General features: G+C 42.7%; 45 protein-coding genes (2 of these 45 only partly in view). 25 read left to right on the top strand and 20 right to left on the bottom strand.

Annotation, left to right across the window (positions count from 1 at the left end; genetic code table 11):
- Together ABID99_RS14040 and ABID99_RS14035 are read right to left on the bottom strand one after the other, a co-directional pair.
- A protein-coding gene (locus ABID99_RS14040) for a fasciclin domain-containing protein (protein WP_373614104.1) crosses the window boundary here: on the bottom strand, positions 1-20 show its 5' portion. 562 nt of this gene lie to the left of the window's left edge; 20 of the gene's 582 nt are visible here — the first part of the coding sequence; the start codon lies at positions 18-20; its stop codon lies beyond the left edge, outside the window.
- A 325-nt stretch (positions 21-345) separates the two neighbouring features.
- The gene (locus ABID99_RS14035; RefSeq protein ID WP_373614103.1) at positions 346-999 is read right to left on the bottom strand and encodes a hypothetical protein; all 654 of its coding nucleotides are present in this window, start codon (positions 997-999) and stop codon (positions 346-348) included.
- 79 nt (positions 1,000-1,078) lie between these two features.
- On the opposite strand from ABID99_RS14035, the gene ABID99_RS14030 reads away from it, so the two are divergent.
- The 6 genes from ABID99_RS14030 (at position 1,079) to ABID99_RS14005 (ending at position 11,776) form a co-directional block, all read left to right on the top strand.
- The gene (locus tag ABID99_RS14030; protein ID WP_373614101.1) at positions 1,079-2,092 is read left to right on the top strand and encodes a low specificity L-threonine aldolase; all 1,014 of its coding nucleotides are present in this window, start codon (positions 1,079-1,081) and stop codon (positions 2,090-2,092) included.
- Between the two features lie 207 nt (positions 2,093-2,299).
- Positions 2,300-2,896, top strand: coding sequence for an RNA polymerase sigma factor (locus ABID99_RS14025; RefSeq protein ID WP_188831714.1), 597 nt, complete (start codon positions 2,300-2,302; stop codon positions 2,894-2,896).
- Between the two features lie 99 nt (positions 2,897-2,995).
- Complete coding sequence (locus ABID99_RS14020) at positions 2,996-4,189, top strand: FecR family protein (protein ID WP_373614099.1); 1,194 nt, start codon at positions 2,996-2,998, stop codon at positions 4,187-4,189.
- Between the two features lie 274 nt (positions 4,190-4,463).
- Positions 4,464-7,520 carry a TonB-dependent receptor gene (locus tag ABID99_RS14015; protein WP_373614097.1) on the top strand — a complete coding sequence of 1,019 codons (3,057 nt, stop codon included), beginning with the start codon at positions 4,464-4,466 and terminating at the stop codon, positions 7,518-7,520.
- A gap of 371 nt (positions 7,521-7,891) precedes the next feature.
- The gene (locus tag ABID99_RS14010) at positions 7,892-9,394 is read left to right on the top strand and encodes a RagB/SusD family nutrient uptake outer membrane protein (RefSeq protein WP_373614096.1); all 1,503 of its coding nucleotides are present in this window, start codon (positions 7,892-7,894) and stop codon (positions 9,392-9,394) included.
- Between the two features lie 102 nt (positions 9,395-9,496).
- Positions 9,497-11,776, top strand: a complete 2,280-nt coding sequence (locus tag ABID99_RS14005; RefSeq protein WP_373614095.1) for a GH92 family glycosyl hydrolase — start codon at positions 9,497-9,499, stop codon at positions 11,774-11,776.
- Between the two features lie 187 nt (positions 11,777-11,963).
- On the opposite strand, the gene ABID99_RS14000 is transcribed toward ABID99_RS14005, so the two are convergent.
- Together ABID99_RS14000 and ABID99_RS13995 are read right to left on the bottom strand one after the other, a co-directional pair.
- Positions 11,964-12,578, bottom strand: a complete 615-nt coding sequence (locus ABID99_RS14000) for a trimeric intracellular cation channel family protein (RefSeq protein WP_090524888.1) — start codon at positions 12,576-12,578, stop codon at positions 11,964-11,966.
- A 55-nt stretch (positions 12,579-12,633) separates the two neighbouring features.
- Complete coding sequence (locus ABID99_RS13995; protein ID WP_373614094.1) at positions 12,634-13,869, bottom strand: dicarboxylate/amino acid:cation symporter; 1,236 nt, start codon at positions 13,867-13,869, stop codon at positions 12,634-12,636.
- A 169-nt stretch (positions 13,870-14,038) separates the two neighbouring features.
- Between ABID99_RS13995 and ABID99_RS13990 the strand changes: the two genes are divergently transcribed.
- Positions 14,039-14,614, top strand: a complete 576-nt coding sequence (locus ABID99_RS13990) for an HD domain-containing protein (RefSeq protein ID WP_091167942.1) — start codon at positions 14,039-14,041, stop codon at positions 14,612-14,614.
- Positions 14,615-14,626: 12 nt separating this feature from the next.
- Positions 14,627-15,505 carry a YitT family protein gene (locus ABID99_RS13985; RefSeq protein WP_373614092.1) on the top strand — a complete coding sequence of 293 codons (879 nt, stop codon included), beginning with the start codon at positions 14,627-14,629 and terminating at the stop codon, positions 15,503-15,505.
- Positions 15,506-15,805: 300 nt separating this feature from the next.
- On the opposite strand, the gene ABID99_RS13980 is transcribed toward ABID99_RS13985, so the two are convergent.
- The 3 genes from ABID99_RS13980 to ABID99_RS13970 all read right to left on the bottom strand — a co-directional run bounded on the left by ABID99_RS13980 (position 15,806) and on the right by ABID99_RS13970 (position 18,681).
- Complete coding sequence (locus tag ABID99_RS13980; protein ID WP_175489916.1) at positions 15,806-16,849, bottom strand: adenylate/guanylate cyclase domain-containing response regulator; 1,044 nt, start codon at positions 16,847-16,849, stop codon at positions 15,806-15,808.
- The gene (locus tag ABID99_RS13975; RefSeq protein WP_090524899.1) at positions 16,849-17,226 is read right to left on the bottom strand and encodes a response regulator; all 378 of its coding nucleotides are present in this window, start codon (positions 17,224-17,226) and stop codon (positions 16,849-16,851) included. Before ABID99_RS13975 ends, ABID99_RS13980 begins: the two co-directional genes overlap by 1 nt.
- 63 nt (positions 17,227-17,289) lie before the next feature.
- The gene (locus tag ABID99_RS13970; protein ID WP_373614090.1) at positions 17,290-18,681 is read right to left on the bottom strand and encodes a sensor histidine kinase; all 1,392 of its coding nucleotides are present in this window, start codon (positions 18,679-18,681) and stop codon (positions 17,290-17,292) included.
- Positions 18,682-18,864: 183 nt separating this feature from the next.
- On the opposite strand from ABID99_RS13970, the gene ABID99_RS13965 reads away from it, so the two are divergent.
- Both ABID99_RS13965 and ABID99_RS13960 read left to right on the top strand, forming a co-directional pair.
- Positions 18,865-20,559, top strand: coding sequence for an ATP-binding cassette domain-containing protein (locus tag ABID99_RS13965; RefSeq protein WP_373614089.1), 1,695 nt, complete (start codon positions 18,865-18,867; stop codon positions 20,557-20,559).
- Entirely contained in the window at positions 20,552-21,610 is a 1,059-nt protein-coding gene (locus ABID99_RS13960) for a glycosyltransferase (protein WP_373614088.1), read from the top strand. The genes ABID99_RS13965 and ABID99_RS13960 overlap by 8 nt, the downstream gene beginning before the upstream one ends.
- 36 nt (positions 21,611-21,646) lie before the next feature.
- On the opposite strand, the gene ABID99_RS13955 is transcribed toward ABID99_RS13960, so the two are convergent.
- The 3 genes from ABID99_RS13955 to ABID99_RS13945 all read right to left on the bottom strand — a co-directional run bounded on the left by ABID99_RS13955 (position 21,647) and on the right by ABID99_RS13945 (position 24,789).
- Complete coding sequence (locus tag ABID99_RS13955) at positions 21,647-22,747, bottom strand: glycosyltransferase family 4 protein (protein WP_373614087.1); 1,101 nt, start codon at positions 22,745-22,747, stop codon at positions 21,647-21,649.
- 145 nt (positions 22,748-22,892) lie between these two features.
- Positions 22,893-24,050, bottom strand: a complete 1,158-nt coding sequence (locus ABID99_RS13950) for an amidohydrolase family protein (protein ID WP_090524910.1) — start codon at positions 24,048-24,050, stop codon at positions 22,893-22,895.
- Positions 24,037-24,789 carry a class I SAM-dependent methyltransferase gene (locus tag ABID99_RS13945; RefSeq protein WP_373614086.1) on the bottom strand — a complete coding sequence of 251 codons (753 nt, stop codon included), beginning with the start codon at positions 24,787-24,789 and terminating at the stop codon, positions 24,037-24,039. Before ABID99_RS13945 ends, ABID99_RS13950 begins: the two co-directional genes overlap by 14 nt.
- Before the next feature lie 311 nt (positions 24,790-25,100).
- Here ABID99_RS13945 and ABID99_RS13940 point away from each other — a divergent pair, with 311 nt between their 5' ends.
- The 4 genes from ABID99_RS13940 (at position 25,101) to ABID99_RS13925 (ending at position 30,085) form a co-directional block, all read left to right on the top strand.
- Positions 25,101-26,603: a radical SAM protein gene (locus ABID99_RS13940; RefSeq protein WP_373614085.1), complete on the top strand. Its 1,503-nt coding sequence runs from the start codon at positions 25,101-25,103 to the stop codon at positions 26,601-26,603.
- A gap of 3 nt (positions 26,604-26,606) precedes the next feature.
- Positions 26,607-27,659, top strand: coding sequence for a radical SAM protein (locus ABID99_RS13935; protein WP_373614084.1), 1,053 nt, complete (start codon positions 26,607-26,609; stop codon positions 27,657-27,659).
- A 93-nt stretch (positions 27,660-27,752) separates the two neighbouring features.
- A complete protein-coding gene (locus ABID99_RS13930) occupies positions 27,753-29,216 on the top strand; it encodes a radical SAM protein (protein WP_373614083.1) in 1,464 nt (487 codons plus the stop codon).
- Positions 29,213-30,085 (top strand): class I SAM-dependent methyltransferase, encoded by an 873-nt coding sequence (locus ABID99_RS13925; RefSeq protein WP_373614082.1) that lies wholly within the window; start codon positions 29,213-29,215, stop codon positions 30,083-30,085. The genes ABID99_RS13930 and ABID99_RS13925 overlap by 4 nt, the downstream gene beginning before the upstream one ends.
- Positions 30,086-30,714: 629 nt before the next feature.
- Here ABID99_RS13925 and ABID99_RS13920 read toward each other — a convergent pair.
- From ABID99_RS13920 to ABID99_RS13895, 6 genes are all read right to left on the bottom strand, one after another.
- On the bottom strand, positions 30,715-31,677 hold the full coding sequence (locus tag ABID99_RS13920; RefSeq protein WP_373614081.1) for a nucleotidyltransferase domain-containing protein: 963 nt from the start codon (positions 31,675-31,677) through the stop codon (positions 30,715-30,717).
- A gap of 61 nt (positions 31,678-31,738) precedes the next feature.
- Positions 31,739-33,004 carry an O-antigen ligase family protein gene (locus ABID99_RS13915; RefSeq protein WP_373614080.1) on the bottom strand — a complete coding sequence of 422 codons (1,266 nt, stop codon included), beginning with the start codon at positions 33,002-33,004 and terminating at the stop codon, positions 31,739-31,741.
- Entirely contained in the window at positions 32,982-34,106 is a 1,125-nt protein-coding gene (locus tag ABID99_RS13910) for a DUF1972 domain-containing protein (protein WP_373614079.1), read from the bottom strand. The genes ABID99_RS13915 and ABID99_RS13910 overlap by 23 nt, the downstream gene beginning before the upstream one ends.
- Positions 34,045-35,247 carry a glycosyltransferase family 4 protein gene (locus ABID99_RS13905; RefSeq protein WP_373614078.1) on the bottom strand — a complete coding sequence of 401 codons (1,203 nt, stop codon included), beginning with the start codon at positions 35,245-35,247 and terminating at the stop codon, positions 34,045-34,047. Before ABID99_RS13905 ends, ABID99_RS13910 begins: the two co-directional genes overlap by 62 nt.
- The gene (locus ABID99_RS13900; RefSeq protein ID WP_091167888.1) at positions 35,237-36,256 is read right to left on the bottom strand and encodes a glycosyltransferase; all 1,020 of its coding nucleotides are present in this window, start codon (positions 36,254-36,256) and stop codon (positions 35,237-35,239) included. Before ABID99_RS13900 ends, ABID99_RS13905 begins: the two co-directional genes overlap by 11 nt.
- Positions 36,249-37,937, bottom strand: a complete 1,689-nt coding sequence (locus ABID99_RS13895; protein ID WP_373614076.1) for a hypothetical protein — start codon at positions 37,935-37,937, stop codon at positions 36,249-36,251. The genes ABID99_RS13900 and ABID99_RS13895 overlap by 8 nt, the downstream gene beginning before the upstream one ends.
- A 203-nt stretch (positions 37,938-38,140) precedes the next feature.
- On the opposite strand from ABID99_RS13895, the gene ABID99_RS13890 reads away from it, so the two are divergent.
- Positions 38,141-39,553 carry an oligosaccharide flippase family protein gene (locus ABID99_RS13890; RefSeq protein WP_373614075.1) on the top strand — a complete coding sequence of 471 codons (1,413 nt, stop codon included), beginning with the start codon at positions 38,141-38,143 and terminating at the stop codon, positions 39,551-39,553.
- Positions 39,550-40,755 (top strand): glycosyltransferase family 4 protein, encoded by a 1,206-nt coding sequence (locus tag ABID99_RS13885; RefSeq protein WP_373614073.1) that lies wholly within the window; start codon positions 39,550-39,552, stop codon positions 40,753-40,755. The genes ABID99_RS13890 and ABID99_RS13885 overlap by 4 nt, the downstream gene beginning before the upstream one ends.
- An 85-nt stretch (positions 40,756-40,840) precedes the next feature.
- Here the strand turns inward: ABID99_RS13885 and ABID99_RS13880 are convergent, their stop codons facing one another.
- A complete protein-coding gene (locus ABID99_RS13880; protein ID WP_373614071.1) occupies positions 40,841-41,644 on the bottom strand; it encodes a glycosyltransferase family 2 protein in 804 nt (267 codons plus the stop codon).
- A 583-nt stretch (positions 41,645-42,227) separates the two neighbouring features.
- On the opposite strand from ABID99_RS13880, the gene ABID99_RS13875 reads away from it, so the two are divergent.
- The 5 genes from ABID99_RS13875 to ABID99_RS13855 all read left to right on the top strand — a co-directional run bounded on the left by ABID99_RS13875 (position 42,228) and on the right by ABID99_RS13855 (position 48,654).
- Positions 42,228-42,875 (top strand): RNA polymerase sigma factor, encoded by a 648-nt coding sequence (locus ABID99_RS13875; RefSeq protein ID WP_090524942.1) that lies wholly within the window; start codon positions 42,228-42,230, stop codon positions 42,873-42,875.
- Positions 42,872-44,164, top strand: a complete 1,293-nt coding sequence (locus ABID99_RS13870; protein ID WP_373614070.1) for a hypothetical protein — start codon at positions 42,872-42,874, stop codon at positions 44,162-44,164. Before ABID99_RS13875 ends, ABID99_RS13870 begins: the two co-directional genes overlap by 4 nt.
- Positions 44,165-44,259: 95 nt before the next feature.
- Positions 44,260-45,570 carry a hypothetical protein gene (locus tag ABID99_RS13865; RefSeq protein ID WP_373614069.1) on the top strand — a complete coding sequence of 437 codons (1,311 nt, stop codon included), beginning with the start codon at positions 44,260-44,262 and terminating at the stop codon, positions 45,568-45,570.
- Positions 45,571-45,987: 417 nt separating this feature from the next.
- Entirely contained in the window at positions 45,988-48,198 is a 2,211-nt protein-coding gene (locus ABID99_RS13860; RefSeq protein WP_373614068.1) for a PQQ-binding-like beta-propeller repeat protein, read from the top strand.
- Between the two features lie 9 nt (positions 48,199-48,207).
- A complete protein-coding gene (locus ABID99_RS13855; protein ID WP_373614066.1) occupies positions 48,208-48,654 on the top strand; it encodes a hypothetical protein in 447 nt (148 codons plus the stop codon).
- Positions 48,655-48,747: 93 nt separating this feature from the next.
- Here ABID99_RS13855 and ABID99_RS13850 read toward each other — a convergent pair whose 3' ends face one another.
- Entirely contained in the window at positions 48,748-50,028 is a 1,281-nt protein-coding gene (locus tag ABID99_RS13850) for a hypothetical protein (RefSeq protein WP_373614065.1), read from the bottom strand.
- A 133-nt stretch (positions 50,029-50,161) separates the two neighbouring features.
- Between ABID99_RS13850 and ABID99_RS13845 the strand changes: the two genes are divergently transcribed.
- The 4 genes from ABID99_RS13845 (at position 50,162) to ABID99_RS13830 (ending at position 53,504) form a co-directional block, all read left to right on the top strand.
- A complete protein-coding gene (locus ABID99_RS13845; RefSeq protein WP_373614063.1) occupies positions 50,162-50,812 on the top strand; it encodes a hypothetical protein in 651 nt (216 codons plus the stop codon).
- Positions 50,813-50,831: 19 nt separating this feature from the next.
- The gene (locus tag ABID99_RS13840; protein WP_139159920.1) at positions 50,832-51,479 is read left to right on the top strand and encodes a LamG domain-containing protein; all 648 of its coding nucleotides are present in this window, start codon (positions 50,832-50,834) and stop codon (positions 51,477-51,479) included.
- A gap of 219 nt (positions 51,480-51,698) precedes the next feature.
- Positions 51,699-52,907, top strand: coding sequence for a glycoside hydrolase family 88 protein (locus ABID99_RS13835; protein ID WP_090524961.1), 1,209 nt, complete (start codon positions 51,699-51,701; stop codon positions 52,905-52,907).
- A 15-nt stretch (positions 52,908-52,922) separates the two neighbouring features.
- Positions 52,923-53,504 carry a TMEM175 family protein gene (locus tag ABID99_RS13830; protein ID WP_090524963.1) on the top strand — a complete coding sequence of 194 codons (582 nt, stop codon included), beginning with the start codon at positions 52,923-52,925 and terminating at the stop codon, positions 53,502-53,504.
- Positions 53,505-53,606: 102 nt separating this feature from the next.
- Here the strand turns inward: ABID99_RS13830 and ABID99_RS13825 are convergent, their stop codons facing one another.
- Complete coding sequence (locus ABID99_RS13825; RefSeq protein ID WP_373614062.1) at positions 53,607-54,944, bottom strand: vanadium-dependent haloperoxidase; 1,338 nt, start codon at positions 54,942-54,944, stop codon at positions 53,607-53,609.
- Between the two features lie 52 nt (positions 54,945-54,996).
- Positions 54,997-57,671: the 3' portion of a VCBS repeat-containing protein gene (locus tag ABID99_RS13820; protein WP_373614061.1), read on the bottom strand. The gene runs 553 nt beyond the window's last position; the window shows 2,675 of its 3,228 coding nt (coding positions 554-3,228); its start codon lies beyond the right edge, outside the window — the gene reads right to left on this strand; the stop codon is at positions 54,997-54,999.

The following is a 57,671-nucleotide window of genomic DNA, read 5'->3' as shown; positions in this document are numbered from 1 at the left end:
ATTAAAACTGACTTTTTCATGTTCATCTTTCTTTCTGTTTTTATTAGTGAATTAAAATGTAATGAGTAGCCGTTTATGTCGATATAAATTAATTAAAAGTTATTTATTTGGTGAATTACTATAGTTTAATAACTTTTAATTATGCTAAATGGTTTTTAATTTATTGACATTTGTGGTTAAACACGTGATGTTCAGGGGAGAAAAAAGAGTGGGAGGTAGCAGATTTGAGACGCAAGATTTGAGATTAAGCGTTGGGGAAAAGTAAATTATGCGTCTCTATAAATAGAAACGACCACCCGGACGTATCAGGTAGTCATCTATCCGTTTGCCGCTTGATAAAGAGATTTATTGCCGGGCTTTTTGCAATTCGTCAAATTTTGCAATGAGCTTATCGATACTCTTAAGATTGTATTTATGCTCATGGATCTGATCAACAAGGTCGGGTTCATCTCCCATGATATCGCTCATAATATCTTCAAAATTTTCATCGGTGAGGCGTTTCATAGCTGCAGTGGTTTCACCATAATAATAGGTCGTTTTTGAACTTCCGCCCCGGCCACCGCCGCCGCCAAGGTTAATGCCGATGCCGCCGCCAATTCCGCCGCCGTAACCACCGCTTCCGTAGCCTGCTGATATCCCGGGTGTAATACCAAAGCCACTGCCTCCTCCGCCTTTACCGCCCTTTGCCATGAACAGTTTCACCGGCTCATCAAGCACCACTTTTACAAAGTCGGTTTCTTCCTTGGTCCACGATTCGTTTGCCGGGGCGTGTGCCACAACAAAGCTGTCCTGACCAACAACATACGATCTTAAATCGCTAGCGCTTAATTTATATGGATTAGTTTTTTCGTTTTCCTTAAACTCAATGAAACCTTCACCTTTAATTGGCCCTTTTCCTGAAGGATTAGCGCGGATCAGTCCGGTTTCGCGGTTGCCCTTTACATCAGTAAAGCTACCCTGTTGCCATTTTTGCGATTTTGCTGATACAAAACACAGCATGAAAAATAAAATGATTAAAATTGAGCGCATAACGAGTTCTGAATTCTGATACAAAGAACGCAAATTTTAACTTTTTAATATGATCACTGTTGATTTCCGAAGCGATACTGTAACCAAGCCAACCCCAGGCATGCTTGAAGCTATGTGGAGCGCCAAAGTAGGGGATGATGTTTTTGGCGAGGACGAAACCATCAATGCCCTTGAAGCTAAAGCTGCCCCTATGTTTGGTATGGAAGCTGCTATCTTTTGCCCATCAGGTACCATGACCAACCAGATAGCAATTAAATGCTTTACCCAGCCGCTTGATGAGCTCATTGCCGATCAAACCGCACATGTTTACAGGTACGAGGGCGGGGGCATTGCTTTTAATTCGGCAGTATCAACCCGGTTGTTGAATGGTTACCGGGGCATCCTTACGCCCGAAATGATAGAGCCGGAAATCAATGCTGAAAACATCCATTACCCGCATACCAGTTTGGTGGTGCTCGAGAACACGGTTAATAAAGGCGGCGGCAGCTGCTACACGCTTGAAAATATCAAACCTATTGCCAACCTGTGCCGGGAGAAAGGTTTAAAACTTCATCTTGATGGTGCCCGGATCTTTAACGCGCTTACGCATACCGGTGACGCTGCGGTTGAGTATGGCAGATATTTTAATGGTATTTCGGTTTGCCTGTCAAAAGGATTGGGTGCACCCGTAGGCTCAGTTTTATTAGCCGATAAGGAAACTATTAAATATGCACGCCGCATCCGTAAAGTGTTGGGTGGTGGTATGCGCCAGGCGGGCTTTTTAGCTGCCGCGGGGATTTACGCGCTTGACCATCATGTTGAACGCCTGAAGATAGACCATGCCCATGCGCGTATTCTGGGTGAGGAACTGGGTCGATTGCCATGGGTAAGCGATGTAATTCCGGTTGAAACCAATATTGTTTTATTTGATACGGTTGAACCGGCTGCTGCGGTGCTTGCCAAACTTGCAGACAAAGGCATTAGGGCAAGCGATACAGATAAAAACCGGATCCGCTTTGTAACTCATTTAGATGTACATGCCGAACAGGTGGAGTATACAATAAGGGTATTAAAGGGGTTGTAAATTTAGATGGCTTGCCAACACCATTGTACTGATTGACATTTATTTAATACATACTTAATAGTTAAAAAACTTTGAGAATGTGACCGTTTTATATTTTTTCAAACATTTTTAATTTCTTTACAGTTATACGTTGGTTTCATCGATATAATTATTAATGCTGCAAATACTGCGAATTTTATAATATTTGCGGCAACCATACATTAGCCTATGTTTGAATTTACTCAATCAAATGAGAAGGAACTGCTTTTGCAAGTGGCTCAGGGTAATGAGTTTGCTTTTCGTCAATTGTTTTCTGTTTATCACCAGCGTTTAGGCGTTCATATCTTGCGTATAACCCATTCTGCTGAACTGGCTGAAGAGGTTGTACAGGATGTGTTTATGAAGATCTGGATGACCCGCGAAACGCTTACGGCGGTTGATAATTTTAAAGCTTACCTGTTTGTAATTTCAAAAAACCATGCTTTAAACTGTTTGCGCAAAGTTGCCCGTGAGCAGATGCAGCTTAAAAAGTTGGAAGAAACCCGCATTGTACCTTTTAATGCCGAAGTTCAGGAAACAGATCATTATTATAATTTGATTGATGAGGCCATTGATCAGCTGCCGCCTCAGCAGCAGAAAGTTTACCTCATGAGCAGGCATAACCGCTTAAAGTATCATGAGATTGCCGATGAGCTCGAGCTATCCCGCGAAACCGTCAAGAAATACCTTCAAATTGCCACCTCATCCATAAAAGATTATGTGCATGAACATATGGAGGCGATAGCGTTAGTAATGGCGCTGATTCATTTTTTTTATTTTTTTTAAAAAGTAATACCCCCTTTTTTAATCTCACAGGTGTCATACATATGAGATCTGCCCAACTCACTGTAGCCAATTATACAGTTATACTGAAAAACATTTACTATGAGCGAACTTTACGCCCGGCTTGATTATTTGTTTCACACTTATTATAATGGCACTGCTACGCCAGCTGAGCGCGATGAATTATTTGAGATCATCAACTCATCGGCAACCGATGCGGAGCTTGCATCGCTCATACATCATGCCTGGGATAAGCTTGACGATCATGGGCCGCTTTTTGACCGCTCGAAAAGCGAGGATATGCTCATGCAGATTTTAAGAACTAATCCCGAACAATCTGTTGCTGCACCGGTAAAGAATAATAACCTCCCCTGGAGAAGGTTAGGGGTTGCCGCTTCACTTTTATTACTTGTTGGGTTCGGCGCTTACATTTACAGCAATCAAAAAAAGCTGGTTATTGAAAAAAAAGACATTGCCAAAATTCATCCTAAAAATGATGCTTTGCCTGGTGGCAACAAAGCAATTTTAACATTGGCCAATGGCAAAACTATTACGCTTGACAGTGCGCAAAACGGCCTGCTGGCGCAACAGGGTACCACCCGGATCAATAAAACCCGCAACGGTCAGCTGGTTTATGAAACCGGTACTAATGTTGATGCTCCGGTAATAAATACTGTTTCAACTCCGCGTGGCGGTCAATACCAGTTGGTTTTGCCGGATGGGAGCAAGGTTTGTTTAAATTCGGCATCATCATTAAGCTTTCCAACCAGGTTTACGGGCAAAACTCGTGAGGTCACCATCACCGGCGAAGCTTACTTTGAGGTTGCCAAAAATCCGCAGATGCCTTTCAGGGTTAAATCCGATAACACTACAGTTGAGGTTTTAGGTACGCATTTTAATATCATGGCCTATAATGACGAGGCCGAAATGAAAACCACATTATTAGAAGGATCAGTAAAAATAAGTAACGGCACTGCAATCGGCATTTTAAAACCCGGACAGCAGGCTGTACTCAATAAAGCAGGCAGGCTCAAAGTACTTAACGATGTTGATGTAGATGATGAAATAGCCTGGAAAGACGGCATTTTTCAATTCAGGGATGCGGGGATAGATGCCATTATGAGGCAGGCTGCCCGTTGGTATGATGTTGAGGTGGCCTACGAAGGTAAAATACCACAACGAGAATTTACAGGCCGAATCTCCCGAAACGTAAAAGCATCTCAATTAATGAATATGCTTGGTTATGCCGGGGTAAAATTTAAAATTGAGGATAAGCGCATTACCATACAACAATAGCATAATTATTATACCTACTATATTAAGCAACCAATTGTTAACAATTTAAACAACCCTATGATGGAAGAAATACCTGAGATAAGTTAGCCCGACCCTTGGGATCAAATTGGTAAAACGGTTTATCATGCGTTCAAACATGTGTATCAAATTCCAAAACCAGCATATGAAAAAACCGGGAAGTATTCGCAGTACATTCCCGGCATAAACATCTGGGTCCCAAATTTCTACAATCGATGAATTGAAAGTTAATGTTTAACCCAAACTCTACAAACTTATGAATTTTAATTCTAAGGCCACGCCTATGGCATGGCCTCAATTACGCAAATTTATATTGGCCATGAAGCTAACTGCCTTTATTATAATTGCGGCCCTTACCAATGTGAGTGCCAAAAGTTATAGCCAGATAGTTACTTTGCACCAAAAAAACACTACCGTTGAAAAAGTACTCCGCTCAATTGAAAAACAAACAGGCTATCATTTCATGTATGATAAGCAGGATGTATCAAAGGCCGGAGCAATCAACATTGAAGTTGCAAACGTATCTATAGAAAATGCGCTTGATCAATGCTTTAAAGATCAGCCGCTTACCTACAAAATTTTTGATCAAACCATTGTTGTTAAAAAGAAGGATGAGCCTGTTGTATCCCAGGTAGCTGTTGCTCCAATTAAAGTAACGGGTACGGTAAGCGATGCCAAAGGCCCTATCCCTGGTGTTACCGTTAAGGTTAAAGGTACCAATGTTGGTGTACAAACTGATATTAATGGTAAATATACCGTCAACGCGCCTGATGCCAACGGAACATTGGTATTTACATTTATAGGATATACAACCCAAAATGTGCCTATTGGCGGCAGGAGCCAGATTGATGTTGTATTGGCAGAAGAACCAAAAGCATTGAGCGAGGTGGTTGTGGTTGGTTACGGTACCGCAAAAAAGGTCGACCTTACCGGTTCGGTAGGTAGCGTAGGTGCAAAACAGTTGCAGGAGCGCCCGCAAACCAATCTTGAGCAGGAATTGTCTGGTAAAATTGCCGGCGTAAACGTATCAAGTAACTCAGGTGCACCAGGTGGCGCAACCAAAATCCGTATCCGTGGTTACAGCTCTATCAATACCAATACCGATCCGTTATATGTTGTGGATGGTGTGGTTTGGACAGAAGGTGGTAACGCCATTAACCCTAATGACATTGAAACTATCGACGTACTGAAAGACGCTTCATCAACCGCTATTTATGGTACACGCGGTGCAAACGGTGTAATTTTGGTTACCACTAAAAGAGGTAAAAAAGGCGGTACCATTTCTTACGATGCCTATATGGCGGTAAATCATATGTTTAAGGAGATACCCGTTCTTAACTCAAAACAGTTTATGCAGATTGAGGACGTTTCTTACGCCAATATCAAAAAATATGACCCTACCGGCTGGGCTGCGGGCGACTATACCGACCGTAACCCGGTAACGCAAAGAACAGCCCTTATCGGTAAACTATTCGATCAAAATTTAAATCCATTATATGACGTTGACTGGCAAAAAGCTACAACCCGTACTTCGGTAAGCCAAAACCACAACGTTTCGTTCACCGGCGGTGCCGAAAATGTAAACTACGGTTTGTTCCTAAACTATGCCGATGATGAGGGTATTATTCTTAACAGCTACCTGAAACGTTATAATGTGCGTTTAACTTTTGATAACCAGATAAAACCATGGGTAAAAGTTGGCGCTACGTTAAACTATAATTACCAGGATGGCCGCAACCAGGATCAGGGCACAGGCGGTAACAACATCCCGCGTATGTTAATTGAGATGGTGCCTTTTATTCCTGTCAGATATCCCGACGGAACCTACGGCAAACGTACTGATTATCCTAACCTTGAAGGCGGTGATAACCCGGTAGCACAAGCTAGCGAAATTCAATCTCTTACCCGCAACCGTATCTTCAGCGGTAATGGTTATTTGAATTTAAATCTGTTGCCAGGTTTGGAATTCCGCAGCGTTTTGGGTGTAACTACATCTGCCAATTATAACCCGGCTTCTCAAAGCGGGCTTGTTGGCGGCCCTGTTGCAGGACAAAGCTATAGCTCGGCCTCGATAGAGGAGTTTAACAGGACGTTTTGGCAATGGCAAAACTATTTTACCTACAACAAAACCTTTAACAAGGTACATACTATAAACCTTGTTGCAGGTGCCGAACGTCAAAACTATCAGCAACTTCGTTTAAAAGGATCAACAGGTACATTGTCTGACGATTTTTATGAGTATTATAACTTATCTGCTGGTATTGTACCTAACAAACCAGAGTCTGATTATGATGCATGGCAAATGCAGTCGTTTTTTGCCAGATTGAACTATAACTACAACGAGAAATACCTGTTAACTTTAACGGGGCGCGAAGACGGCTCCTCACGCTTTGGTACTAACAAAAAGTACGGCTTTTTCCCTTCTGCTGCATTTGCATGGCGCGTATCTCAGGAAGATTTCTTAAAGGATAATAAAACTATATCAGATCTGAAATTGAGGCTGAGCTACGGGTTAACCGGTAATTCCGAAATTGGTGAATATCGCTCACTCGCAAATATTAATACAGTTGGCTACGCCTTTGGCGGCAACAGTGCGGTAGGTACTACGCAAACCTCGATAGGTAACGAGGATTTGCAATGGGAAAAAACTGCGGAGTATGATTTAGGCTTTTCATTGGGCTTGTTTAACAATCGTTTAAACATTGAAGCAGATGCTTATCTGAAAAAGACAAAAGCATTGCTTTTAAATGCACCGCTGCCAGAAACAAGCGGCTTTCAAACCGTATATAAAAATATAGGTAAGCTGCAAAACAAAGGTCTCGAGTTCACGATCAATGCTACTCCTATAAAAACACAGGATTTCACCTGGAACTCAACCTTTAATATTTCATTCCTGAAAAACAAGATCCTGCAGTTAGGTGCATCTAATGATGATATCTTCCTTGCTCCAACCTTCCTTTCGCAATTTAACCTGATGCGTGTTGGTCTTCCGGCCGGTAGTTTTTATGGTTACAAAGTGCTTGGAACCTGGGGAACTGCTGAGGCGACCGAAGCTGCTAAATATGGCTTGTTACCAGGCGACCTGAAAATACAGGATACCAATGGCGATGGCAAAGTTAGCGCTGACGATAAAGTGGTATTAGGTAAATCAATACCTGATGGTTATGGTACTTTCAGCAACAACTTCCGCTACAAAAACGTTGACCTGGGTGTTGATCTGCAATTTAATTACGGTAATCAGATCATGAACCTTACCCGCCACTCAGGCCAGGACCGCACTGGTCAGGCAAAACAGCTATGCTACCGTACTTAACGCCTGGACACCGACTAACCAAAACACCAGCATTGCCGAAAGCAGGCCCGCTTATGTACGTTATCAAACCGAAATTTATTCAACCAAAGTTGAAAGCGGTAATTTTATTCGCGGCAGGGCGGTAACACTTGGTTATACTTTTAATGACAATATTCTTAAAAAGTTAAAGTTAAGCCGTTTAAGGGTTTATGCGCAGGCACAAAACCTGTTCCTGATAACCAAATATACCGGTTATGATCCTGAGGTATCAACCTACAATGCCTCAAGCAACTTTACACAGGGTATCCAGTTTTATGATTATCCAAAACCACGTACTTTCCTGTTAGGTGTTAATGTTAGTCTTTAATTAAAAAATGTTAAAACATCATATTATGAAATTTAACTTTAAAAAATACCGGGTAGGTGGTCTTTTACTTATCCTTGCTGCAGCTACAGGCAGTGGTTGCAAAAAATATCTTGATGAAAAAAATAGGAGCAACTTTGTTAAGGATAATTATTTTGTCAGCTCAAACCAGGCCCTAACCTTTGTAAACGGTTTGTATAACGTAATGTATTTTTTTCAAAATGGAGATGCTTATGGTGAAAGCCCTTTTATTACATTGGAGTTGTTTGCCGGCCATGCCACTTCGTTAGGACAGAGCGTAAACAATGGTAACGTAATCCATCAGCGTACAGATGCGGTTAATCCCGGTTTTGAAACAGTATGGTACAACTGCTACAAAGGTATCGCCAATGCAAATCTTGCCATTGAAAAGATCCCTGGCATATCACCTATGGATGATGGCTTAAAAAAGAAACTGATAGGTGAAGCTTACTTTTTCAGGGCATTTTATTACTACCACCTGGTACGTTTATATGGTGATGTTCCGCTGATTACCGCGTCGCAAACAGTGAGCAGCCCTGATCTGTATCCTTCACGTACACCTGTGGCCGATGTTTATAAACAAATCATCAGCGATTTGCAGGCAGCCGAAGAATCAGGTATGCCGAATACTGATGCAAGCGGTCGCGTTTCATTGGGGGCTGTTAAAACCTTATTGGCCAGCGTTTATTTAACAACAGCAGGCTTCCCGCTAAAACAAACCGAAAACTATGCTAAGGCAGCATCAGAAATTGAGCCTGTTTTAGGCTGGTATTCTTTGTTTCCTGATTATGCATTCCTGCATGATAATGCGCACAAAAATCAGCAGGAATTAATATTCCAGATTAATTACCTGGTAGGCACTCAGACTAATGCTATCCCTCAGTTAACTATTCCGTTTAACCTGTTGGTTGGTGCATATGGAGATCACCTTGGCGCTATGATCCCTACCAATCAGTTTGTGGCAAGTTATGAGGCGGGCGACCTGCGTACACAGGAGCGCCAGTTTTATTTCTCAAGCTATCCTCAATACGGTAACCCAGGCAACATCATTCAGTTTGGCGAACATGCACTTTATAAATATTTCCATGTTGAAAGTGCTGCTCAAAGCGGTCGAAGTGATGAGAACTGGACTTTATTGCGTTTGCCCGAAGCTCAATTGATCTATGCTGAAGCAACTAACGAGGTGAGCGGGCCAACTGCTGAAGCTTATGCCGCTGTTAATGCTATCCGTGCACGCGCTAAACTTGCGCCATTGAGTAATTTAACCAAAGATACCTTCCGCCAGGCAATCTGGAGGGAGCGCTACCATGAACTCGCTTATGAAAATAAGGCATACTTTGATATGCAGCGTACCCATATGGCCTACCTGCCGCAATCAAACACTTTTGCCGACCCTACCGCTTCGCAAACAGAGCAGGGCGTAACCTTTAAAACTCAATATTACCTGTGGCCTATACCACAGCGTGAAATCAGCACTAACAGTAAATTAACCCAAAATCCGGGTTGGTAATTGTATAATGCAAATAATACACTTAAAAGACTGGCTATATCAAGCCAGTCTTTTATATTTACGGCTGGTAAAACGTTTCATCAAAAATCAAATATTTAAACAATGAAAAAAGCCCTGGTACTTATCACATCAGTGTTGTTGGCGTCCGGTACTTTTGCTCAGCAGGTAAATAAGGTTACCGATCCTGTTGAATACATCAATCCGTTGATGGGTACCGACTCGCACTACGACCTTTCAAATGGTAACACTTATCCCGCTATTGCCCTTCCCTGGGGGATGAATTTCTGGACACCGCAAACCGGTGTTATGGGCGACGGATGGGCGTATACTTACGATGCGCACAAGATCCGCGGTTTTAAACAAACCCACCAGCCATCACCATGGATGAACGACTACGGGCAGTTTGCCATTATGCCGGTCACCAAACATGCAGTAGTAGGCCAAAATAAAAGGGCAAGCTGGTTCTCGCACAAAGCCGAAACTGCCAAACCATACTATTACAGTGTGTACCTGGCCGATCATGATGTAACTACCGAAATTACTCCAACTGAGCGTTCGGCACAGTTCAGGTTTACTTATCCTAAAACTGATAGCTCCTTTATCGTTATTGACGCACTGAACAAAGGCTCATACGTAAAGATCATGCCCGATCAAAAGAAGATTGTAGGCTATTCAACCAAATATGCGCGCGGCCCGCTTAAAAACTTTAAAAACTATTTTGTTATTTATGTGGATAAGCCAATCACCTATGCACATACTTTCGGCGATACTACGCAAGCTGATGGCCTGGAGCTAAAAGCTGAACATGCAAGCGCTCTGATAGGTTTTAAAACTACGCAAGGCGAAAAAGTTCATTTGCGCGTAGCTTCATCATTCGTCAGCATTGAACAGGCCGAGTTGAACCTGGAGCGTGAGCAGGGTAAAGACAGCTTTGATGTAACTTGTCAAAAGGCAAAAGCTGTTTGGAACAAAACCCTAAACCACCTGCAGATTGAAGGCGGCTCTGTTGATCAGATGCGTACCTTTTACTCATGCTTTTACCGCATGGTATTTTTCCCGAACAAATTGTATGAGATAGATAAGGATAACAAGATTGTACACTATAGTGCATCGACAGGTAAAGTATTCCCGGGTTATAAATTTGCCGGTACCGGCTTTTGGGATACCTTCCGGGCGCTATATCCCTTCCTGAACCTGGTTTATCCATCCATCAATAAAGAAATGCAGGAAGGCCTCATCAATGATTATAAAGAAGGTGGTTGGTTGCCTGAGTGGTCGAGCCCGGGGTATTCTGCGGTGATGATCGGTAATAATTCGGCTTCGGTGGTTTCCGAGGCTTATTTGAAAGGTTTACGCGGGTATGATATCAGTACTTTGTGGGAAGCTTTGGTGCACGGCGCAAATAATGCCGGTCCGCAGGCTACAGGCAGAGAGGGAGTTGAGTACTATAACAAATTGGGTTACGTGCCTTACGATGTTAAGATCAATGAAAACGCAGCCCGTACTTTAGAGTATGCATATGATGATTTTGCGATTTATAAATTAGGCAAGGCACTGGGCAAACCCGAATCAGAGATTGGCATTTATAAAAAACGTGCCATGAACTATAAAAACCTGTTCGATCCGGAAACAAAACTGATGCGTGGTAAAAACCAGGATGGTACTTTTGAAAAACCATTCAGCCCGTTTAAATGGGGTGATGCCTTCACCGAAGGTAATAGCTGGCATTACAGTTGGAGCGTTTTCCAGGATATGCAGGGCCTGATTGATTTAATGGGCGGACGTCAGAAATTTATTACCAAGCTGGATTCGGTATTTAGCATGCCACCGGTGTTTGACGATAGCTATTACGGCGAGACCATTCATGAGATCCGCGAAATGCAGATCATGAATATGGGGCAATACGCCCACGGCAACCAGCCTATTCAACATATGATTTACTTGTACAATTATGCAGGTGAACCATGGAAAACCCAGTTCCATGTGCGTGATGCTATGGCGAAGTTATACAAAGCTACTCCGGATGGTTATTGTGGCGATGAGGACAATGGCCAAACATCGGCATGGTATGTGTTCTCGGCTATGGGCTTTTACCCGGTAACTCCGGCCAGTGATCAGTACGTTTTGGGTACACCACTGTTCAAGAAAATTACGCTAAATCTTGAGAATGGTAAAAAGGTAGTGATCAATGCAGCTAACAACAGTCCGGCTAATAAATATATCAATACGTTAAACGTTAACGGCAAGCCATATGATTTAACCTGGTTAAGCCATTCGGAACTTAAAAAAGGAGCGGTACTTAACTTTAATATGGCTCCTCAGCCTAATAAGGCAAGAGGCGTGAAGGTAAGTGATGTTCCATATTCGTTGAGTACGGAGTAGCCCCCTAACCCCTGAAGGGGGAACAATGGTGGATATTTTAATAACAACCAAGGCGAGGTAAATCCTCGCCTTGGTTGTTAAACGGCTACTGCCGCGGGCTTTCAGCCCGTGGTGAACCATCGTGTCAGCTTTCAGCTGACGTAAAAACAAAATCCGAAATCGAAAATCCCAATTCCGAAATCAAGAATTAATGCCATTCTTCCCGGTACACAAATTTGGGCATTTGCCAGTTATATTTAATAGAAAGTAAACGTAATGCAAGACCAATAATACAAGCTATTACAATTGCCACTCCATTGGGGGCACCCATATGTTCGAGACCTAAATAGCATGCCCCAGTTACAATGGATGCACTGGCGTAAACCTCCTTACGGAACAGCAAAGGTACTTCATTACACAAAACATCGCGAAGCACACCACCTGCACAGCCAGTTATCATGCCGCTTAGCAAAATGATAAGCCATGGCAGATCAATCTGCTCAGCTATCTGGCAGCCTATAATAGTAAATACTACCAATCCCAAAGCATCCAGGTAAAGAAACAGCGTTTTCATTTTGGTCATGAGGCGTGCGATGATGGCGGCCAATATCGCTGCTGCTGCGGTAATCACTAAATATTCGGGATGTTCGACCCAGCTCATGGGGTAATGATTAAACAATATGTTGCGAACGGTGCCGCCGCCTAAAGCTGTAACCCAGGCTATGATACAAACACCAACCCAATCCATATCCCGGCGCCCGGCTGATAATGCCGCTGTCATTGCTTCGGCAATAATGGCTATAATGTAGAGAATGTGAAGCATACAGGTAGTGAAGGGTTTATTTATACGCCAATATAATAAACCTTTATTGAATATGCTATAGTTCTCCCTTAGCGGGGGGCGGTTTCATCCAGTCCTTTCCTTCCGTAAAGCGGGCTACCAGCATGGCAGCAGCCGTATCGCCGGTTGCATTCAACAATGTGGCCATTGGGTCAACCAGCGTACCAATAATAATGGCAGGAGGGAGCGCTTCGGGCGGAAAACCATAGGCCGAAATAAAAAGCAGCTCGCCAATATAACCGCCATTGGGTATACCGCCTTCAACCAGGCTTACTAAAACTGTCATAGCAAGGGCTATGATTATAGTTTCAGCGTTGTCAAAGCTTTTACCAAACAGCGCGAAAACTACAGCCATTTTTACTATTGACGAAATGCTTGAACCATCTTTGTGCAAAGTGCCACCAAGCGGAATGGTAATATTGGCAATAGCATCAGAGATGCCCATTTTTTTTGCGGCATCCAAATTTGCCGGTATGGTGGCAATGCTGCTGCAAGTTCCTACTGCTGTAGCAGATGGTATAATATTATTTTTCCAGTATCGCTTAAACGCGCTAACACCCCCTGCGATAAAAGCATACAGACTGAATATCGCCAAATAATAAAACGCACCAACCCCGTAATATAAAGCCATAGAACGCGCGTAACCGCCAAACAACTGCGGACCGAACACTCCAACCTGGTAAGCAAAATAAGCCCCCAGGCCAATAGGGCCAATTTTCATGATAAGGCTGAAAATATTTTTGAAAACCTCATTGCCGCTATGTAAAAAAGCTGCAAATGCTTTGCCTTTTTCGCCTGCATGCAGTGTAGCAAAGCCGGTGATCACGGCAAAAATGATCATGGCCAGCATGCTTTTGCGGGATAACAGCTGGTAAAACTCACTGGTAGTAAAAAGGCTTGTTAACTGATCGCCGAATGGTTTTTTGGTGATAGCTTCAGTTATGGGGCTGGCAACAAGGTGCTGATGGATAGGGAAGATCCAAATAGCTATAATGGTAACCATAGCAGCTACTAAAACAGTCGACACAAATACCAGCGAAGTAACGCCTAATAATTTGCCCAGTTTTTGCGAACTATCCAATGCTGCAATAGCCGATGCTATGGCAAAGAAAACCAGCGGCACAACGGCAGTGAACAGCAGGTTCAGGAAAATATCACCAATAGGTTTAATCACTTCAACTTTATTCCCTAAAACTGCCCCGGCGATACTTCCAATAATAATGCCTGTTAGTAATAAGATAATGCCTTTATAGTTTTTAAACCAGCTGTTCATTGTGCTAAGATAATTGTTTAACCTCTGTTTTATTGTAGAGACAATTGCCGCTTTAAATATTTATTTCGATCATGCAATGATGACCTGTACGAGGGAGACGCAATTATGCGTCCTTGTGTGTATTCGTATATTTCTTAAATTAATATATTAGCGCCATTATAAATACTGAATGCAGGTAGAACAAGCCGGGGGCTTTATCCTCGACAAAATAAAGAAAGAGCTCCCCAAACATTTTCATTACCATAATGCTGATCATGCGCTTGATGTTTATACTGCTGCAAAACAAATTGCGGCGGGTGAGGGGATAATCGGAGACGAATTGGAGCTATTACTTACGGCCGCTTACTATCATGATTCAGGTTTTTTGTTCGGGCAAGTCAATCATGAGGCTGGTTCATGCAAAAATGCGAGGCAACATCTGCCTGATTTTGGTTATACAAGTGATGAAATTGAGCAGGTTTGCGATATTATTATGGCAACCAAAATGCCGCAAAACCCTCACAATCATTTAGGCCAGATAATTTGTGATGCTGATTTAGATTATTTGGGCCGAAATGATTTTTTTATCCTTAGTAAAAGGTTATTTTCGGAACTCGTAATTACAGATCACCTTGAATCGGAATTGGAGTGGGACAGGCAGCAGGTGAAATTCCTGCAAAGCCATCATTACTTCACCCAAACGGCGCTCAGGCTCAGGGCTGAAGGTAAAAACGAGCATTTGAAAATTATCACAAAAAAAATTTAAATACTGCTATTAATGACACAACCGGGTTTAAAAATTGAAGAAATTTTAAAAGACGTAGTCACAGTAATTATCGGCATTTTATTCTGTGGGTTCGCCCTAAAAGGTTTTTTAGTACCTAACAGCTTTTTTGATGGCGGGGTAACCGGTATCTCATTGCTAATTCATGAGCTTTATCATTTCAACATAGCCTATGTAATAATTATAGCCAACATCCCTTTTATTATAATGGGGATGTTCCAGGTTAATAAGTCATTTGCGCTAAAAACGCTTGCCTGTGTAATTGGACTTGGCTTATGTTTACAATTTATAGAATACCCAGTAATAACCCAGGACAAGCTATTGGTGTCTATTTTTGGTGGCGTGTTTATGGGCCTGGGCGTGGGGCTATCCATTCGTGGAGGGTGCGCGTTGGATGGTATCGAGATATTAGCTTTATACACCTTAAAACGCAGTAGTTTCACCATTAGCGAAATTATTTTAGGTATCAATATTATTATTTTCCTGATAGCAGCCGTTGAGTTGGGTTTACAAACAGCATTATATTCTATTTTAACTTATTACACTGCATCACGAACAATAACGTTTGTAATAGACGGATTAGAGGAGTATACGGCTGTAAATATCATTTCGGGCCAAAGTGAGATTATTAAAGAAAGACTGGTTATGGAACTCGGTCGCGGGATCACCATTTACAAAGGTGAACGTGGCTTTATGAAAGAAAGTTTTGATGTTCATCAACCGGTTGATATCATCTTTACGGTAGTAACCCGTTTGGAAGTACGCAGGTTAAAAAACCTCGTACATGGCATTGACCCAAAGGCATTCGTTTTTACAAGTAGTATTAAAGAAGCCGCAGGCGGGGTGTTGAAGAAGAAGGTAAGGGATCATTAATTGGAAGTTCTAAGTATTTAGTTTCAAGTCATAAGTCGTTTACCGCGAAAAACAGCAATGCCATCCCAAAAGGATGGCATTGCTATTAAATAACAAAACTACTTCGGGTTTAGCGGAGCGTAACCCGGAGTGGGCATTACTTAAGCTTCCAGTTTAAGCGCAAAAGATTAGAACACCAACAACGGCCGATTCTTGCCATGTGTTCGTTATCTATAGTTTAAGTGATGGGATGGATGAAGTTGGAAACTTCAATGATGCTACACGGGTTACACTATGCTAAACCCGCGGTAGTTATTTTTATTAATCAATCACCTCGTAAATCTCAACCGGCTTTAATTTATTCTTCAAACTTACTTCGCCAATTTTAGTAAGGGCGAAAGAGCCTTTTGCCTGCTCATAAACATCGGCGCTTACAATGATCTGGTTGGCTTGTGCCACGGTTTGGAGGCGCTGGGCCAGGTTAACCGCATCGCCTATTACAGTATAATCCAATCGTTTTAAGGTAGCCGAACCGATATTACCCGAGATCATCTCGCCCGAATTGATACCGATAGAAACAGAAGGCTTAAAAGTTTTATCACCCGCCTGGATTTCATCGGCCTCGTGCATTTTATCGCGAACAGCGAGGGCTGCGTCAATAGCGCGGTCAAGGTGATATTCACCGCGGAAAACGGCCATTACGGCATCACCCATAAACTTATCAATATGACCGTTTTGGGCAATGATCTCCTGTACCATTACATCAAAGTACTTATTGATCATACCTACAACCGTATTGGCGGCAACATGCTCGGTTATGGCGGTAAAGCCGCAGATATCAATAAATAGCACAGTTGCCTCGATAGTTTCATTACTCAAAAGGCTGTTCTCAAACTCCTTATGGGTCATGAAGTTAAGTACATTTTCATCCACATACATCCGCAGGATATTGTTCTCCTTAATGGCCTGCATGGTTTTCTTAAGTTCGATAACGTGTTGTAAAGTTTTCTCAATAGTAATGTCAAGATCTTCGAAGTTTACCGGCTTACAAACAAAATCAAATGCGCCGCGGTTCATGGCCGTGCGGATATTATCCATATCGCTATATGCAGAAACCATCACTGCTTTTAATATAGGATTAGCATCGGGCAGTTTGGTAAGCAGGGTTAGTCCATCCATTTCCGGCATATTGATGTCGCTTAAAACTACATCAATATCGGGGTGGGAGGCCAGTTGAGTTAATGCTTCAAAACCATTTTGGGCAAATACAAATTCATACACGCCTTCCCGTATCTTTTTCCTGAATTTTTGCCTGATCAGTAATTCCAGGTCCTGCTCGTCATCTACTACCAGTATCTTGGCCATTATTGTTCTAAGTGTTTAAGTTTGTCTTTTAAGTTGCTAAAATCAAGCGGCTTGGTTAAAAAGTCGTCGGCTCCAAGTTCCATTGATTGTTTATAGTTTTCATCATCGCCGTAAGCGGTGATCATCATCACTACCGGCGGTGGTTTTTCGTAATGCTGCCTGATGTTGCGCAATAGTTCAAGTCCGCTCATACCCGGCATATTGATATCAGATAAAATTAGTATAACCTGCGAGTGGTGGTCTTCCAAAAAATGAAGGGCCTCTTCACCTGATAGTGCGAAGTTGAACTCTATCCCGCCGCTTTTGATCTCTTTCCGGAAACGTTGTAAAAACAAGGGTTGAACATCGGCCTCGTCGTCAACAACAAGTATTTTCATAGTACTTCAAAGTTAAATTTTTGTGTGGTTTTATTAGTGGTTAAACGCAAAAATTACCCGCGTTTAACTTTGGGCAACATTGCCAACAGGGATGCAAATTACAAACCGCGCAAATTCGCCTTCGGCCGTTTCAACCTTAAGTTCGCCACCATGCCCTTTAGTGATAATATCATAACTCATGGAAAGACCAAGCCCGGTGCCCTGCCCGGTAGGCTTGGTGGTAAAAAAGGGCTGGTAAATTTTATCCAGAACCTTTTGAGGGATGCCCGTACCATTATCTTCCACCGTAATTTGCACCATATTAACACCCGATGGCGATTTTACCTTTTTGGTATTAACTGTTACGGTTGGTTCGTACCCTTCTCCCAAAATCCGTTTCTTTTCGGTTACCGAGTAAAACGAATTGTTAAACAGGTTAAGCAGTACGCGGCCCAAATCCTGCGGAATAGCTTCTATTTTACCCAGATCAGGATCAAAACTGGTTTTCATGCCTGCATTAAATGATTTATCCTTGGCACGCAGACCGTGATAGCTCAGGCGGAGGTATTCATCTGCAAGCGCATTGATATCTGTGGGCTCCTTTTTACCGGTTGTAGCACGCGAATGCTGCAGCATGCCTTTAACAATGGCATCAGCACGCTTGCCGTGCTGGTTTATTTTACTCAGGTTTTGGGTAATGTCGTTAATAATATCGCCGGCATCTTCCTTTACGTCGTCGGGCAGTTTATCAAGTACCTCGTCCTTTAGCTCCTCAAGCAGTTCGATACTTACTTCGCTAAAATTGTTCACAAAGTTCAGCGGGTTCTGAATTTCATGTGCAATACCGGCGGTAAGCTCACCCAGTGAGGCCATTTTTTCCGATTGGATCAGCTGCGCCTGGGTACTCTTAAGCTCGGACAGGGCCTGCTGTAATTCTTCTGTTTGGCGGGTAAGTTCGGCTGTGCGCTCACGAACTTCGCTTTCAAGGTTTACCTTCATGGCGGCCATCATACGGTTCTGCTCCTGCTCGGCAAAACGTTGTTTCCGTTCATTTTCAAGGGCCTTGGTTTGTTTGCGACTGATAAGCCAAAGCGAAAATGCCCAGATAAGCGAAAACATTACCAGGCTTTGTATCAGGTTATCGTGGTTTTCGTAAAAATTGGGGAACCATTTTTCCAATAAGTCTTTTATTAAACCGGCAATTGCATAAGGAATCAATGCAAAAGCAAGTTGTTTGCCCGATTTCAGGTCTTCGATATAATAGGGTGATATGACAACCCCTAAGAAAAACAAATGGGAGAGTATCATAGTCAGCCTTTCGCCGTGGTCAAAACTTACACCAAACACAAATATGGCGATAGCAATATAATAGCCTATGTTAAGGTATTTGTTCCACTTGGTTAGCAGCCCATCATTCTTCAGGTGCCTCCTGAATTGGGTAATCACAAATACGGCAAGGAAAGGTTCTAAACTCATGAAGGTTGTTTTACTTCTTTTATAAATGCGAAGCCGAAATTTAACAATTTTATAGAGATTATTAAACTATGCCCATAATTTATCAAGAGTAACACAATCTATTTTGATTGCTTTAGCGTTTTATCCCGCATTTATAAAGCAACCTTAAAGCTGTATAAAACGTAGTTAACAATAAAACCAGTGATGAACCTGGTTTTATTGTTTTATCATCTCTTGAAGCAAATTTTAAAAAGCATCCTGCTCATCCTTAATCAATCTGAAAAACGGAGACTTATCAGGCTAATTGTTGTCGATATTGTTATCGCCATGCTGGATGTTGCTTTTTTAGGCTTGCTGTTGTTGATAGTTAATTTTTATACACAGCGAGAGCCGGGAAATAATTATAGTTTTTTACCGGCCGGCTTTGCCAATAATAAATCATTGTGGCTTATCGGTATTTTTCTGGTGCTTTTTGCGATAAAGAACTGTATCGGTTTCTTTGCGCAAAATGCGCAACAACATTTTTTTTACAAGGTGGCGTCAAGGCTGTCCGAACGTAATATCAGGAATTACCTTGATGCAGGTTTTGATCAGTTTATTCACGTTGATTCATCTATCCACACCCGGCGAATCAGCCAGCAGCCGATTGAATTTAGTCATTACATCCTTACCAATTTTCAGCAAATAATATCTCAAACTGTATTGATCTTTTTTACTATTGGGGCTATTATATTCTATCACCCGGTCTTGTTTGTTTTGTTGTTTGTGATGCTGCTGCCGCCTGTCGCGGCTTTGGGTTGGTTTATTAAAACCAGGCTAAAATTTATCAGGGGACAGATCAAAACTGTGAGCGAAAAAACGCTTCAGCATTTAAACGAATCCTTATCAGGTTACGTGGAGAGCAATATTTATCAAAAAAATGATTTCTTTAGTCGCCGGTTTTTTAGCTGCCAACAGCAGCTTAATCAAAATATAGCTTCACAGCAAACCTGGCAAAACCTGCCTTCGCGGTTAATGGAAGTATTTGCCGTTCTGGGGTTTTTTATCCTCATCGCTGTAAATAAATTAGCGGGCGATACTCCGGTGGTTAGTATTCTGACCATTAGCATTTTTGTGGCGGCAGCATATAAGATCATCCCCGGTATTGTAAAGATCCTGAACAGCAGCGGGCAAATGAAGACCTATGAATTTATCCTGGCCGATCTGATCGTTGAACAAAATAATAAACCACAGGTTGATGAAGTTGTTGATGAACAGATTTGGTCGTTGAAATTTGAAAAAGTAAGTTTCAGTTATCCGGACAAAACTGTTTTGGATGAGCTTTATTTTGAGATAACCTCCGGTGATATTATGGGCATTTCGGGGAACTCTGGGAGGGGGAAAACTACTATCATTAACCTGTTAACCGGTTTTTTGGAGCCGACCGAAGGGGGCATTTATATTAACCATAAAATTGCTGCCGCGCCAATGCGCCGGCTTTACCGTAAAAACATCTCCCTGGTTAAACAACAACCGTTTCTTATATATGATACTATCCTAAAGAACATCGTACTTGACGATAAAACTGCCGATGAGCAAAAGCTGACCAGTGTACTGGAGTTTTGCGGCTTAGATAAGCTGGTTGCGGAGTACCCAGAAGGCACAGCTAAGGTTATTACCGAAAACGGCAAAAACATCAGCGGCGGTCAGCGCCAAAGGATCATGCTGGCCCGGGCGCTTTATCATAATCACGATCTGTTAATTTTAGATGAGCCTTTCAGCGAAATGGATACGGATGCAGAAAATGAATTGTTAACCAAATTGCAGCAATTGGCCCGGCAGGGGAAAATGATCATCCTGATCACCCATAACAAGGCCAGCCTGGCTATCTGTAATAAAGTGATCTCGCCCAATGGATAACCGTAAAAAAGCATTGCTTATCCTGAGCCCAGGTTTCCCCGAAAGCGAAGCCGATACTACCTGTTTACCGCCTCAACAGGTTTTTGTACGGGCATTAAAAGCCGAAAATCCGGAACTGCATATCATTGTGCTAAGTTTTCAATATCCTTTTTTCGCTGCCGAATATGATTGGCATGGTATACGGGTAATCAGTTTTGGAGGAAGAAGCCGTGGTAAATTATTCAGGCTGAATACCTGGCTAAAAGTGTGGCGAGCTTTAGGGCTTTTAAACAAGCAATACCAAATAATGGGCTTGCTAAGCTTTTGGCTTGGCGAATGTGCCTTTGTTGGTCATTATTTTGCCCGGATAAAAAATATTAAGCACCGTTGCTGGATGCTGGGGCAGGATGCAAAAGGCGGGAACAAATATGCTAAGTGGATAAAGCCAAAAGGAGAGGAACTGATAGCGCTGTCGGATTTTATTGTACGTGAGTTCATTAAAAACTACCAGGTGAAACCACTGAATGTTATCCCTGTGGGAATAGATATTTCATTATTTGGTGATTTATCTGCCGGAAAAGACATTGATATTTTAGGGGCAGGGTCACTTATTCCCTTGAAACGGTATCACCTGTTTATAGAAGCTGTTGCCATACTTAAGCAGTATTACCCGGATATAAAAACGGTGATATGCGGCGACGGCCCTGAAAAGGAAAAGTTAATAAAACAGATTAAATCAAAGCAACTTGAAAGTAACGTAACCCTTTCAGGCGAACTACCGCATCATGAAGTGCTTAAAATGATGCAGTGTTCAAAGGTGTTATTTCACCCTTCGGAATATGAAGGCTTCGGCGCCGTTTGCCTTGAAGCCCTGTATGCGGGAGCCGAAGTAGTGAGTTTTGTTAAACCGATGGATAATAATATAACCCACTGGCATATTGTAAATGATATGGAAGAAGCCGGGCAAACTATCCGTTGGGTTTTGGATAAACCGGATTCGGGGAAGAAAAATGTATTGGTTTATGAGATCAGGGATAATGTAAGGAAGATGATGGAGATGTTTGAACAGTAGATTGGATTTGCGACTGGTAACTTCAAGAGCAAGCATTCAAAGACTTTGCACTATCCTCTCAATTCTCTCGGCAATAGCCTCAAACGATAAGTTTTGCTTATAATATTCAATGCATAGTCTTCGCTTTTCTGCAACATTCATTTGTGTAGTTTGCAGGAGCACTTCAAGCAATGCTGGTTCATTTCCCGGTTCATACAATACGCCGCATTCCCCGTTGTTAGTGATCATCCTGAACGAAAGGATATCTGTAACCAACGGCACACATCCGCATGACATCGCCTCGCAAATAGCAGTGCCGCTGCCTTCATAATGTGAGCCGGAGAGAATGAAATCGGCACTGTTGTACCAATATAATAAATCGGCGTGTGGTACTTCGCCAATTAATTCAATAGCTTCTATATTTGGTGATGAGTTTAATAAGTCGTTGATCTTCGGCAGTAACTCTTCGGTATGGTAGATCATAAAGAGCTTTGCCCCGGGCGAACTTTCGGCGAATTTCAAAAAGGCTCTCACTACATTTAACGGGTCTTTATTTTCGTTTAAGCGGCCTATCCATAAAAACACCGGTTTGCCTTTTGCACCCGTTTGGGAGTTGGCTTCCAGGCGGCTTATAGGATAAAAAACAGAGGAAACCTCCATTACCTCATGTATTTTACCGGGCGATTTGAGGTTGCCGGCGGCAATCCATTCCATCCCCATATCATGCGATGCAAACAAGTTGGCGTTAACCAACCGGTCGGCTGCCCGCTGAAGTATTTTTTTTATACCAGTAAAAGGTTTTTCAGCATGATTTTGTACAATGACCTTTACTTTGCGGCCAAGCATAAGCCGTAGCTGGATAACCTGCAAGGGGAAAAGCAAACCATGTACTATTACCACGTCGGGTTTCAGGCTTTTAATATACAAATGCAAAGCCCATGGAAAATATTTGAGCGCTGCTTTTGGGTATCTTCTGAAATGATAGTTAACGCCATTTTGTGTCAGTTCACCTTCGTAATTGATTTGTTCAATGCTGATCACCTCATTGCTTCTGGCAAGGGCATCTAATATGCCAGTATACATGTTAATGCGCTTTAACCAGGCCTGTGGCTGGTTAAACTCTTTGGTGTACACATAACTGGCAAAAACGTATCTCATTTAAAAAGCATCAATGGAGGCAAAAGCAAACGCTATTTTTATTTAGCGGTATCAAGGTCTTTATCCAGGCCCAAAACGTGGCATCCACCACCGCTTAAATAAATCGCTTTGCGTTTCGATTTTGACCATATTTTTTTTACGATATTCATGCTGCTGGCAGGGCTGGATAGGGTATAGGAAAAACGGCATCCGGCTTGTATCGTTTTATTTCGGTTATCAAACCAGGGATATCGCCCATCACGTATTTGAAATGATTGCCTGTAAAAACCTTGCTGTAATTTTGGTTAATGATACCGGTAAGCTGGTGGTAAAGCGACTCATCAAACAGCAAAATCACGCCCTTATGCATCACCAGTAAAATATCATTGGGTGTTATATCATAAAAAGCCTGCAAACCGGCTTTGTCTTTTGCTTTAGCTATTATAATATCCGCATCAAATCCGTTGATAATGCTGCCACTATTTAGTTTCCAGATTTGGGCAGGGGATGAAGTAAGAGAGCTGTACAATTCATCATCATTAAGCATTTGGGTTTTACGCGCAAGGCGAATGTGATGCCAGATGTCCCAATGCCCGGTAAGTGTGCTGTCTGTGCCAAATAAAATCGTTGTTTTGCTTTTTAGCTCATCAATGGCCGCTGTTTTATTAAGCAGAAAATAGTTTGATTCGGGGCACCAAACCACGGCTTCGAAATGTTTGGCTTGTTGAGGATCCATAGCTACTCCATGGATCCCGATGAGCTTACGCTTAAGGATATTCCATTTAATTAGTTCATCTATTTCGGTATGGGCGATATCGTTTGTGCCCTCGCCTGTATGGATCACAGCCGGTTTATTTATTTTAAGCGGGTTATTGAGCCGTTTTTTCCAGTTTTTTTCAAAGCGGACAGAATGGATGCTCTGGCAATTATCAAATATGGTGATGAGAGGATCATTTATGGTAGCTTTTTCGCCATGGTTTACTACTGTAGTAATGCCGCAAAGCAGGTTTTTATAAACACCCCAGCGCTCGCGCAGGGCAATAGGGATTTTTAGCACAGATGCAATCTCATCAGCGTAAACGCGGTGAATGTGTTTTCCCCATTCGGTATAACTTTCATAGGTTTTATTGCCAAGCTGCGGAAAAAGATTGAAATCAAGATGGTCATGCGAGTTGATCAGGCCCGGAAAGGCAATGGCATCCACAAAGGTCAGCTGTTCGCGGTCATCAGTATGTGAAGGGGAAACCTGTTTTATTTTACCCTCACTTATACTTATGCTTACCACGGCATCATTTCCCGGTATCATCACATTATTCAGTACCATCAGTTCTCCTCAAGTGCAGCCCGTAAATAATGGGAAAGCCTTTATACTTATCATAAACATGAAGCGCGTTTTTATTGGCGTAATAATGCTTCATGGTTTCATCTATTTTAATTTCTTCTTCGGCAACCAGTATAAAGCTATTGTTCAGCAGCGCATCTTTAATAGTATTTACGGGGTGCACATAGTTTTCGACTGCTATAAAGCTGCTGCCATGTTTAAATGTCCGCTTGCCGCCATTTGCCAGTGTCTGCGGATGGAAATCGGTAATGATGATGTCGCCGGTCGGTTTTAGGATCCGCATCCAGGCCTGCAAGGCAACTTCAATATTTTTGATGTGCGCAACGGTAAGGGTTGAAACTATGGTGTCAAAACTCCCCGATGACATGTCACCGAACAGGTCGTCGGTAATGCGGTAAATATTTGCCGATGGAAACTTTTGCTGTAAACGGGACAGCATCCCGGCAGATGTGTCAAAGCCTGTTAACCGCCCTGGATTTAGCGCAAACATTTTTTCCCAATGCCTGCCGGTACCGCAGCCAATATCGGCCACGTTTTTACCGGCGATAACTGTATCCGTAACCAGGCGGGGAAACAAAACTTCATCCAAATCGAGCATGAGGTTACCTGGCTGCGCATCATAATGCTCGGCCCAGATATCGTAGGCATCCACCGAGTTTTTCTCTATGATATCGGGCGGGAAAAAGCGCTGCTTAATATAATTTTTTACAGTTGGGATCACAATTACGGGATATTAGTAACATCTTATATCAGCAAATACGGCCGTTAAATAATAATGGTTGCCAGCTATTTTATTTATAAAGGCAGGCAACCTGTGTGAAAGCCAGAGCGTATTTAATTAGTGTGAAAGTGATAGTGTAGAAGCTCAGATTAATTGTTGAATGGGCAATCCCCCTCATTTGTGATTGGGTATGGCAGTGGGTTTTATTTTGTGTGCAGACTTTGTAATGGCAGGGGTGCTTTACAGGTTGCTTAAACTAAAAGATAAACCCATTGCCGGGGGGATTGAAAGCAAAGTATTGATACTAACAGATGAACAAGATATTATTATTTAACCCGCGTAGTGCAAATAACAAGTATCGCATACCTAATTCGATACTAAATATAGCGGCCTCGGTTGATGGAAAATATGACTGGGTAATTGTTGACGGCAATTGTGAGCATGACCCGATGGTTAAGATAGATAGCTATTTAAGCACCGGCGAGTTTAAATACTTTGGGTTTACAGTTATGCCCGGGCCGCAGTTAAAGCAGGCTATTACTGCGGCAAAAACTATAAAGCAGAGATATCCCAATACCAAAATGATCTGGGGCGGGTATTTTCCATCAAATCAGCCTAACGCGGTTTTATATTCCGGTTATGTCGATTTTATTATCAACGGGCCTGGTGATCACGCTTTCCCCGCCTTGATTGATGCCCTGGAGAAAAACGAACCTTATGAGTTTATCCGCAACCTCATCTATAAAGCAACCGATGGTAAGATTATCAAAACCGCTAAGGAGGACCTTTTAGACCAGGATAATCTGCCGCCTTTACCATATGATAAGCTGAACACTTTTTATCCCATTACCAAGTTTTTGGGTAAAACCTATCTGGGCGAAAAAACAATGGCCTATCACTCCAGTATCGGCTGCCCCTTCACCTGCTCCTTTTGTGCTGTAGTGCCGATATATGAGGCAAGGTGGAAGGCAAAATCAGCTCAGAATGTTTACAAGGATGTAAAATATATTAAAGATAAATGGGGTGCAGATGCCATTGAGTTTCATGATAACAACTTTTTTGTATCAGAAAAGCGCGCGGTTGAGTTTGCCCGTTTAATCAAACCCGAAAACATGACCTGGTGGGGTATGGCCCGTATCGATACCATGTCGAAATTTAAAGATTCATCCCTCGCTGCAATCCGCGAATCAGGATGTAAGATCATCTTTTTCGGAGCCGAAAGTGGTAACAATGCCATTTTAGAACAGATGGATAAGGGCGGAACGCAAACAGGCGACCAGATCATTGAGTTTGCCGAACGTCTTAAAAAGTTTGACATCATACCCGAATATTCTTTTGTATTAGGCACTCCGGCGCCAACCCAGGAACAGGTTCAGTCGCAAATTGATTTTGAAATAGACTTTATAAAAAAGGTAAAGGCTGTTAACCCTAAAACCGAGATCGTGATTTATACCTACAGTCCTGTGCCTACGGAAGGGTCAGAATTGTTTAAGCAGGTAATGAAAAGCGGCTTCCGTTTTCCCGAAACACTGGAGGACTGGATAAGCCCGGCATGGGAAGCCTTTGATCTTCGTAAAAATCCGCTCACGCCATGGCTTACACCGGAAATGATCGATAAGATCAGGAATTTTGAAACGGTGCTGAACGGGGTGTATCCAACGGTAACGGATATCAGGCTCAATATGATTAAACGTATGGCCATTAAACTGGTAGCTACCATGCGCTATAAGGCGAGCATGTACCATTATCCTTATGAAATAAAGTTGCTACAAAAGGTTTGGCGTTACAGGCAACCCGAAATACAGGGATTTTAATTTATGCAGATGACAGGCCAATCGTTATATCATACCTTTCAGCGTCTCCGCACATTGCAAACGCACCGCGTCGCTGCGCTACCCATCGTGATTTTGATGCCGCACAGTGCCTGCAACTGCCGTTGCGTAATGTGCGATATCTGGAAGGATAATAAAAACCTGAAGCAGCTTACCGAAGCAGATATAACTGATCTGTTAGGCGCTTTACGAAAGTTTGGTACAAAGCAGGTATTGATGTCGGGCGGGGAAGCGTTGCTGAATACCAATTTTTTCAGGCTATGCGAGATTTTGCGTGCTGAAAAGATCAAGGTTACGCTGCTGTCGACAGGTTTGTCTATCAAAAAAAACGCGTTCGATATTTTAAGATGGGTTGACGATTTGATTGTTTCTTTAGATGGTGATGAACTTTTACATGATGCCATCCGAAATGTTCCAGGGGCATTTAATAAATTGAAGGAGGGAGTGGAGTACATCAAATCTCTCGAACCCCAATATCGCATTACAGCCCGTACAGTGATCCATCGCCTAAATTACAGGAATTGGCAGGCTATTATTGAAGCGGCAAGGCAAATGGAGATAGACCAGGTAAGTTTTTTACCGGCTGATGTTAGCAGCCATGCCTTTAACCGCCAAACAGCATGGGCAGAGCCTCGGCAACATGAAATATTGCCCGGTGAAAATGAACTTGCTGAATTTCAGGAAATAGTGAACCAGGTACTTGCCAATAAAAATAATTTTGCCAACAGGTTCATTGCCGAATCCCCTGCTAAGATCCGGGATATTTATGGTTATTATGCTGCCTTTTATGGCCATAATGCATTCCCGTTTAAAAAGTGTAATGCACCATGGGTGTCGGCAGTGATTGAGGCTGATGGCGCGGTAAGGCCTTGCTTTTTTCATGAGGCGATAGGTAACATCAGGGATAATTCATTAAATGATATTTTGAACAGCAAAGAGGCGATCAATTTTCGCAAAACACTGGATATGGCTAATGACCCTACCTGTGTTAAATGTGTGTGTTCGCTTAATTTATCGCCACTGGCGAGGTTGGATTAATAATAAAAAAGCAATGAAGCGCGGAAATGTGCGATTTCTTCCCCTGGGAGGGTATAGGAAATTTCCCTGGATTTAGAAACAGGCTAAAACACGATGAACAATATACTGTTTACACATTCTTACTTTTTACGGTTCGACCCAAAGCAATGGGGCATAGGGCAACCTTATGCGCCACTGGGTACTATATACGCTGCTGCGCTGATGCGGGAGCAGGGTTACCGGGTAAGTCTGTTTGATACCATGTTTGTGAGCAATCCTGACGAGGTGATAGCCGCTATTGAGTTGAATAAACCGGATTTTTTTGTGGTTTATGATGATGGGTTCAACTACCTGACCAAAATGTGCCTCACCAATATGCGCGAGGCTGCATTTAAAATGTGCAAGCTGGCTAAGGAACGCGGCTGTACAGTTATCGTTTCCAGCTCAGATTCAACCGACCGGTATGCAGCGTATCTTGCCGAGGGAGCCGATTTTGTGATATTGGGTGAAGCTGAACAAACGCTGGCGGAACTAACTAAACATATCCGAAGTGGGAATACTGATCATTTTGAAATAAAAGGATTAGCTTACACGAACGGCAGCGAGATTATTAAAACACCCGGCCGCGCGGTAATGAAGGAACTGGATAGTTTGCCCATGCCCGCCTGGGATTTGGTGAATATGGATACCTACCGGGATATGTGGATGAAGAATGCGGGTTGTTTTTCAATTAATGTGGTAACTACCCGCGGTTGTCCGTTCAAGTGTAACTGGTGTGCCAAGCCTATTTATGGCAACCGATATAATTCTCACAGTCCGCAGTATATTGTTAATGAGCTTAAAATGCTTAAGGAGCGGTGCCAGATGGATCATATCTGGTTTTGTGATGATATTTTTGGGTTGAAACCCGGCTGGGTGCAGGAATTTGCCAAACTGCTGGCACAGGAGGGAATTAAGGTCCGTTTCAAGATCCAGTCGCGGGCCGATTTATTGGCAGAGGAAGAAGCTGTAGCAGCCCTGGCCGCCGCCGGTTGTGAAAACGTGTGGATAGGGGCCGAAAGCGGATCGCAGAAGGTACTGGACGCCATGGATAAGGGTATCACTATCGATCAGATCCATACGGCTACGCACCTCATGAAAGCGCATGGCATTAAGCCATCGTTCTTTATCCAGTTTGGCTACCCCGAAGAAACGCGGGATGATATTACGCTTACCATAGATATGATTAACCGGTTGCTGCCATTTGAGATTGGTATTTCGGTATCCTATCCGTTGCCGGGTACCGGTTTTTACGAGCGCGTTAAAACCGAGTTGAAAAAGAAAACCAACTGGACAGACTCCGACGAGATGGCGCTGATGTTTAAAAACACCTATCCGCCTTTTTACTACAAGCAATTGCATAAATACGTCCACCGCAACTATCACAAGCACCTGGCTAAAAACAGCTTCCAAAAACTGCTGAAAGATCCGTTTGGGAGCTCGGTAAAAAATATCAGGAAAGCGTTATCGGTGTTTTATTATGCGCCGCTTACCTATCTTGAAAAGCTGAAGCTGGAAAAATTTGAAAAGGCGATATGACCGGCACCACATCACCTATAAACGAACAATTTGCCGAGGCTGCATTTAGCAACCAGTCGGTAGTTTTTGATGAGCTGTACTCAGGCGACACGATAATTGCGTACAAGCGCAAACGTGTACGTGATCATATCCTGCAATACCTGAAGCCTGGAAGCAACATCCTTGAACTGAATAGTGGTACCGGTGAAGATGCACTGTTTTTTGCACAAAAAGGATTTAAAGTACATGCTACCGATATTTCAAAAGGGATGCAGCAGCAACTCCGCGAAAAAGTGGTAAAGTATGATATGCAGCATGCGGTAAGCAATGAGCTTTGTTCATATACGCAGCTTGAACAGCTAAACAACAAAGGTCCTTATGATCTGATCTTTTCCAACTTTGCAGGCCTCAATTGTACCGGCGAGCTGGATAAAGTATTGAACTCATTTGCCGGGCTGCTAAACCCCGGCGGCACGGTGACCCTGGTGGTGCTGCCCAAATTCTGCCTTTGGGAAACTTTGCTGGTATTTAAAGGGAAATTTAAAACTGCTTTTCGCCGGTTTTTTAGCAGTAATGGCCGCAAGGCGCATGTTGAAGGTGTATACTTTGATTGCTTCTATTACAACCCATCCTACATTAAAAAACGTTTAAAATCCGACTTTAAAGTATTGGATGTTGAGGGCTTGTGTACCATAGTGCCGCCATCATATATTGAAGGCTTTGCTGAAAAACATCCGCGCGCCTATAAAACACTTGCCCGTTGGGAGAATAGGCTGAAGGCAACCTGGCCGTTTAAGTACGTGGGGCGATTATTATATTATTTCGCTGAGGAAAATGTAATTGAGAACGTCATGCTGAGTTTTGGAATCCAGCGGACTGTGAAGGGCTAATGACAAAAAGATAGTGGTCACCCTGAGCTTGTCGAAGGGTCGCGCGCAGAGGCCCTACCCACTATGCTTCGACAAGCTACCCATGACAAGATAAAAAATGTGTTTTTTCGCAGCAGATCAGCTTCGGGTGAAAACGAGCAGAACGATGCTGGGCGGTGCGGCTGCAGGGGCATAGCAAGTTTTTGCAGAAGCGGAGGCATTGCGTGCGAATCGGGGCAAAATAATTGCAGCCCGTGGTTCTGTTCGTTTTGCAGGGTGAAGGCCGCGCCGATGGCTATGGGGCCAGGTTGTGCGCAAAGAAGCCTCTCTGCTGCAAGCCTTTTTGGTTACTTTTGTGGCGACAAAAGTAACTGGCCCCGCGCGGCAAGAGCGCGACGATGTAAGTCAAATACTAATGAAGCCCGTTACCAGCCTGTCGGGGATTGCTTCATTCCTTACAGCAATGACGTGAACGCAGATGTCATTTTACCTTCAGAGGCCACCGGATTTAAATCACTCAGCATGACAGCTGTTTTAAATTATGCCAAAAGTGACTTGTTTCAGGAACCCATAGAACAGGTATTGTATACAGGGTTTAGACTTAGCATTTTAGGGCCGAAATAATTTCGGTATGACGATAAGGAGGAGTTTTATTGCGCCATCCGCTCTTCAAATTGCTGTAACAGCATGGAAACTTTAATCCGGTATTTTTCTATCAGTTTAATTTGAAAGTTCTCGGGAGAGGGCTTGGCAAAATGTTTGCTTGCGGCCATGCTCATTACCGTACCCCGCATATTCAATTTCTTCATTTCAGTTTTCTTGTTCCATCGCCCGGAGGTGATTTTCATCAATACATTATCCAGCCAATCGCCGAATGGATTATTGAACAGGCTTTCTGCAAATGTTTTATACCACCGCTTTTTTAATGGTTTAGCAGTAGCGAGGCGCATACATTTGTTAGGCAGGAAACCGGAGGTCCAGGCATTAGATTTATAAAAGCTTTCAAAGGTAAGGTCACCCTCTAATGGGATAATAGTTGCTACTTCAATTGCTGTATAAATGTTCTTTTCAACTATCTGCAGTTGGGCCTCATCAATATAGTAGTTCATGCAGTAGTTGTGCTGTTTACCAACCAAAAAGGTAAGTTTTTTGAACATATGCATAAACGTACGTGCAAGCCAGAGCCTATTGCGTTCGGTAATGATAAAAAAATCAATGTCCGAATTGTCATCGGCGAAGTTCTTAGACAAAGAACCTGAAATGCCAATACCGCGAACGTAAGGAAACCGGATCAGGAAGGCGCCTACTTCTTTAGCTTTATTAATTAGCCCGGCTGCTTTTTTGTTTCCTTTATTACGCCTCACCGCTATCATATAATCGTTTTTGAGCGAATAAAACCTGTCAAAATGAAATACCAGTTTATTGACGATAAGTTGATCAAGCGCTTCAGTGAAATCATGCCGGCCATACTTGTTTTCCAAAAACAGGAATATCTCGCCGTAGGTTAACGGGTAGTCCCACATGTCAAAATAGGCAAGGGTAGCTAAAATATTATTCCTGGTATTTAACAATCGTTTATTGTTTTGTTCAACTAAGATGACTGTACTTTTCACGTCTGTGTATATATAATGATGACGTACCCCTTGCAGCTTTGGTTGCCTGTGAATAAACTAATTACACAATATTTTTAACGTGGGTTCCCGTTGTTTCTGAGCTTGCAGAAGACATTAGTAATGAGAAAAATACACTGTAAAAAAAGATGCCTTTATCCACATCTAAGTAGTTTTCGGAAAAGGAAACGGCGGTTATAATAACCATAAAAGCCATGAGCATTAAGTCGCGTTTTGCAACGGCTGCCCTGATGCCAAATGCCAGCACACACAGGTAAACCAATAACCCTACGATTCCCGATTTAATAAAAAAGCTGATAAACTGATTATGTGCATTTAACCCGGCCAGGTATGACCGGTAAAATTGGTGGTCAAAAAATGGGTCTTTGAGCAAACCAATTTCGGTGCCTGCGCCATGACCTATAACAGGTGATTGTGCTCCCACGCTAATGGCCACGCTCCAGCGCGCTAATCGCGGATCGGTGAGTTCGGCGTCGGTTGATGGGCTCAAGTCTTTTTTTAGCTCGGTTACATAACGTTCTTTAAAAGTATCCCGGGTATAAATGCCTGCCATCACCACTATAAATAATGCTGTGCTAATGGTCATAAACCTGAAGCGGCTTCGCCCTTTTAATATGAACCAGGGCAGCGCGATATTTATAATAAGCAGCAAAGCTATAAATATCGATTTTGAACTAAGCTGCAGAATTCCCATAGCTAAAATACCACTGCAAATGAGCCAGAAAAATTTGCGGGTCTTTACTGTTTCCGTTACTAAAACATACAGCAGATAAACCAGTGCTATGGCTATCTGCATGGAAAAAAATGTAGCATGGATTTCCAGCGGTTCCGAAAAGTTGTGGTTTGTGAACGCAGAAGAAGCTAATGCTTTTAAAGGCAGATGATAATATTTTATGGTAAAAAGCGCCTGTATAAAAAGATAAGTGATAGTAATGGTACAGCCTAATGAAAATACGAATAAAAAATTATGCCGGTATTTTTTTAAATCGAGCGGGTTAAAACAAAAGATTAACGGGATAAGCAAAATAGTAACCTGCCTGCCTAACTCTGTAAAAGCCTGGGGTTTATTGGTGGTGTAAATAATGCTCAAAAGCGTTACAAAAAAAACAGCAGCCAAAGCAAAGTTAGCCCTTGTTAATAGCGGCTTTATAGTTGTTTTGTGAATTTGGATAATAGTATGCAGGGCCAGGCCTATTAAAAACAGGTGGCTGTAAAACAGGTTGAAGGGCAGGCTCAGCAATAACAGCATCAGCAGGTAATAGCTTATCCTGTTGTTTAGCGTATCATCAGGCCTTAATAACTTTTCCATGTTGTTGCTGATAGCATTCCAGTATAAAGTCTTCGTAATCGTTGATCACTACCTCCCAGTTAAACTGGTATTGTATCTTATGAAGGTTGTTTTTTACCATTTCGCGTTCGGTATCCTTGCGCTGTACATTCTCAACCAAATGGCGTACCTCGTTAGCATTATCAAAATAAAAAGCATCTGAATTGAGTACCGATTTATTGAAAGGGTTATTATGGGCGGCAATCAGGGCTTCGCTGGCCATGGCTTCAAGCAGCGACGGATTAGTACCGCCCACGCTGTGCCCGTGGAAATACAGGTAGCTGTTGTTCTGTAGCGCGCGCACAACCGAATTGTCAAAATTGGCGCCCTTAAACTGGATGCGGTCATCGTTTTTAAACCTGTGGGTTATGAATTTGCCAAAGCGGTTACTGGTATCGCCCAAAACCATAAAGCTTTTTTTTGATGAACTGTTGTTAAAGCCTTCTAAAATAGTTTCGATGTTGTTTTCGGGCTCCATGCGGGCCATCAGCAAAAAATAATCTTCTTTAAGCACCTCGCTTTTATCAAACTGCTCACGTTCCTGGTCTGAAAACAGATCGGCACCATAGGGGATATACCGGCTGTCGACCTCGTACTTATCCTTAAGGTATGACCTGATTACCCTTGAGTCGGAAATATAATACTGGCTATGTTTCACGGCCAGCTTTTCCGCGTATTTCAAAAATTGTTGTACCGGTTTTGAGTATTTGGAGCGTTTCCATTCCAATCCATCCATATTGGTAATGATAACGCTGTTGGGCGGGTAAAGGTGCCCCCAAACCGAGCTGCTGGTGTAGCCCATAAGCAGTACCACATCAAACTTACGTTTACGGGCATCCATAAGGCAGTTAAAATCATAGGCAAACTGCCCGGCAGTGCCTATCAGATACTCCGGATCGTAACAATGTACAATGTTAACGCCGTTCCAGGTATCGGCTTCATAAGGGTGGTTGTGCGAGTTATAAACGGTAACTGAATGTCCTTTTTTTACCAAGCCGGCCGATACATATTCGGAAATATGCTCAAACCCGCCATAGTAGTTCGGGATGCCCCTCGTGCCTAAGATCGCTATTTTTAGTTTCATGACAATGAAAATTTGCTTGTAACAAGTTGTAAAATATGGTGCTGCTTTTTTGCCAGTGGTATTGCTGTTCAACATGCCGCGCTACCTGGCTGGTGAAGGCATCTCCGGGTGGTTGCTGTGCGGCAAGTAATAGCTTTTGCTCAAAATCCGCATGATTGGCCGGGTTAAAAGTATATGGTTCAAAAAAGTAGAAATTTTTCATAGCCGTTTCTGCCGAGCATAATACAGGTGCACCACAAATGGCTGCTTCAAGCGGCGGGATCCCAAAGCCTTCGGCTTTTGAGGGATATACAAACAGCCTGCAGGCCCGGTAAAAGGCCGCCAGATCGGCCTGTTCTGCCTGCGGTATCCACCTGAAAAACCGCTCTTGCTCAGGTGTAAGGCTCTTGATGAGCCTGGCTAAGCCCGGTGTTTTTATGGATGCTTTACCAATGAACACCAAGCCGATGCCTTTTTCGTACAGCTTCAGTTTCAAATATTTTTGCAGTAACAAAAGGTGGTTTTTGCGGGGTTCAATGCGGCTGGTGTACAGGATGAAATTTCTTATGCCGAATTTTTCTGCTATCCAATCTTCTGCCTCTGGTTTTGATGACTGGTATTGCAGCAATGAGTTATTTACCCCGTTTTGGATAATATGCACCTCGTCAGCGGGAATCTGGTAATAATCACAGATCCTGTCTTTTGAATAGTCGGATACAGTGGTTTTGATATCTGCATTTTTAATGCTGCGGCCAAAAAGGTAATTGCGCGTTAAGCTGAACAGGATGGGGAAATCTGTCCTGAAATCGTTAAACAGCATATCGTGCATGGTTACTATGTACCTGCAGCCCGCCATTTTTTTAGGGCTGAGGTATTGAAAATGTGCAAAATCAAACCTGTATTTTTTGATGTAGGCCGGTATATCAAATACAAGGCGCAGGATGTTGATTCCCCTGTTTTTATAAGGTAATATGTTTTGCGGCGCGAGCAGCGGGAACAATCTGCGGATATTATCGGTATCGTGGGCGCCGATGTAAATATCTATGTCCGGGCGTTCGGCCAGCAGATGGTTGTATAATTCGCGTATAAAAGTTTGCGCTCCTTGAAATTCTTTGTCAAAGGAGTGGGCATCAACAAACAGTTTTATCTTTTTAGCTGCCATAATTCAATTCGTTTTGATTTAAAACAGCGGTTGGCAGCTCGGCTTCGGCTAAACGGAAATTGCGTTTACCTAATTGATATAAACTCATCAGCATACGCTCGGGCAGAAATGACATCAGCAGCAAAAAATAATTTTTGAGATGCAGCGGGCTGATAGAAAGTGTTTTCAGCAGGTTTTCCCTTGCCTTTTCCGGCTGATAATTATTCCACAGGTATTTTTTGCCGAGCAGGGCATAATAAGCTCCTTTTTTGATGCGTGGAGATAACTGTTTAATGCCGATCTCAGACAACTGCCTTCCTTCGGCTTCAGTAATGCTCCCCTTGCGCAGGGCATTGTACTTGATCTGCCTAAATTTACCTGTACGCCATTTTTCATCAATGGTAACAGATTCGGCATTGAGCCTCACCTTAATGAGCGGTTGATTAAGGTTAAAAGCTTTTTCGTGTTTAAGGATACCTGCCCACAAAAAATGATCTTCAAAAGTGTAGGCCAGCTCATTGTAGCCACCGGCATTTAAAACGGTATCACGCTTATAAAATACACTGGAGTGAATGAAGGGACAAATCCTGTAACTGAGCTGCCTTATCTGGTTATGGCTCAGGGCGTCAGGTTGCCAGGTAAATATCAGATCGCCGTTAACATCGGTATAGTCAACTCCCGAACCAATAATACTATAATAGGGATGAGATGTGATGAAATCATACTGCACCTGCAGGCGGTAAGGATAACATACATCGTCGGCATCGAAACGGGCTATATAAGGCGCCCGCGCGTGGCGTAAACCCTTATTGAGGGCCGCAGCTACACCTTTGTTTTCCTGGCCCAAAACCACTATACGCTCATCGTTAAATGAGTTAATAATATCTGCCGTGTCATCAGTTGAGCCATCATTTACAATCAGCAATTCAAAATCAGCAAACGATTGTTCAAGTACTGATGTAATGGCTTCGCGAATATATTTACCGGCATTATAAGCAGGCATTAAAACAGTAATTTGAGGGCTATGCATACGCAAGTTCCTCCTGCACTGTAGTTTTTGTTTTCAAATGGGGTGTAGTAGTTTCTTTTATATTGAGGAGTAACATCAATTCAAAAATTACCAGTACCGAGAGCTGCTCGAGCCAGTAATCAAGAAAAAATATGCCCGTTACCATCATTAGTATGGGCAAACCATAACTAAGCGTTTTATAATGCCGTGCAAAAAAGCCAATGTAAAATATAAGCAGGGCAAGCAATCCGAGGATACCGTATTCACTAAGCATTTGATCGTAAGTGGAGTAGGGGTTATTGCGTACCGAACGGAAACCAGCATCCTTGCTGAAAAAGCTCAGGTACAGGTCTAAATGATTGTGCATAAATGCCGGGTTGATATAGATGTATTTTTGGGGATAATTGCCCCTTATACCGGCACCAACCGCCCTGAAAGCTATTTTGGATGAAAAATTTCCGGGAGCTAAACCCACTATACTTTGTAAAGGATGACTGATAAGATAATTAAAGGTTTGTATTGCACCGGTAATCTTTCCAGGCAATGCAGGATTGAAGGGCTCAAGCTGGCAAAGTGGTAGCTGGGCCCTGTGAGCAGCGATACAGTCGATAAGCTGTTGCCTGTCGGGAGTCATTTCGCCGGTGTTATAAAATTCCGCAAAGTGTGTGTTTGGCCCCGGGATGTATAGCCTGCCGTCATCGGTAAGCGGCAAGCTTTTGATCTTTTTGTCAAGTGCGCTTGGTTTTTCCTGTTGGGCCTTTATCCTGCTCAGGCTGTCCAGATAGTTTTGTGCAAATTTTCTTCTTTGTTCATCCCTGGTTATGAATCGCCCTCCGGGATTGGCAGTTGTTGCCTGCCCTGCTGCATGGCCCTGTTTTTCAATACGATTTTCCCGCAGCGTACTTTTAGTCACTTCGTTAATATACTTTTCATTTTGCGGCGATATTTTGACGAGGGAGATCACATAAAGCAGCAATGCCACTACTATCATGCTTTTTTGATTGCGCGTGGTTTTATAAACAAAAATGAAAGCGAGGAGTTGCAGTACCAAAATGCTGATTAGGTTACTGTAGGTAAGTGCCAGCGTGCTCATGCACACGATCATCATGGGCAAATTATTCTTATAAATGAAGTAAAACACACCGAAAGCGCAGATAACGGCATTGGTTGATGAAATGTCAAAGCTTATGCCCATTACATCATCGCCGGTATTGATATAATAGCGCTGATGCATTCCCATAAAAGCATAGGGGTTAATGCTTTTAGTGATCCACATAATATGCATTAGGTTACCCGCCGAGAAAGCTGCGTTTATGATAAAAAAAATGATCAGTGTACGGTAAATGGTTTCGGCATCTGTTTTATCAACCATCAGCTTAACCTGGTGTACGGCCAGCAGGGCCAGCGCCCAGCATATCAAAGCCCAGCCAAAAACAGGTATATAATGCAGGTTGGAAAAATTTTGGTTGATGACTGCTGCGGCAATAGCTATAGGGAAAACCAGCAGATAGAATAACGGGATCCTTGAATTGCGCAGCTTAAAGCCAAATTGAAAGTTAAACTGGCTTATGTAAACAAAAAGCAACGCTACTATCTTAAACGGGATCCGCACATTGATAAACAGCAGCAGGAAGATCAGCAGCCGCCAATCGGCATAAGTTTTCCACCTCTTAATATCAAAACCCGGCAAACTGATTGTCATTATTCCCTTGTATTTATTGATGTTCATTTCCCGGTTTTGCCGGCCTTGTCGCAATTGTTTCGTTTAAATAGGTTACGTGCCAAAAAATGGAATGGTTGCCTCGTTAATGTGCTGATATATGCAGATATTTAACCGGGATATTAAAATGTTACAGGCAACCGGCCGATAAAAACAATAGTATAAGAGTATAAACATATACGTCGTTGTTCAGGAGTAAAGCGTTCATCAGGTTTTTTTCGTCAGGTTTGCAGGCACTTGCCTTGCAGGTGCTTGGCAGTATCTTTTTTTATATTATTTCTGTTTACCTGAGTAAGGACAGCTTTGGAGCCATTAGCTGGATGAATGCCTTATCTATATTTGTTACCACCATCTTGGGGTTTGGACTGGAACAGGTAGTGATCAGGCGTATAGCAGCCTCACAACGGTCGGATTGGGCGGCGGCGGCATTTTTGTTCCATTCGCTCGCTACTTTTTTTGTAACCCTGGGCGTATTGTTATTATTAAGTTTAATATTGCACGACAATATCTACCAGGCGCTGCCATGGTTTTTTATAGCCCAGGGCCTGCTTTTCCTGGGTATTCCGTTAAAACAGTTTCTAAACGCAAAGGAAAAATTTACGCCCTATGGTATAATCGCCGTTATAAGTAACAGCTTAAGGGTTTGTGGTGCATTCTATCTTATTACTATACAGCAATTACAAGTTCGTTCTGTAGTAATGGTAATGATAGGCACAGCCGGGGCCGAATTGCTGGCACTGCTCATGTATGTTATCACGAAAACAGATTTTAGTTTTAAATTTCAACTTCGGGCTTATAAAAAGTTGCTTAAAGAGGCCACGGCGCAGTATGTATCGGTAATATTTGATATGAGCTTGTCGCGGATGGACTGGCTGTTGCTGGGTTTTATGGCAAGCAAAACCGTGTTGGCCGACTATAGTTTTGCATACCGGGCTTATGAGCTTTCGCGCCTGCCCATGCTTGTTATAGCTCCCGTTATTTTACCGCGCCTGTCAAGGCTGATGGCCTTAAAGCCATCTAACCAATTGCAGGAGCAGGTAAATTCCTTTAATACAGTCGAGTTGCTGTTGGCTATGCTCTTACCACTTGTCCTTAATATACTTTGGACACCTGTAGTGGGGATGATAACCGGCGGCAAATATGGCGCTGCCAATGCTACCGAATTTTTGATCCTGTCATTGTGTATACCCCTGCAGTTTTTCATAAACCTGCTTTGGTCGTTAAGTTTTAGCGTTAAAAAGTACAAGGCTGTATCATCTGTTACCGTAATCTGTGCTACAACAAATATTGCGCTTAACCTGATATTGATCCCGCTATTGAATGGTATTGGTTCGGCTGTGGCATTTTTAATTACCAATATATTACAGGCGGTGCTTTATTACAGGTTGGTGAATGAAAATATTATGCATATCAGCTTACGGCCATTTGTGATACTACTTCCTGCTGCTTTGGCCGGCTGGTTTATAACAGCTTCAATCAACATACATTTCTTGTTCAGGCTTTTATTGGGGGTAGTTTTTTATCTGTTAATAGCTTTAATATCAAAACAATTGAGCAGTCGTAATATTCAAAACAGTAAACAGTTTTTAGCGCAATGAACATTTTATACCTGTGCGATGAATATCCTCCCGGACCGCATGGCGGCATTGGAACCTATGTGCGGCTCATTGCCCGGCAAATGGTAAAGCTGGGACATAAGGTAATTGTTGCCGGGTTGTACAGCCGCGGATATGGAGGCGCCGATGAATTTGAGGATGAAGGTGTAAAAGTTTTGAGATATCGCTGGGGTATTGATGATAAGTGGTTTGAAAATCAGCGGTCTGCCGGGGTACGGATGTTCAACAGGATATTACTGGATACAGGTATTACGCAACGGGATATAAAAAGAAGCCTTGCGGCTTATCAAAAAAAACTGGCGCACATTATAGCTGATGAGCAGATCAATATTATTGAAATGCCCGATTATAATGACTATATCAGGTTTTGTAAATCATATGTGCCGTTCCCCACACTACCTGTTCCTGTAGTTGTTAAATTGAATGGTTCCATCACCTACTTTAATGCTGAGGAAGGGATACTAATTGCACCGCATGTTTTGAAAATGGAGCAGGATATTTTAAACCGCGCAGCGGCTGTTAGCAGTGCAAGCGCCTATACTGCAAAAAAAAGCGCTGATTACCTGTCATATAACAAGCCCGTCATGGTGTTGCATAATGGTATTGATACAAACGTAGCCTTTGAAAACAGTCCCCTTGTTGATAAAAAACAGGTGGTATTTACGGGGAGCCTTGTTCAAAAAAAAGGGATTTTTCAGTTAGCGGAGGCCTGGAATACAGTTATAAAACAGGTCCCTGATGCCCGGTTACTGATACTGGGGAAAGGCCCGGTAAATAAAGTAATCGCCTGCTTGCAGAAGGATGCAAAAAGCAGTATTGTGTTTAGAGGGCATGTGGGGAGGGATGAACTTTACACCTGTTTAAGTAATTCGGCAGTGGCAGTATTCCCGTCGTATGCCGAAGCTTTTGCACTTGCGCCGTTAGAGGCCATGGCATGCGGAACGGCGGTGATCAATTCAAACCGCACATCCGGCCCCGAACTTATTGATGATGGCGTTAACGGGCTGCTGATAGATCCGGACAATGTTGAGCAATTGGCATCGGCAATAATTACATTGCTCAATGAGCCTGAAAAACGCCTGCGACTTGCTTTAGCCGGCAACGAAAAAGTGAAAGAATGTTTTGATATCGATATTGTGGCGAGGCAAACGTTGCAGTTTTATCAACAGGTGCTGGACAAATAGTTTTAAGTATATAGTACTTAGTTGCAAGTCAAAAATCCTGTTTAATTTTGACTTCACACTGCCAACTATACATACCATACCTTGGTTAGTTAATCTGCTCTATAGCCAACTCGTTACGATAGGTGTTTCGCGTTTGAGACAGCTCTTTATATTGTTTCAGATAAGCGTATTTAAGGCGTGTGTTTTTATAAATAACACGCGCTATAGCCAATCCTTCAGCTCCATCTAAAAAACCAAGCCTGATAATGTAATTGCGTAAAAAGCCAAAAGCGGGCGAGAAATGTAGCTTGATAAATGTTGCCTTTTTACCGGCTTTGTAATATTTGGCTGCGCTTAGCTGCGCATAAAGAATAGCTTTACGCTCAAAGTCGTCAATATCGGTTACAGAGTGGTGTTGGATATAACCCGCTATGCTTTTGATCTCGGCATCGGAAGGCAAAATCAACGTTTCGTGTACTTCGGTTTCACCCCATTTTACCAATGAACGATTAAACAAACGCAGGTGATGGTCATTTCCCCAATTACCAAAACGGATCAGCTTTTTGCCAAAGTATGATTTGAATTTGATATCGTAAACAACATTCGGTTTGTCAAAGGTTAAATTATGGAGCGATTTAACAAGCTCCCAATCAGGTGCCTCATCAGCATCAATACTTAAGATCCAGTTGTAGCGGGCCTGGGCTACCCCTTTATTTTTGTTTGCGCCGTATCCGCTCCAGCTTTTTTGAAACACCCTGCAGCCATAACAGGAGGCAATAAGCGGTGTGCCATCGGTACTGTCATTATCAATCACAACAATATCATCGGTAATTAAAGAAGCCATTTTTATACAATCTTCAATTAAGACAGCTTCGTTTTTAGTAATGATCACAACAGACACCGGTACCATGCAGCAGTAGTATTAGTATATAAATTATTAAGGGCTTGTTGTGCCCTTTATAATATATATCGTGCATGTTCTGGGGATGGTTGCCTTAAGATAAATAAACCGGCGAAAAAACATTATGGATTTTGCTTATTCCATTCTGTTATATTAATCAGTTTGTCAGAAATGGCATTTCGACAATTCGGATTGGGACACAAGATAATCCAGCGATCTTTAGCTTGTTCAATTACCGGACGGGTCCCGCAGGTTTTACAATTTTTTACGGGGAAGTTTGGGTTTATGTCGATTCTCATAAAAGGCCTTTCAAACAGGCGGGATTTACATGGTATTACGCTATAAACACACGTACCGGTTGCCTCATTATCAAAAATATAATTATTTGTAGGGATTTATTGAGGCTGTATTAACTTGTGCATATTTTGTATAAATGATTTCCGTAGCTGAGAAAAGTGTGCATGATTTTATCCAACAGTGTGAAAAATTTAAATTATTTTGCACAACAGGCAACCTTTTAATAATAGTTGCCGTGATGTGCGTAGATAAGGTTAAATTTATGTGTTTGATTCTGAGTTTATAAACCCCATATATGGGCGAAGAAGAGTTACATCAACTGATCAATGGCTGCGTAAAGCAGGACAGGAAAAGTCAGAAAATGCTCTATAAGGCGTTTTATGGCTTTTCTATGGGTATTTGCCTGCGTTACGCGGGCAACCGTGATGAGGCTGCAGAAGTAATGAACCAGGGCTTTATGAAGGTATTTACCCATATAGACAGGTTTGATACTTCCAGGCCGTTTAAAGCATGGATTGGCCGCATTATGATGAATGTTTCTATTGATTATTACCGGGCCAATTTAAAGATGGCTTATACCGAGGATTTGGAAAAAGCAGAAAATGTGAGCGAGGGGGACCTGACAGATAAAAATTTAAATTATGAAGACCTGCTGGCTATGGTACAGCAGTTGCCGCAGGCTTATCGTACTGTTTTTAACCTTTTTGCGATTGACGGGTATTCTCATGAAGAGATAGGGGAAATGTTAAATATCAATCCGGGCACATCAAAGTCAAACCTGCATAAAGCAAGGCATAAACTAAAACAAATGATATTAAAAGCAGAGGAAACTGCTAATAAAACCAATTACAACAGGGGTATGGATTTTAACCCGATTGTGGCCTATAATGGCATAGGTATAGATGTAAGGACAACTTTTTTTAATAATGGTATCAGAGGATGAAAAGCGAAGAAGATTTAGATAACATTTTTAAGAAGAGGCTGGAAGACCCGGCAAATCATCGATCGTTTAACGAGGATGACTGGGATGCGCTTGAGCAAATGCTTGACGAGGGCAAGAAACGTCGTGGAATTGTTTACTGGTTGCCAATTGCAAGCGGAATAGCAGCGATGTTGCTGCTATTTTTAGGATGGTGGTTTTTTAAACCTAATGTAAAGGATGATAATATAGCAGGGCAACAACAGGTTAAGGTTAAGCCCGCTACGCCTAAAACAAATCCCGGAACCAGTGGCGGGGTTACGCCGCAACCACCAACAGACAGTTTATTAACAACCCGGCCGGCCGGGAACAGCAACATAGCTGCCAACAGCAATACAGGCAATCATGCTCATACAGGTCAAATAAGCTTAATACCATCTGTTGCCGGCTCCCACCATAATATTCCAGATGTAAACAAAAAGGGAATTAGCCGGGATACCATTATGCAACACGATCACGCCCTGATGGCAGGTACCGAGCCAACTGGTAATAATGGTACCATTTCAAATTTGCTGGCAAATAGGGCATTATCACTTGACATACAATCTTCTCCTTTAGCTGTTCCTGATTTTAAGACAAATATTGAAAGGCAACCTTTTCAAGCATCTGCAACAAAACCTAATAAAAAAATAACTAAACAGAGCTTTGGTTACCGGCCGCAATGGGCTATTACGGCGCTGGCATCATCTGATGTTAATGGTACAAATTCCTTTCAGGGTAAAGTTGGCAGCAACTATGGTTTACTGCTTTCATTTGGTGCCACTAAAAAGTTAACTATTACAAGTGGTGTTGTGTATTCGTCAAAGCCTTACAGTACAAACTTTGCTAATTATAATACTACATATAGCTTTAAGCATGACCCAATTGATGTAACTGCCGATTGCAAAATGCTTGATATCCCAGTTAATATAGCTTACCAGGTGTACGGTAATTTTCGCAATAAATTATCGGTGGGTACTGGTTTATCCTCATACCTGATGCTGCACGAAAAATATACTTATAATTATGGCGATGGTGCTAATAGTGCCGCATGGCCTCAAACTTATACCGTACCTAACAGCAAGGGGTATTTATTGAGTATTATCAACATAAATGCAACTTATGAGCACAAAATAAACTCAAAGTTTGGGGTAAGCGTTCAGCCTTATATGAAAGTGCCAATTTCAGGAGTTGGATATTCTGATATTAAACTGCAGTCTACGGGGGTAGCGGTGGGGGTAACGTATAATCTTAATTCGTTCAGAAAGCCGTAAGCATTTTGTACAACCCTTAAGCTGAGGCCAGCATTCCTTTTATACTAAATGGAATTATTATCTTGCGCCACATTTACCGCACAAGATCAATCTCCATGAAAAAACTACTGTTTTTTGCCCCCTTGTTATTACTATTTTCATGTGGGCATGGCCCGGCACAGCAACTCGAAAATAAAAAACTCAACGGCCTTGCCGTTGAATATGTAAAGCTTGGCCTTGCAATAGGGCAATACGACGGCGATTTTGTAGATGCTTATTACGGGCCGGATTCACTGAAACCCAAATCCGAGCCTCTTAAAACTTTCCCTAAGGATAGCCTGCTGGCATCGGCAAACAGCCTGATGAATGACCTGCGTACCATCGCCAACACTACAAAAACTGATACTAATAAAATCCGTGCTAACTGGATGGCCGATCAACTGGTGGCCTTCAGTCGCCGGATCCGTATTTTTTCGGGAGAGGAGAGGCCTTTTGATGAAGAATCGCGCGAGTTATTTGGTGTAGCAGCGCCGGTTTATACCGATGATTTTTTTAAGGGGCAGATAGCCCTGCTCGACAGCATTTTACCGGGTAAAGGAAACGTGAACGATAGGTTTCAAAAACTGGCCAATAAGTTTATTATCTCAAAAGATAAATTAGACCCTGTTATAAAAGCGGCTATTGCCGAAGCCCGCAAGCGCACAATTGCACATTACCAACTGCCTGCCGGCGAAACATTTACGTTGGAGTATGTAACTAATAAGTCATGGTCGGGCTATAACTGGTATAAAGGAGGTTACAAAAGCACCGTACAAATCAATACCGACCTGAAGATCTTTATTGACCGGGCTATTGATGTGGGCAGTCATGAAAGTTATCCCGGACACCATGTATACAACATGCTGCTGGAGAAAAACCTTTATCATGATAAAGGCTGGGTTGAAATTTCTCTGTACCCGTTGTTTAGTCCGCAATCGTTAATTGCCGAGGGCAGTGCCAATTACGGTATCGAGGTAGCGTTCCCTGGTGATGATAAAATAAAGTTTGCCAAAAATGTATTGCTGCCGCTGGCTGGCTTGGATACCGCCGGTGCCGATCTGTATTTTAAGGCCCTCGCCATAAAAGGAACTTTAAACTACGCCCGCAATGAGGCTGCAAGAGGCTTGATCAATAATACCATGAGCCAGGATAAAGCATTGTCGTACCTTAGAAAGTATTGCCTCATGAACGATGAGACGGCTCAAAAATCAATCAGCTTTATCAAAAAATACCGTAGTTATGTTATCAACTACAATTACGGCCAGGATTTAGTGAAAAACTACATTGAATCAAACGGAGGCACGGCCAAAGCTCCTGCAAAGCGTTGGGAATTGTTTGGCAAATTGCTGAGCCAGGAAGTTGAACCGGTAAGCTTGGTAAAGAAGTAAACGGCGTTTTACTGTTTGGGTGATGTTGTGTCCTTTTGAACGGAGGTTTATATAGAAAAAGCTGCGTCATAAATAAATTGACAACCCCAGTGCTGTGTTACCTATGAGTTAAATTTAGCCGATAATATTTATACAAAAGGGGTTAACATATTTTTGCTATAAAATTTATCAATTAATTGATTATAAGCATTTTAAATAAATATTAACCTTGAATTGTGTTAACCCTGTTAACCCCTGTTTTGTTAGAAAAATTAATTCAATAGAAACTATAATATCGCTTAAGGTATTTGGATTAAAAAATGAAGCTTATCATTTATAATACCGCCTCCTTCTATTTATAAGATAATTTTTATTCATACATTAGAGGGCAACGTTTCCTTATACATAACCAATTTAACACCAATATTATCCCTATAAATGATTAAGCCACGGTATTTTATAGCCATGTGTTTTGTGGCAGGTATTTATACGTCCTGTAAAAATCAGCAAGGCAATCAAAACAATAACTATAGCGGTTGGCCTGCCTATGCGGGTTCAAAAGAAGGGTTACGATATTCATCAAACGAAGAGATTACTTTAAATAATGTAAATAAGCTAAAAGTGATGTGGACTTTTAGTACGGGCGATAAGGATACCGCAAACCGCAGCCAAAATCAATGTAACCCAATTATGGTTGATGGTATTTTGTATGGCACCAGTCCTAAATTGAAGCTATTTGCGCTCAATGCTGCCACGGGCCAGCAAAAGTGGCTGTTTGATCCAGCAAAGGATGATACCACCAATAACGGCGACCCTATGGCTTATTATAAAGTGAGCCGCGGAGTAATATACTGGCAAAATGATAATGGCGGCGAAAAGAGGATTTTCTACAGCGTGGGTGCTAAAACCTGGGCTATTGATGCCGAAAACGGCACTCCGGTGCGCTCATTTGGCAAGGGTGGCTATCTCGACCTTACTAAGAATTTAGACAGGGATACCAAATCATTTGTCGCAGGAACTACGCCCGGCGTGGTTTATAAAGATGTATTGATTGTTGGTGACCGTGTATCCGAATCAGCCGATGCAGCCCCTGGGCATGTGCGTGCTTACGATGCCCGTACAGGAAAGCTAAAATGGATCTTCCACACCATACCGCATCCCGGCGAAGTGGGTTACAATACCTGGAAAGATACAACGGCTTACAAAAAATTTGGCGGAGCTAACAATTGGGCGGGTATGGCTTTGGATGAAAAGCGGGGGATCGTGTACATTCCAACCGGCTCAGTAGGTGGCGACTTTTATGGTGGGTTCAGGAAAGGGCAAAATCTGTTTGCCAATTCATTGCTGGCACTTGATGCAGCTACGGGTAAGCTGAAATGGTATTACCAATTTGTGCATCACGACCTATGGGACCGTGACTTGCCCGCCAATCCAAACCTGGTAACCATCGTTAAAGACGGTAAAAAGATAGATGCCGTAACACAAATCACCAAGCATGGTTATGTATTTATGTTCGACAGAACGAATGGAAAGCCTATATTCCCGATAGTGGAAACACCTGTGCCAACCAAAGCCCTTCCCGGCGAAGAAGTTTGGCCTACGCAACCCATCCCAACTTTGCCGCAACCTTTCGCCCGGCAAATGTTTAATCCCGAAGATGTTACCGGCCGTACGCCCGAAGTGCACAGGGAAATGCTGTCAAAATATAACCAGGTTAAAAACCGGATCATGTTCACCCCGCCAAGCAAGGAGGGAGGCTGGATCTTCCCCGGTTTTGACGGCGGGGGCGAGTGGGGCGGAGCTGCTGTCGATCCTGAAAGTAAGATACTATACGTAAACTGCTCTGAAATGCCATGGGCGCAGGTGATGATAGATGTACCTAAAACCAACACTAACGATCATTCACCGCAGGCATTGGGACATGTAGTGTATAATACCAATTGCATCAGCTGTCACGGTGCCGAACTGAAGGGTAATGGCACATCCTATCCATCGTTGGTGAACATCGGCAAAAAGTATACTGCCGATCAGGTGAGCGGTATTATTGCTGCCGGCCGCAACATGATGCCTTCTTTTAAACAGATTTCGCCCACAGATAAAAAGAACCTGCTTGCTTTCCTGCTCAAGATCCCGGAAACTAAGGGGGCGAAAGAGGTAGCCAAAGAACCAACCGGCAATCGCTCCGCCAGTTCGGAGGCGGAAAAGAAAATGCTTGATGAAGTACATTATGCCATGAATGGTTATAACCGTTTTTTAGATAAGGATGGCTATCCCGGTATAAAACCGCCATGGGGTACGCTCAATGCTATCAACCTTACATCGGGCAAGTTGCTTTGGAAAGTGCCGCTGGGTGAGTATCCTGAGTTAACCAAAAAAGGAATCCCTGTAACCGGCACCGAAAACTATGGCGGCCCCCTGGTTACCAAGGGAGGTTTAATTTTTATTGCTGCAACTAAGGATGAAAAGATCCGTGCGTTTGATAAACGTACCGGCAAAGTGGTTTGGGAAGCTAATTTGCCGGCGGCGGGTTATGCTACCCCGACAACTTATTCAATTGATGGTAAACAGTACATAGTTATTGCCTGTGGCGGTGGAAAAATTGGAAGTAAGTCGGGAGATAGTTATGTTTGTTTTGGATTAACCGACTAACACCTCTTTATGGATTTATTTGAAGCAGTTTTTGATTTGTACGAGCAGATACGGTTAAAGGCCGAAAATGATTTTCAGGATCTGATCAAATGCCAGTACACGCAGCAATGTTACAGCGATAATGGCGCTTTTTGCCTTGTATTGGAGGTCACTGTTTTAAAAAATATCTCTGATGATGATTATGGGTTGGTATTTTCCATCAATGCTCAAACAGAACCAAATCACCCCGACCATAAAAGTGATGCTAAAGGTATATTTTTAATTGCCGATGTGCATCGTGGCGATAATAAGGCGATCAGTAATTTGGATGAGCTTGTTTTTGACCCACAAAATGAAGATGCCGTTGAGGAGGCTTATGCTAAGATTGAGCAATTTGTTAAACCATTTACCACGAGCGTGAGTGATCTGCTTGTCCAGGGGTATGATATTAAGGTAGAGGATAATTCGGTAAATTAGGAATAATCGCCCACATTAAAACAACGTCATTATAAGGTATGAAACAATGACGTTGTTTAAGGTCTTTTAGTTGACGATCGCGAGCGGCCTCTCTTAAAACTGCTCCTCATAAACAGCTCCTCCGGGCGTTTGTAGTTTATAATGTTTTACCTGCCCCGGTCCTTCAAATTCAAAACGGATGCCTACAATACGGCCCATGGTGTGAGCCTGTTTAAATTCAAAGATCTGTTTGTTATTAAGATATATTTTCAGATAATGGTCTTTAACGCTGCATCTCAGGTTTTGAAATTGTGACATATCTGTACCAAAGGCACTCAGGTCATGGTTTTTGCCATCAACCCATTCTTCACCGGTTAAAATGCCCATATCGGCGATGCATCCTTTGTTTACTATGGGGATCACAATGGCAGTACCGTTACCTAAAATGGTGAGGTCGGCTTTGGCGCAGGCCGATTGGCCGGGTGTTGAGGTATTGCGCAGGGTGCAATCCATAGTGAAATTATCTGCATTAATTCCTGGAAATTCGCGAATGTTGGCAAATTTTACCCAGGTATTGTTAAAAACAGGTGTTCCTGATTTTTGCTCCATGACATCTGCTGTAATTCCCATAAAGCCCTGCCCTTTAATTTCTTCCGGCGAAAGATAAACAGGTATGGGCTGGTGATCGAGGATGCCTTTCCAGCCCTTGGTTTTAATAAATACCGATGTTTCCTTTCGCACATGTTTGTCTACAATGAGCTTTGCTATAAAATAACCGGGATCATAATAGATAGAGGTATACTGTTTGCCGTCACCGGGTACCTGTTCGCGGCGATTAGGGTCCCATGATTGCTGAATAAAAACGCTATCAGAATGAAATGCTGAGGCATCATAATTAAATACAACTGAGTTAGGCAAATCGTCAGAAACTTTCTTGCTGGTGAATTTTATTGAGCCTGGATCAATTGGTTTATTGCGCTTGCTGCTCATGAAAAACAATGCGCCTAATACCAGCAGCAATGCGCTGCCAAACCAGATATAGCGTAAACCGGGTTTTGAAAGCGGAGCCACAACTGAGGTATCTGAATCATTTATTTTAACCGGGTACTCAATTACGCCGTTAACCTGGTGGTGCTGCCTGAAATCGCGCCAACTGGTGTAGTCAAGGAAACGGGCAAGGGCATTCAGCGTTGCTGCATTGGGGAAGCTTTCGTAGCGCACCTTACCCCAGATCCTTTTCAGAGTTGATACACTGAGCTGTACCCGTGTTTTATCAAAGATTTGCTGGCTTAGCTGCTCAAAGTCATTATTACCCCAAATATCACTATCACCCCAATTTAAGGTTCGCTCAATAAGCTGCCGGCATAACAAAAGCAATTGTTTTTCCTTTTCCATTGATCTACAGGTAATAATGTGGTTTAAAAATCCCTAAAACGCTTTGAACAAACTTGAACTTAACTTGAAATGCCGCCCGTGCTTTATTGTAATGACAATTTGCAAGTTTTGATTAAAGTTAAAATCAAAACCCATGAACAACAAGATTTTATTGTTTGCCATACTAAGCATGACGCTTGGCAGCGGCTTTTGTTACAGTCAGCAAAAGAAAGTTACATATGATATTAACCAATTGCTGAAGGAAAATAAACTGGTGAAAGCCTACACCCGCCAAACTGTTAAAGAACTTACCGACGGCAATAAACAAGGCCTGACATTAGATGGTATTTTATGGCTTAAGGATGTGGATTTTAAAACAGGCACCATTGATATTGATTTGCGGGGCAGGGATGTTTTTCAGGAAAGCTTTTTAGGCATAGCTTTTCACGGTATTGATACTACAACCAATGATGTTATCTATTTCCGCCCTTTTAATTTTCAGTCCGCAGATACGCTTCGCCGCAAACATACGGTACAATACATCAGCGAGCCTGATTTTCCCTGGGATAAACTCCGTAAGGAACATCCGCTGGTTTATGAAAATGCAGTAAATCCTTTTCCGCTGGCGGAGGCCTGGTTTCATGCGCGCATTGTAGTTAATGCCGATAATATTGTTGTGTATGTTGACCATTCCCATCAACCATCGCTTACTGTAAAAAAACTGAATAACCGGCAAAGCGGGCTCGTTGGCCTTTGGTCGTCCGGGTTGCCGGGCGATTTTGCCAACCTTGTTATTACTCAATAAGTATAAAACAACCATCATCATGAAAAAATTAGTCTTAATGTTAACGCTGTTTGCTGCCGTGGAAACACGGGCACAACAAAAGCACCAGGTATACAACCTTTCGGTTGTATACCCTAAACAATGGATCATTCCTAAAAACGATACGCTTGGCTATGAGCTCGGCACTTTCCAGGGGCAAAAGGCGTTGCTCATCAAACGGAAGATCGGTGACTACAAATCTGCCAGTTTAGCGTATAAGCCGGGTTTAAATTTCAAGGATGGGATTATTGAAATGGATGTAGCTTGTGTAAATCCTAAAGGAGGCTTTGTTGGTTTGGCTTTTCATATCCGGGATGCCCATCATTATGAAACAGTTTATTTCAGGCCGGGATCATCCGGTACTATTAACGCTATCCAGTACATGCCCGAAAAAAAGGCCGAGTTTAACTGGTGGGACTATGAGGCAACAAAATACCAGGCTAAAGCCATAATTCCGCAAAATAAATGGTTTCATGTTAAAGTGGTGGTTCGGGGCAGCAAAATGGAGGTTTATGTGGATAATGCCCCGAAGCCGGCGATGGTGTACACCCCGCTTGATCCGTCATTGAAAAGCGGTGCGGTAGGTTATTGGCATGGAAACTGCCCCAAAGGTGCTTACAAAAATCTTGTTGTAACAGCTTTTAATTAAGAAATGATGCTAACGGGATTTGTGCGCTCTCTGTCCGGCCTTGCGAGGTTTTTAAACTTCGCAAGGCTTCAATTGCAAAAAATCGCCCTAACTACATCGATGTAGTAGAAATATATAGTCAAATGGCTGTCCTGTGCTTGTTTTTATTGAACCAAAATCTGCACTTTTATAACTTGAAATGTGCCCTGCATAAGCACTTTAACCAGTTATTTATAGTCTATGAAATTTAAACACCTGTACAAATCAACAATTACTGCATGTTTATTAGCGCTAAGCCTCAATTCTTTTTCGCAAAATAGTTTTAAACCCCAAAAGGATGTATTGGCAACCGTCAAAAAAAACTTTGCTAATGCGGATGTACAATATAAGTATATGGCCAAACAGTTTGGGCCTGAGCAATTTCCTAAAACGTATCACCCTAATACCGATAAGTTTGAAACAAGCAACAGTAGCTGGTGGTGCAGTGGTTTTTATTCAGGCACATTACTAAATCTATATCAGCAAACTAAAGATGCTGAGCTGCTTAACCAGGCTAATGAAAACTTGAAAGGCCTCGAAAAAGAACAATATAATAAAGGGACGCATGACCTCGGCTTTATGATGTATTGCAGCTTCGGTACAGCAAACCATCTTGAGCCGAAACCTGAGTATAAAGAAATTCTGATTAATAGTGCCAAATCACTTTCAACAAGGTTTAACCCAACGGTTGGCTGTATCCGTTCATGGAATTCAAAGGCTAATGATTTTCTGGTGATCATTGACAATATGATGAACCTGGAACTGTTGTTTTACGCTACCAAGGCAACCGGCGACTCGAGCTTTTATAAAATAGCGGTTACCCATGCCAATACCACTATGAAAAACCACTTCCGCCCGGATTTTAGCTCGTATCACGTAATTAACTATGATGAACAAACAGGGGCGGTAAAAGAAAAGAAAACCGCACAGGGCTTTGCTAATGAGTCGGCATGGGCAAGGGGACAATCCTGGGGGCTATACGGCTATACAGTTATGTACCGCGAAACTAAAGACAAAAAATACCTTGAGCAGGCAAAAAATATAGCGCATTTTATATTGACCAATCCAAACTTGCCTGCCGATAAAATACCTTACTGGGATTATAACGCACCAAACATCCCCAATGCGTTGCGCGATGCTTCTGCAGCATCAGTTATGGCCTCGGCCTTGCTTGAACTTTGCCGTTATGTTGATAAAAAGGATGGCCAGGAGTATTTTAATACAGCTCAAACTATTATCAAAAACTTATCTGCACCGGCATATAAAGCTGACTTGAACACTAACGGAGGTTTTATTTTGAAACACAGCGTGGGCCATTTTCCGGCAGGTACCGAAGTTGACGTACCTTTAACTTATGCCGATTATTACTTTGTTGAGGCCATGGAGCGTTATAAAGCTTTTGCTAAATAACGCTATATTTATTGCATGGCATTAGGCAAAGGTAGGTTAGAAGCATTTAGTGATGGCGTAATAGCCATCATTATTACCATTATGGTGTTGGAAATGAAGGTTCCGCATGGCGAAAGCCTGGAAGCTTTGAAACCGCTTATCCCGGTTTTTTTAAGCTATCTGCTCAGTTTTGTATACGTAGGTATTTACTGGAACAATCATCACCATACCTTGCAGGCGGTACGCTCTGTAAACGGTAAAATATTGTGGGCCAACCTACACCTGTTATTCTGGCTATCGTTGATACCTTTTGTAACCGGCTGGATGGGAGAGACCCACCTCACCCAATGGCCGGTTTTCTTTTATGGTGTGGTGCTCATCATGAATGGTATTGCCTATCGCATCCTGGCGTTAATGCTCATTAAACATCACGGTGAAGACTCGTTAATAGCAAAAGCCTTCGGCAATGATTTTAAGGGGAAAATTTCTGTGGTGCTGTACGCGGTTGCTATATTATGTACCTGGCTAAATCCTGTTGTCAGCGTTGTAATTTATGTAGTGGTAGCCGGGAGTTGGTTTATACCCGATAAACGTTTCGAACGTCTCCTCGAATCTTAACAGTTGCCTGAATTAAGATCGGGATCCCGGTATGATAAAAAGTGCAGTAACCCCGCTTACTTGGTGCGCATAGTTAAAAAGCAGTTCACTTTTAACTATGCTTTATTTACCCAAATAGTTTATTCCGGCCGTTTTTAATTTTTTAATAACCGCTGCTGCCACATCGCGCCCCTGCTGGTTGCCGTTGACAATGGCATCATTAAAATGAATACCGCCATAAAAACGGGACAAAGAAGCCTCTTCAGCAGCCTGCTTAAACGATTTGAAATCGCGGGGGCCAACACCATAGGGGATTTCCGAATCATCTGTGTAAGCAAAGTTATCACCCAACAGATAACTTAATACTCCAGCCGACGAATTTGACAACACGGCATGGCCGCTTGGATACTCCGGGAATGGCGGGGTTTGCAACATGGGCACCCATTTAATATCAATGTATTTGTTAATATAGGTTTCGGGGCGGATGCCGTTACTGCGATATTTTTCGTCCCAGCAACTGATAAACGCATCCATTTCGGTCATGGCTACCAGCGTCGTTACTTGTATCGATTTATCAAAACTAAGCCCGGCTTTTTTTACGGCAATACCTACAATATTCATCCAGTGCCCGCCCGGACTGATTTTTTTAAAACCGATCATCATGTGCCCCGATGTGGTGACAGCAAAAGGGTTGCAATCCCAGAAGTTGGCGATCATGATCTGCTCTGCCGACATGTTTTTGGATACCGTGTAAACTGCATAGGCCTCTTTATAAAACTCGCTGGTGCTATCTGTGCTGAAAACTGCGGGCCTAACCGGCACAAACTGATCGGCTGAGTCAATAAACATCGGGCGAATGGTTTTCCAGTTGGGTTCAACGGCCTCCATATACATCGGCGGGGTAGGGAACCAGTTTTTACCACCTTTAATAGGCGAATACCGAAGCCGGCCGCTCAACTTATTGTAATTATCTGATTTAGAATATTTAATAATCTTAGCCGTCATTTCGGTGGCAGCGGCTATCGATTGCTTGACCACATCTTCGCTGATTCCGTTCTCTTTAAGAAGGGCTACATACTTATCCTCATCATCCTGCAGCATAAAGCCCGATGGGAGCATCTGCTTTCCTGTTTCCAGTATACAATACATAGCGGCTATGCGATAATCGTACTTATCGGCCGGGATGCTGATCTGGTTATCCTGTGTGTAACTTTTGATAAAATTGCCAACCGGTATTATCTGTTTATTGTTTAGGCTAACCAAATTATAAGCCCCCAGGGTTATATAGGCATAATAACGGGAAGCAGCGGGCGGGTTTACAACATCATGGATCATAACCGTCGAAATAGCATTTACAGCCTGATCGATATGCAGGTACGGAAGAATGTTTTTCTTACTCTTTTGCGCGTAAGCTGCTGTGCTTATCAGCGCTAAAAACAATATGGATATTTGTTTGATCATTTGTTTTAATTTTGTTTCAGTGCCAAGCCTTAAGTCAATAGGTACTTAAGATTTAGTACTTGTAAAACTGCAGCGCCTGGCCCGATGCACCTATCATTACATAATTTGCACCGTTTATTTTTATTTCTGCGGCCGATTTTACGTCACCGTTTACCGATAGCCCGGCAACCGGTTGGCTTTGGTATGTGAAATTGCCTTTACCGTCGCCGGTAAGCAGGCAGCCATAATTTGCGTCAAAGCTCCCCAGTTTCAGGCGGTTATCTGAATGGTTGCCCAGCAGCAGCAGGTCTGTTTTGCCGTCATGATTAAAATCGCCGGTGAGGATTTCTGATACCGACGAATATTGGGCCTGCAACGGCAACCCACCTTTTACAAACTTACCACCACGGTTCATGAACAGGCATGTTGCAACTTCATTAGCTGTAAGCTTAGTGGCTTTAGCAAGCTCTTCGGGTGGAAAAATATCCTTCATAGTAGCATCGCAATAAGCTTTGTATGAAGCAAACCTTTTACGCATGGGGTAAATCTGGTCGTTCAGTTCGTCCCGACTTACAAAAGGGTAGCTTACGCCCTGTATATAAAAGTTAAAGAACGGATCGATTGAGCCGTTGCCGTCAAAATCAGCAAAATACATTTCGGCGGGCTCTGTTTGGCTGGCATGGATCTGCGTGTTTTCGCCAAGGTTCCCTGCTATGATATCCGGTTTGCCGTCGTCATCCACATCAGTAATGGTTAGCGTGTTCCAGAAACCGCTAACGGGATGATCAAAGTATTTGGCTGTTTCATCAACAAAACCGGCTTTGGTGTTAGTAAAAACCATGATAGGCATAAATTCGCCGCATACTACCAGGTCTTTACGGCCATCGCCATTCAAGTCGGCCCATTGAGCATCTTTGATCATACCTATGCCTGTAAATGGTGCATCGGTAGTTTCAAAATGACCACCGCCCGTATTGGTAAGTAGGTAGCTTTTTGGTGCAGATGGATAAGAACCCGGTGTAACGTTTGATCCAATAAACAGGTCAATTTTTCCGTCGTTGTTATAATCACAAGGGCGTACACATGATTTACTACTGGCGGTTAATATCGGGAGGGAGGTACTTGAAAAGCTGAAATTGCCTTTACCATCGTTTAGATAAAGCTTGTCCTGCAGCTCATTGGCGCCGGGTTCTAATAGTGAATAGCCGCCTTTGGCTATGTACAGATCGGGAAAACCATCGCCATTGGCGTCAAAAAACGCCGCTGCTGATGTGTTTTCTTTATTAACGTCCGATATCTCCTGAACGGCATAATTGCCGCCTGCTTTTTGAATAAATATCTTGCTCGGTGTATTCTGATCACCGGCAATAAATAGGTCCTCAAGACCATCTTTGTTTACATCAGCTTTGGCTATCACCGGCCCTGTTTTTGAGCTCATGAACAGCATCAAAGGCTGGCGCTTAAAATCATTGATGCTGTTTTCGGTATGGGTGTAATCGATAGCAGGTTTAGCTAACGTGAACAGGGCTTTTTGATTGCTTTTGCTAACGGTTTTAAACATAGAATTGCCTGTTTTATAGGTGATGTTTAAGCGTTGATTTGCTTTAACGTCGCTAAGCAATTGCGATGTTTGATCGGGCCAGATGATCCGTACTGAATCTGCCTGCTGCTGATTGCCTAATCCAAAATTTAAAACTGTGGATACGCACGAAAGATACCCCCTGTTAGGGTTAACCTCCTGGTATTGTACTTGTTTGCCGCTATATACGAATACTTTTGAGCCTATGGCATTGGTATTCCCTTCCGGCTGTTTAAGGTTTATTGCCAGGTAGTTCTTTTTGCCGGTTTCCATGGTCATGTTTTGTAATATGGAAGCCTCGCTGTTGATATTATTGGTAACCAGGTCAAGATCGCCGTCGTTATCAAGGTCGGCATAAACGGAGCCGCTGGAAATGCCACCTTTATTGATCCCCCAATCTTGTTTTTTATCGGTGAAGGTAAGGTTATGATTATTTTGGAAAATATAGTTTGACAGTGTAGTAGAGGGCATAGCTTTAACCAGGTCCATGAGCAGGAAGGGTTCGCGGTTCATAGCTTTTTTGAGTTTATAATCGCCCCAATACCGTAAAAAGTCCTTGTTGGTGTAATCGCGGAAGTAACCGTTGGAGATGAAGATATCCTTGTAGCCGTCGTTGTCAAAATCGGCAATAAGCGGGCACCAGCTCCAGTCAGTATTGGAAACGCCTGCCAGCTGACCGATTTCGCTGAAAGTACCATCACCATTATTAACCTGCAGCATGTTGCGCATATATTGTTTGTACAGGTTCTGGTTCAGCATCAGCTCAAACGATTCGTAGTTTTCCTGTAGTTGCAACAGCTTTTGACGCCGGTTATCAGGAGGCAGCATGTCAAGCGTCATCATATCAGGAAGGCCGTCATTATTGATATCAGCTATATCAACCCCCATTGAAAATTGTGACAAATGTTTGAAGCACTTTTTACTATCCTCGGTAAAAGTGCCGTTTCCGTTGTTTATGTAAAGGTAGTCGGGTTCGTTGTAATCGTTGGTTACATAAATATCCTGTAATCCATCTTTGTTCATATCAGCTATGGCAACGCCAAGGCCAAAGGTGAGGGGATTTTGAATGATGCCCGCTTTTTTGGATACATCAACAAAATGACCACCCTGGTTTTCAAAAAGTTTATTGCTGGCCAATTCGTCGGTTTCGGCTTTGGCCTGTGCAAATT

This window comes from Mucilaginibacter sp. OAE612, from assembly GCF_041806395.1.
In the GTDB taxonomy this organism is placed as follows: domain Bacteria; phylum Bacteroidota; class Bacteroidia; order Sphingobacteriales; family Sphingobacteriaceae; genus Mucilaginibacter; species Mucilaginibacter rubeus.
This window is presented reverse-complemented; position numbering and strand designations above follow the sequence as displayed.

Excerpts from the sequence above, each read along its gene's own strand:
- ABID99_RS13925 (WP_373614082.1), top strand. The coding sequence starts at position 29,213 with ATGACCGGCACCACATCACCTATAAACGAACAATTTGCCGAGGCTGCA.
- ABID99_RS13955 (WP_373614087.1), bottom strand. The coding sequence starts at position 22,747 with ATGAGATACGTTTTTGCCAGTTATGTGTACACCAAAGAGTTTAACCAG.
- ABID99_RS13875 (WP_090524942.1), top strand. The coding sequence starts at position 42,228 with ATGGGCGAAGAAGAGTTACATCAACTGATCAATGGCTGCGTAAAGCAG.
- ABID99_RS14030 (WP_373614101.1), top strand. The coding sequence starts at position 1,079 with ATGATCACTGTTGATTTCCGAAGCGATACTGTAACCAAGCCAACCCCA.
- ABID99_RS13975 (WP_090524899.1), bottom strand. The coding sequence starts at position 17,226 with ATGAAAATACTTGTTGTTGACGACGAGGCCGATGTTCAACCCTTGTTT.
- ABID99_RS13885 (WP_373614073.1), top strand. The coding sequence starts at position 39,550 with ATGAACATTTTATACCTGTGCGATGAATATCCTCCCGGACCGCATGGC.
- ABID99_RS13845 (WP_373614063.1), top strand. The coding sequence starts at position 50,162 with ATGAACAACAAGATTTTATTGTTTGCCATACTAAGCATGACGCTTGGC.
- ABID99_RS14010 (WP_373614096.1), top strand. The coding sequence starts at position 7,892 with ATGAAATTTAACTTTAAAAAATACCGGGTAGGTGGTCTTTTACTTATC.
- ABID99_RS13855 (WP_373614066.1), top strand. The coding sequence starts at position 48,208 with ATGGATTTATTTGAAGCAGTTTTTGATTTGTACGAGCAGATACGGTTA.
- ABID99_RS14005 (WP_373614095.1), top strand. The coding sequence starts at position 9,497 with ATGAAAAAAGCCCTGGTACTTATCACATCAGTGTTGTTGGCGTCCGGT.
- ABID99_RS13980 (WP_175489916.1), bottom strand. The coding sequence starts at position 16,849 with ATGGCCAAGATACTGGTAGTAGATGACGAGCAGGACCTGGAATTACTG.
- ABID99_RS13840 (WP_139159920.1), top strand. The coding sequence starts at position 50,832 with ATGAAAAAATTAGTCTTAATGTTAACGCTGTTTGCTGCCGTGGAAACA.
- ABID99_RS13850 (WP_373614065.1), bottom strand. The coding sequence starts at position 50,028 with ATGGAAAAGGAAAAACAATTGCTTTTGTTATGCCGGCAGCTTATTGAG.
- ABID99_RS13990 (WP_091167942.1), top strand. The coding sequence starts at position 14,039 with ATGCAGGTAGAACAAGCCGGGGGCTTTATCCTCGACAAAATAAAGAAA.
- ABID99_RS14015 (WP_373614097.1), top strand. The coding sequence starts at position 4,464 with ATGAATTTTAATTCTAAGGCCACGCCTATGGCATGGCCTCAATTACGC.
- ABID99_RS14000 (WP_090524888.1), bottom strand. The coding sequence starts at position 12,578 with ATGCTTCACATTCTCTACATTATAGCCATTATTGCCGAAGCAATGACA.
- ABID99_RS14020 (WP_373614099.1), top strand. The coding sequence starts at position 2,996 with ATGAGCGAACTTTACGCCCGGCTTGATTATTTGTTTCACACTTATTAT.
- ABID99_RS13910 (WP_373614079.1), bottom strand. The coding sequence starts at position 34,106 with ATGAAACTAAAAATAGCGATCTTAGGCACGAGGGGCATCCCGAACTAC.
- ABID99_RS13985 (WP_373614092.1), top strand. The coding sequence starts at position 14,627 with ATGACACAACCGGGTTTAAAAATTGAAGAAATTTTAAAAGACGTAGTC.
- ABID99_RS13835 (WP_090524961.1), top strand. The coding sequence starts at position 51,699 with ATGAAATTTAAACACCTGTACAAATCAACAATTACTGCATGTTTATTA.
- ABID99_RS13905 (WP_373614078.1), bottom strand. The coding sequence starts at position 35,247 with ATGGCAGCTAAAAAGATAAAACTGTTTGTTGATGCCCACTCCTTTGAC.
- ABID99_RS14035 (WP_373614103.1), bottom strand. The coding sequence starts at position 999 with ATGCTGTGTTTTGTATCAGCAAAATCGCAAAAATGGCAACAGGGTAGC.
- ABID99_RS13915 (WP_373614080.1), bottom strand. The coding sequence starts at position 33,004 with ATGGAAAAGTTATTAAGGCCTGATGATACGCTAAACAACAGGATAAGC.
- ABID99_RS13895 (WP_373614076.1), bottom strand. The coding sequence starts at position 37,937 with ATGACAATCAGTTTGCCGGGTTTTGATATTAAGAGGTGGAAAACTTAT.
- ABID99_RS13950 (WP_090524910.1), bottom strand. The coding sequence starts at position 24,050 with ATGGTACTGAATAATGTGATGATACCGGGAAATGATGCCGTGGTAAGC.
- ABID99_RS13880 (WP_373614071.1), bottom strand. The coding sequence starts at position 41,644 with ATGGTACCGGTGTCTGTTGTGATCATTACTAAAAACGAAGCTGTCTTA.
- ABID99_RS13995 (WP_373614094.1), bottom strand. The coding sequence starts at position 13,869 with ATGAACAGCTGGTTTAAAAACTATAAAGGCATTATCTTATTACTAACA.
- ABID99_RS13830 (WP_090524963.1), top strand. The coding sequence starts at position 52,923 with ATGGCATTAGGCAAAGGTAGGTTAGAAGCATTTAGTGATGGCGTAATA.
- ABID99_RS13970 (WP_373614090.1), bottom strand. The coding sequence starts at position 18,681 with ATGAGTTTAGAACCTTTCCTTGCCGTATTTGTGATTACCCAATTCAGG.
- ABID99_RS13900 (WP_091167888.1), bottom strand. The coding sequence starts at position 36,256 with ATGCATAGCCCTCAAATTACTGTTTTAATGCCTGCTTATAATGCCGGT.
- ABID99_RS13825 (WP_373614062.1), bottom strand. The coding sequence starts at position 54,944 with ATGATCAAACAAATATCCATATTGTTTTTAGCGCTGATAAGCACAGCA.
- ABID99_RS14025 (WP_188831714.1), top strand. The coding sequence starts at position 2,300 with ATGTTTGAATTTACTCAATCAAATGAGAAGGAACTGCTTTTGCAAGTG.
- ABID99_RS13865 (WP_373614069.1), top strand. The coding sequence starts at position 44,260 with ATGAAAAAACTACTGTTTTTTGCCCCCTTGTTATTACTATTTTCATGT.
- ABID99_RS13965 (WP_373614089.1), top strand. The coding sequence starts at position 18,865 with ATGAACCTGGTTTTATTGTTTTATCATCTCTTGAAGCAAATTTTAAAA.
- ABID99_RS13940 (WP_373614085.1), top strand. The coding sequence starts at position 25,101 with ATGAACAAGATATTATTATTTAACCCGCGTAGTGCAAATAACAAGTAT.
- ABID99_RS13930 (WP_373614083.1), top strand. The coding sequence starts at position 27,753 with ATGAACAATATACTGTTTACACATTCTTACTTTTTACGGTTCGACCCA.
- ABID99_RS13935 (WP_373614084.1), top strand. The coding sequence starts at position 26,607 with ATGCAGATGACAGGCCAATCGTTATATCATACCTTTCAGCGTCTCCGC.
- ABID99_RS13860 (WP_373614068.1), top strand. The coding sequence starts at position 45,988 with ATGATTAAGCCACGGTATTTTATAGCCATGTGTTTTGTGGCAGGTATT.
- ABID99_RS13960 (WP_373614088.1), top strand. The coding sequence starts at position 20,552 with ATGGATAACCGTAAAAAAGCATTGCTTATCCTGAGCCCAGGTTTCCCC.
- ABID99_RS13870 (WP_373614070.1), top strand. The coding sequence starts at position 42,872 with ATGAAAAGCGAAGAAGATTTAGATAACATTTTTAAGAAGAGGCTGGAA.